At 60.5% G+C, this 57,671-nt stretch carries 51 protein-coding genes (1 of these 51 running past the window's edge); 22 read left to right on the top strand and 29 right to left on the bottom strand.

Annotation, left to right across the window (positions count from 1 at the left end):
• From trmD to ffh, 4 genes are all read right to left on the bottom strand, one after another.
• Positions 1-466, bottom strand: the 5' portion of a protein-coding gene (gene trmD, locus QMK55_RS18765) for a tRNA (guanosine(37)-N1)-methyltransferase TrmD (RefSeq protein ID WP_025112189.1). It extends 287 nt beyond the left edge of the window; the window shows 466 of its 753 coding nt (coding positions 1-466); the start codon lies at positions 464-466; its stop codon lies off the left edge, out of view.
• 3 nt (positions 467-469) lie between these two features.
• A complete protein-coding gene (rimM, locus tag QMK55_RS18760; protein ID WP_047292745.1) occupies positions 470-1,006 on the bottom strand; it encodes a ribosome maturation factor RimM in 537 nt (178 codons plus the stop codon).
• Between the two features lie 5 nt (positions 1,007-1,011).
• Positions 1,012-1,263 (bottom strand): 30S ribosomal protein S16, encoded by a 252-nt coding sequence (gene rpsP, locus QMK55_RS18755; RefSeq protein WP_003185073.1) that lies wholly within the window; start codon positions 1,261-1,263, stop codon positions 1,012-1,014.
• Between the two features lie 251 nt (positions 1,264-1,514).
• Positions 1,515-2,891, bottom strand: coding sequence for a signal recognition particle protein (gene ffh / locus QMK55_RS18750; protein WP_320329727.1), 1,377 nt, complete (start codon positions 2,889-2,891; stop codon positions 1,515-1,517).
• A gap of 195 nt (positions 2,892-3,086) precedes the next feature.
• Between ffh and QMK55_RS18745 the strand changes: the two genes are divergently transcribed.
• The 3 genes from QMK55_RS18745 to QMK55_RS18735 all read left to right on the top strand — a co-directional run bounded on the left by QMK55_RS18745 (position 3,087) and on the right by QMK55_RS18735 (position 6,751).
• Positions 3,087-3,899, top strand: a complete 813-nt coding sequence (locus tag QMK55_RS18745; RefSeq protein WP_320329726.1) for an inner membrane protein YpjD — start codon at positions 3,087-3,089, stop codon at positions 3,897-3,899.
• Positions 3,900-3,911: 12 nt separating this feature from the next.
• Positions 3,912-5,144: a transporter associated domain-containing protein gene (locus QMK55_RS18740; protein ID WP_320329725.1), complete on the top strand. Its 1,233-nt coding sequence runs from the start codon at positions 3,912-3,914 to the stop codon at positions 5,142-5,144.
• Positions 5,145-5,434: 290 nt separating this feature from the next.
• Entirely contained in the window at positions 5,435-6,751 is a 1,317-nt protein-coding gene (locus tag QMK55_RS18735) for an MFS transporter (protein ID WP_320329724.1), read from the top strand.
• A gap of 105 nt (positions 6,752-6,856) precedes the next feature.
• Here the strand turns inward: QMK55_RS18735 and purT are convergent, their stop codons facing one another.
• The 5 genes from purT to QMK55_RS18710 form a co-directional block, all read right to left on the bottom strand.
• Positions 6,857-8,038 (bottom strand): formate-dependent phosphoribosylglycinamide formyltransferase, encoded by a 1,182-nt coding sequence (purT, locus tag QMK55_RS18730; protein WP_003221968.1) that lies wholly within the window; start codon positions 8,036-8,038, stop codon positions 6,857-6,859.
• Positions 8,039-8,137: 99 nt separating this feature from the next.
• Positions 8,138-8,605 (bottom strand): preQ0 transporter, encoded by a 468-nt coding sequence (locus tag QMK55_RS18725; protein ID WP_102357585.1) that lies wholly within the window; start codon positions 8,603-8,605, stop codon positions 8,138-8,140.
• Between the two features lie 183 nt (positions 8,606-8,788).
• Positions 8,789-9,004, bottom strand: coding sequence for a DUF1289 domain-containing protein (locus QMK55_RS18720; protein ID WP_102357584.1), 216 nt, complete (start codon positions 9,002-9,004; stop codon positions 8,789-8,791).
• Positions 9,001-9,525, bottom strand: coding sequence for a gamma carbonic anhydrase family protein (locus QMK55_RS18715; protein ID WP_102357582.1), 525 nt, complete (start codon positions 9,523-9,525; stop codon positions 9,001-9,003). Before QMK55_RS18715 ends, QMK55_RS18720 begins: the two co-directional genes overlap by 4 nt.
• 47 nt (positions 9,526-9,572) lie before the next feature.
• Positions 9,573-10,172, bottom strand: coding sequence for a CoA pyrophosphatase (locus tag QMK55_RS18710; protein WP_007967803.1), 600 nt, complete (start codon positions 10,170-10,172; stop codon positions 9,573-9,575).
• 146 nt (positions 10,173-10,318) lie between these two features.
• On the opposite strand from QMK55_RS18710, the gene QMK55_RS18705 reads away from it, so the two are divergent.
• The 7 genes from QMK55_RS18705 to nagE all read left to right on the top strand — a co-directional run bounded on the left by QMK55_RS18705 (position 10,319) and on the right by nagE (position 18,957).
• Positions 10,319-10,870: an NUDIX hydrolase gene (locus QMK55_RS18705; RefSeq protein WP_025112180.1), complete on the top strand. Its 552-nt coding sequence runs from the start codon at positions 10,319-10,321 to the stop codon at positions 10,868-10,870.
• A gap of 49 nt (positions 10,871-10,919) precedes the next feature.
• Positions 10,920-11,435, top strand: a complete 516-nt coding sequence (locus QMK55_RS18700) for a L,D-transpeptidase family protein (protein ID WP_102357581.1) — start codon at positions 10,920-10,922, stop codon at positions 11,433-11,435.
• Between the two features lie 330 nt (positions 11,436-11,765).
• On the top strand, positions 11,766-12,497 hold the full coding sequence (locus QMK55_RS18695; protein ID WP_102357580.1) for a GntR family transcriptional regulator: 732 nt from the start codon (positions 11,766-11,768) through the stop codon (positions 12,495-12,497).
• A gap of 54 nt (positions 12,498-12,551) precedes the next feature.
• Positions 12,552-13,658 carry an N-acetylglucosamine-6-phosphate deacetylase gene (nagA, locus tag QMK55_RS18690; protein WP_320329723.1) on the top strand — a complete coding sequence of 369 codons (1,107 nt, stop codon included), beginning with the start codon at positions 12,552-12,554 and terminating at the stop codon, positions 13,656-13,658.
• Positions 13,651-14,661 carry an SIS domain-containing protein gene (locus QMK55_RS18685; RefSeq protein WP_320330266.1) on the top strand — a complete coding sequence of 337 codons (1,011 nt, stop codon included), beginning with the start codon at positions 13,651-13,653 and terminating at the stop codon, positions 14,659-14,661. The genes nagA and QMK55_RS18685 overlap by 8 nt, the downstream gene beginning before the upstream one ends.
• Positions 14,662-14,695: 34 nt before the next feature.
• The gene (ptsP, locus tag QMK55_RS18680; protein WP_320329722.1) at positions 14,696-17,209 is read left to right on the top strand and encodes a phosphoenolpyruvate--protein phosphotransferase; all 2,514 of its coding nucleotides are present in this window, start codon (positions 14,696-14,698) and stop codon (positions 17,207-17,209) included.
• 35 nt (positions 17,210-17,244) lie between these two features.
• Positions 17,245-18,957, top strand: a complete 1,713-nt coding sequence (nagE, locus tag QMK55_RS18675) for an N-acetylglucosamine-specific PTS transporter subunit IIBC (protein WP_320329721.1) — start codon at positions 17,245-17,247, stop codon at positions 18,955-18,957.
• Between the two features lie 812 nt (positions 18,958-19,769).
• On the opposite strand, the gene QMK55_RS18670 is transcribed toward nagE, so the two are convergent.
• Both QMK55_RS18670 and purL read right to left on the bottom strand, forming a co-directional pair.
• The gene (locus QMK55_RS18670) at positions 19,770-20,081 is read right to left on the bottom strand and encodes a YqfO family protein (RefSeq protein WP_095050948.1); all 312 of its coding nucleotides are present in this window, start codon (positions 20,079-20,081) and stop codon (positions 19,770-19,772) included.
• A 5-nt stretch (positions 20,082-20,086) separates the two neighbouring features.
• A complete protein-coding gene (gene purL, locus QMK55_RS18665) occupies positions 20,087-23,983 on the bottom strand; it encodes a phosphoribosylformylglycinamidine synthase (protein WP_320329720.1) in 3,897 nt (1,298 codons plus the stop codon).
• Positions 23,984-24,268: 285 nt separating this feature from the next.
• Here purL and mltF point away from each other — a divergent pair, with 285 nt between their 5' ends.
• The gene (mltF, locus tag QMK55_RS18660) at positions 24,269-25,729 is read left to right on the top strand and encodes a membrane-bound lytic murein transglycosylase MltF (RefSeq protein WP_320329719.1); all 1,461 of its coding nucleotides are present in this window, start codon (positions 24,269-24,271) and stop codon (positions 25,727-25,729) included.
• Positions 25,730-25,853: 124 nt separating this feature from the next.
• Here the strand turns inward: mltF and pdxJ are convergent, their stop codons facing one another.
• From pdxJ to lptF, 8 genes are all read right to left on the bottom strand, one after another.
• Positions 25,854-26,597 carry a pyridoxine 5'-phosphate synthase gene (gene pdxJ, locus QMK55_RS18655; RefSeq protein ID WP_320329718.1) on the bottom strand — a complete coding sequence of 248 codons (744 nt, stop codon included), beginning with the start codon at positions 26,595-26,597 and terminating at the stop codon, positions 25,854-25,856.
• Between the two features lie 39 nt (positions 26,598-26,636).
• On the bottom strand, positions 26,637-27,326 hold the full coding sequence (gene recO, locus QMK55_RS18650) for a DNA repair protein RecO (protein ID WP_102356441.1): 690 nt from the start codon (positions 27,324-27,326) through the stop codon (positions 26,637-26,639).
• A 167-nt stretch (positions 27,327-27,493) separates the two neighbouring features.
• Positions 27,494-28,396 (bottom strand): GTPase Era, encoded by a 903-nt coding sequence (gene era / locus QMK55_RS18645; RefSeq protein WP_064586098.1) that lies wholly within the window; start codon positions 28,394-28,396, stop codon positions 27,494-27,496.
• Positions 28,389-29,078 carry a ribonuclease III gene (rnc, locus tag QMK55_RS18640; protein WP_016986099.1) on the bottom strand — a complete coding sequence of 230 codons (690 nt, stop codon included), beginning with the start codon at positions 29,076-29,078 and terminating at the stop codon, positions 28,389-28,391. The genes era and rnc overlap by 8 nt, the downstream gene beginning before the upstream one ends.
• A 183-nt stretch (positions 29,079-29,261) precedes the next feature.
• Positions 29,262-30,116 (bottom strand): signal peptidase I, encoded by an 855-nt coding sequence (gene lepB / locus QMK55_RS18635; protein WP_102356439.1) that lies wholly within the window; start codon positions 30,114-30,116, stop codon positions 29,262-29,264.
• A 5-nt stretch (positions 30,117-30,121) separates the two neighbouring features.
• Positions 30,122-31,921 (bottom strand): translation elongation factor 4, encoded by a 1,800-nt coding sequence (lepA, locus tag QMK55_RS18630; RefSeq protein ID WP_038357686.1) that lies wholly within the window; start codon positions 31,919-31,921, stop codon positions 30,122-30,124.
• A gap of 172 nt (positions 31,922-32,093) precedes the next feature.
• Positions 32,094-33,155 (bottom strand): LPS export ABC transporter permease LptG, encoded by a 1,062-nt coding sequence (gene lptG / locus QMK55_RS18625; RefSeq protein ID WP_102356438.1) that lies wholly within the window; start codon positions 33,153-33,155, stop codon positions 32,094-32,096.
• A complete protein-coding gene (gene lptF / locus QMK55_RS18620; RefSeq protein ID WP_102356437.1) occupies positions 33,148-34,269 on the bottom strand; it encodes an LPS export ABC transporter permease LptF in 1,122 nt (373 codons plus the stop codon). The genes lptG and lptF overlap by 8 nt, the downstream gene beginning before the upstream one ends.
• 308 nt (positions 34,270-34,577) lie before the next feature.
• On the opposite strand from lptF, the gene QMK55_RS18615 reads away from it, so the two are divergent.
• The 5 genes from QMK55_RS18615 (at position 34,578) to rlmF (ending at position 41,225) form a co-directional block, all read left to right on the top strand.
• The gene (locus QMK55_RS18615; protein ID WP_102356436.1) at positions 34,578-36,068 is read left to right on the top strand and encodes a leucyl aminopeptidase; all 1,491 of its coding nucleotides are present in this window, start codon (positions 34,578-34,580) and stop codon (positions 36,066-36,068) included.
• A gap of 60 nt (positions 36,069-36,128) precedes the next feature.
• A complete protein-coding gene (locus QMK55_RS18610) occupies positions 36,129-36,557 on the top strand; it encodes a DNA polymerase III subunit chi (protein WP_047292703.1) in 429 nt (142 codons plus the stop codon).
• 8 nt (positions 36,558-36,565) lie between these two features.
• Positions 36,566-36,964 (top strand): DNA polymerase III subunit chi, encoded by a 399-nt coding sequence (locus QMK55_RS18605; RefSeq protein ID WP_102356434.1) that lies wholly within the window; start codon positions 36,566-36,568, stop codon positions 36,962-36,964.
• 161 nt (positions 36,965-37,125) lie between these two features.
• Positions 37,126-39,972 carry a valine--tRNA ligase gene (locus tag QMK55_RS18600; protein ID WP_320329717.1) on the top strand — a complete coding sequence of 949 codons (2,847 nt, stop codon included), beginning with the start codon at positions 37,126-37,128 and terminating at the stop codon, positions 39,970-39,972.
• A gap of 233 nt (positions 39,973-40,205) precedes the next feature.
• Complete coding sequence (gene rlmF / locus QMK55_RS18595; protein ID WP_102356432.1) at positions 40,206-41,225, top strand: 23S rRNA (adenine(1618)-N(6))-methyltransferase RlmF; 1,020 nt, start codon at positions 40,206-40,208, stop codon at positions 41,223-41,225.
• 208 nt (positions 41,226-41,433) lie between these two features.
• Here the strand turns inward: rlmF and QMK55_RS18590 are convergent, their stop codons facing one another.
• Positions 41,434-41,715 carry an HU family DNA-binding protein gene (locus QMK55_RS18590; RefSeq protein WP_003221909.1) on the bottom strand — a complete coding sequence of 94 codons (282 nt, stop codon included), beginning with the start codon at positions 41,713-41,715 and terminating at the stop codon, positions 41,434-41,436.
• Between the two features lie 395 nt (positions 41,716-42,110).
• Here QMK55_RS18590 and yejK point away from each other — a divergent pair, with 395 nt between their 5' ends.
• Together yejK and QMK55_RS18580 are read left to right on the top strand one after the other, a co-directional pair.
• Entirely contained in the window at positions 42,111-43,115 is a 1,005-nt protein-coding gene (gene yejK, locus QMK55_RS18585; RefSeq protein WP_007909053.1) for a nucleoid-associated protein YejK, read from the top strand.
• Positions 43,115-43,465, top strand: a complete 351-nt coding sequence (locus QMK55_RS18580) for a glutaredoxin family protein (protein WP_102356431.1) — start codon at positions 43,115-43,117, stop codon at positions 43,463-43,465. Before yejK ends, QMK55_RS18580 begins: the two co-directional genes overlap by 1 nt.
• A 165-nt stretch (positions 43,466-43,630) precedes the next feature.
• On the opposite strand, the gene QMK55_RS18575 is transcribed toward QMK55_RS18580, so the two are convergent.
• The 5 genes from QMK55_RS18575 to QMK55_RS18555 form a co-directional block, all read right to left on the bottom strand.
• Positions 43,631-44,566: a glutathione S-transferase family protein gene (locus QMK55_RS18575; RefSeq protein WP_102356430.1), complete on the bottom strand. Its 936-nt coding sequence runs from the start codon at positions 44,564-44,566 to the stop codon at positions 43,631-43,633.
• A gap of 84 nt (positions 44,567-44,650) precedes the next feature.
• A complete protein-coding gene (locus QMK55_RS18570; RefSeq protein WP_102356429.1) occupies positions 44,651-44,953 on the bottom strand; it encodes a GIY-YIG nuclease family protein in 303 nt (100 codons plus the stop codon).
• A gap of 39 nt (positions 44,954-44,992) precedes the next feature.
• Positions 44,993-45,463, bottom strand: coding sequence for a nuclear transport factor 2 family protein (locus QMK55_RS18565; protein WP_102356428.1), 471 nt, complete (start codon positions 45,461-45,463; stop codon positions 44,993-44,995).
• A gap of 222 nt (positions 45,464-45,685) precedes the next feature.
• Entirely contained in the window at positions 45,686-46,990 is a 1,305-nt protein-coding gene (locus QMK55_RS18560; protein WP_102356427.1) for a CynX/NimT family MFS transporter, read from the bottom strand.
• Positions 46,980-47,639 (bottom strand): FadR/GntR family transcriptional regulator, encoded by a 660-nt coding sequence (locus QMK55_RS18555; protein ID WP_102356426.1) that lies wholly within the window; start codon positions 47,637-47,639, stop codon positions 46,980-46,982. The genes QMK55_RS18560 and QMK55_RS18555 overlap by 11 nt, the downstream gene beginning before the upstream one ends.
• 306 nt (positions 47,640-47,945) lie before the next feature.
• On the opposite strand from QMK55_RS18555, the gene QMK55_RS18550 reads away from it, so the two are divergent.
• Positions 47,946-49,571, top strand: coding sequence for a S8 family peptidase (locus QMK55_RS18550; RefSeq protein WP_320329716.1), 1,626 nt, complete (start codon positions 47,946-47,948; stop codon positions 49,569-49,571).
• A gap of 69 nt (positions 49,572-49,640) precedes the next feature.
• Here the strand turns inward: QMK55_RS18550 and QMK55_RS18545 are convergent, their stop codons facing one another.
• The 4 genes from QMK55_RS18545 to QMK55_RS18530 all read right to left on the bottom strand — a co-directional run bounded on the left by QMK55_RS18545 (position 49,641) and on the right by QMK55_RS18530 (position 53,805).
• Positions 49,641-50,405 carry an amino acid ABC transporter ATP-binding protein gene (locus tag QMK55_RS18545; protein ID WP_003221897.1) on the bottom strand — a complete coding sequence of 255 codons (765 nt, stop codon included), beginning with the start codon at positions 50,403-50,405 and terminating at the stop codon, positions 49,641-49,643.
• Between the two features lie 13 nt (positions 50,406-50,418).
• Positions 50,419-51,516 (bottom strand): amino acid ABC transporter permease, encoded by a 1,098-nt coding sequence (locus tag QMK55_RS18540; RefSeq protein WP_320329715.1) that lies wholly within the window; start codon positions 51,514-51,516, stop codon positions 50,419-50,421.
• A gap of 10 nt (positions 51,517-51,526) precedes the next feature.
• The gene (locus QMK55_RS18535) at positions 51,527-52,708 is read right to left on the bottom strand and encodes an amino acid ABC transporter permease (protein ID WP_102356423.1); all 1,182 of its coding nucleotides are present in this window, start codon (positions 52,706-52,708) and stop codon (positions 51,527-51,529) included.
• A 65-nt stretch (positions 52,709-52,773) separates the two neighbouring features.
• Positions 52,774-53,805 (bottom strand): amino acid ABC transporter substrate-binding protein, encoded by a 1,032-nt coding sequence (locus QMK55_RS18530; protein ID WP_102356422.1) that lies wholly within the window; start codon positions 53,803-53,805, stop codon positions 52,774-52,776.
• A gap of 468 nt (positions 53,806-54,273) precedes the next feature.
• Here QMK55_RS18530 and QMK55_RS18525 point away from each other — a divergent pair, with 468 nt between their 5' ends.
• The 3 genes from QMK55_RS18525 (at position 54,274) to QMK55_RS18515 (ending at position 57,573) form a co-directional block, all read left to right on the top strand.
• Entirely contained in the window at positions 54,274-54,930 is a 657-nt protein-coding gene (locus tag QMK55_RS18525; protein WP_320329714.1) for an alpha/beta hydrolase, read from the top strand.
• Between the two features lie 96 nt (positions 54,931-55,026).
• Positions 55,027-56,493, top strand: coding sequence for an ATP-dependent RNA helicase RhlB (rhlB, locus tag QMK55_RS18520; RefSeq protein WP_102356420.1), 1,467 nt, complete (start codon positions 55,027-55,029; stop codon positions 56,491-56,493).
• Positions 56,494-56,628: 135 nt separating this feature from the next.
• Positions 56,629-57,573, top strand: a complete 945-nt coding sequence (locus QMK55_RS18515; RefSeq protein WP_102356419.1) for an ornithine cyclodeaminase family protein — start codon at positions 56,629-56,631, stop codon at positions 57,571-57,573.
• Positions 57,574-57,671: the final 98 nt, after the last annotated feature.

Here is a 57,671-nt window from a genome sequence, read left to right as displayed (position 1 = left end):
TAACCGCATCGATCATGACCATGGCCGGCAGCTCGCCGCCAGACAGTACATAGTCACCAATCGACCACTCTTCATCGACATGAGCCTCAATAAAGCGCTCGTCAATGCCTTCATAGCGGCCGGCAATCAGGATCAATGCATCCGATTGTGCCAACTCGCGTACCGCCGACTGAGTCAGTTGACGGCCTTGGGGGGACAGGTAAATCACCTTCGCCGCCTCCCCGGCTGCTGCCTTGGCCTGAACCAGAGCATCTTCCAGGGGCTTGATCTTCATCACCATGCCCGGACCACCGCCAAACGGGCGATCGTCCACAGTGTGATGCCGATCCGTCGTGTAATCCCGCGGGTTCCAACAGGTCAGCTGCAACAGCCCCTGTTTCACCGCTCGACTGGTAATGCCGTATTCACTGATGGCCGAGAACATCTCGGGGAACAACGTTATGACGTCTACGCGCAGGCTGGCCATTGCTTAGAAGTCCGCGTCCCATTCCACCCTCATCACGCCTGCATCCAGGTCGATTGTCAGCACGCATTGCTCTGTGTAGGGCAACAACCGCTCACGATCATCCAGGCTGCCCGCGCAGGGCTTGACCACCAATACATCGTTCGCGCCGGTCTCCAACAGGTGATCAACCTTGCCGAACAATTGCTCGTCCTGGTTGATGACGCTCAGACCCTGCAACTGGTACCAGTAGTACTCGTCGCCTGTCAGGTTGGGCAAAAGGCTTCGCGAGATGCAAATCTCATAACCGCTCAGAAGACGGGCTTCATCACGATCGTCGAGGCCTTTGAGCTTGGCAACCAGATCCTTTTGAGTGGATCGGCCGCTGACCAGCTCGACCTGCTTGACCACGCCTTCGCGCCGAAGCGTCCAGTTGCGGTAATCCAACAGGTTTTCAATCGGATCGGTAAAGGAAAAGACCTTCACCTCGCCGCGAACGCCGTGAACCGAAAAAATCTTGCCGACAACGATCAGGTCATCAGCTTTTTCTGGCGTCGCGCTCATACTGCTCAGGCTGCAGCCTTGGCAGATTCCTTCAGCAACTGAGCAACACGCTCAGAAGGCTGTGCACCAACGCTCAGCCAGTAGGCAACGCGCTCTTGGTTCACGGACAGACGGATTTCCTGACCACGGGCAACAGGGTTGAAGAAACCAACCTGTTCTTTGTGGGAGCCGTCACGCGGGTTACGCGAGTCGGTTACGGTCAGGTGGTAAAACGGGCGCTTTTTGGAGCCGCCAAGGGCAAGACGGATTGTTAGCATGTGAACATCGTTCCTGTAGTCGGTGCTGCAAATCTAAATGCACAGCGGGCATGGGTGCCCGAAAGGCCGCATATTCTAAGGAATATCCGGACTTTTGCAAATGACTTTTTCCGGCGCCTATGGCATGCCGTGCGGATTTGCATATAGAGCCGTCGATGAAAACGGCCAGTCAGCTCCCGCCGAGTGCGGGTTTGCTGTTGATCCCGCGTCCTTGCGGGGTCTGCGCCGGTGCGACGACCGGCGCAAATTCTTTACATCTTGGGCATGCCGCCGCCGGGCAACATTCCGCCCATGCCGCGCATCATTTTCGCCATTCCGCCCTTGGCGGAGAATTTCTTCATCATCTTTTGCATCTGCTTGTGCTGCTTGATCAAGCGACCGATGTCCTGCACCTGGGTACCGGAACCCATGGCGATCCGGCGTTTGCGCGAACCGCTGATCAGCTCAGGGTCGCGGCGCTCGGCCGGGGTCATGGAATTGATGATGGCTTCCATCTGTTTGAACTGCTTCTCTGCAGCGTTCTGGGCATTGCCCATCTGCGACAGGTTGACGCCGCCGATGCTCGGCAGCTTGTCCATGAGCCCACCGAGGCCGCCCATGTTCTTCATTTGTTGCAGCTGATCGCGGAAGTCTTCGAGGTCGAAGCCCTTGCCCTTCTTCAGCTTTTTAGCAAGCTTGTCGGCCTTGTCCTTGTCGAGGGTCGCTTCGGCCTGTTCGATCAGGCTGAGCACGTCGCCCATGCCGAGGATTCGCGAAGCGATACGCTCAGGATGGAACGGATCGAGCGCTTCGCTCTTCTCGCCCATACCGATGAACTTGATCGGCTTGCCGGTGATCGCACGTACCGACAGTGCGGCACCGCCACGGGCGTCGCCGTCGACCTTGGTCAGGATCACACCGGTCAGTGGCAGCGCATCGCCGAAGGCCTTGGCCGTGTTGGCGGCGTCCTGACCGGTCATGGCGTCGACCACGAACAGGGTTTCGACCGGGTTGATCGCAGCGTGCAGCGCCTTGATCTCGCCCATCATCTCTTCGTCGATGTGCAGACGACCGGCGGTATCGACGATGACCACGTCGATGAATTTCAGTTTGGCTTCTTTAATAGCCGCATTGGCGATGTCGACCGGCTTCTGGCTCAGGTCGGACGGGAAGAACGTCACGCCGATGTCGTTGGCCAGGGTTTCCAGCTGTTTAATAGCCGCAGGACGATAAACGTCCGCCGACACCACCATGACCGACTTCTTCTTGCGCTCTTTAAGGAAGCGCGCCAGCTTGCCGGCAGTGGTGGTTTTACCGGCACCCTGCAGACCGGCCATCAGAATGACGGCTGGCGGTACGGCACTCAGGTTCAAATCTTCGTTGGCCGCGCCCATCAGGCTTTCGAGTTCGGCCTGGACGATCTTCACGAATGCCTGGCCCGGCGTCAGGCTGCGCGACACCTCGGTGCCGACAGCGCGCTCCTTGACCGAATTGACGAAGTCCTTGACCACCGGCAGGGCGACGTCGGCTTCGAGCAACGCCATGCGCACTTCGCGCAAGGTGTCTTTGATATTGTCTTCAGTCAGCTTCGCCTTGCCGGTGACATGGCGCAGCGTCTGCGAGAGACGGTCGGTTAAGTTTTCAAACATTGCGCGATCCTTTCAGGCCCTGTGTAGACCGGGATAATGGCGGCCCAGACCGGATTCAACATGTGCTCGGCGAGCCTGCGGCGTGGGCAGGTCGCGGATTATAGCGAAGACTGCGTCGGGCGGACACCTCGCACTTTCGTGGTGTGGCGGTTCTATGCCAAACTCAGCGCCTTTCGGGCCTGCCTAACAGGATTTATGCTCCCCTTATCACCCAGTTTGCTGACCACGCTCGCCGCCGCTCTCCTTTATGCCGCTGCGACCCTTTATCAGGGCACCCGCCTGGCCTCCGGCGCCAAGGCGAACAAGCGCCTGCTGGTTACGCTCGGCGTCCTTGCCGTGCTGGCCCACAGCGCCAGCCTGCTCACCCACCTGCTGACGCCGATCGGCCTGGGCCTGGATTTCTTCAGCGCCGCCAGCCTGATTGCCGCCGCGGTCATCGCCTTGACGCTGCTGGCCTGCTCGCGGATCCCGGTGGAAAACCTGCTGGTGCTGTTGTTCCCGCTGGGCGCGGCGACGGTGCTGCTGGCGCAGTTCGCGCCTGCCGGCACGGTGCAGATCATCGACGAAGAGCCGGGCATCCTCGCCCACATCCTGCTGTCGATCCTGGCTTACGGAATGTTCACCATCGCGGTATTCCAGGCCTTGCTGCTGCTGGTCCAGGATCACCAACTCAAGCACAAGCACCCGTCGGGCCTGATCAAGAACTTCCCGCCGCTGCAAACCATGGAAAGCCTGCTGTTCGGTTTCCTCTGGGCCGGCTGGACGCTGCTGTCGCTGTCGCTGATCTCCGGCTGGCTGTTCGTCGAAAACCTGTTCGCCCAGCATCTGGTGCACAAGACCCTGCTGGCATGCCTGGCCTGGGTCGTGTTCAGCGTGCTGTTGTGGGGTCGCAACCGCCTCGGCTGGCGCGGTCACAAGGCGATTCGCTGGACCCTCGCCGGTTTCTGCCTGCTGATGTTGGCGTATTTCGGCAGCAAACTGGTTCGTGAATACATCCTGCACATCTGACGGGCGGCATAAATGGACGGTTTGCCCATAGGGCCGATGCTCGCGGTGTTTGTCCTGCTGATTTTATGGTCGGGGCTATTTACCGCCGTCGAAATCGCGCAGCAGCACCTGCTCGCGCAGCGCACCGCCTCGCGCGCCAGCGACAAACCGCTGGCGAAGCTGAGCTTCCCGCTCGACAGCCTGATTCTGTGTAACACCCTGTGCCGCGCCCTGGCAGTGGTCATTGCCACATTGCTGGCGATCTTCCTTTGCGAAGAGAACGGGCCTTGGGCAGCCTGCCTCGGCGCCGCTGCAGTGTTGCTGGTGTTTGCCGATTACTTTCCGCGCACAGTGGCCCAGCGTTATCCGGAGGCCGTGCTGTCCTTCGGCAATACCCTGCTGGCCATACCGCTGAAAATCCTTTACCCGCTGGCCTGGCTACTGAGCAGCATCAGCGGCTTGCTGATTCGCCCGTTCGCCCGCAAGACTCAAGTGGTGCAACAGAGCGAAGACGAAGAGCCTGCTGACCGAAACGACGACCCGGAACATCCGTCTCGTACCCATCCGGTTGCGGGGATCCACGCGCTGGACAACATCACGGTCAATGACATTCTGGTGCCGCGCAGCGATGTCGACGGCATCAACCTCGACGACTCGATCGAAGAGATCATCGAACAACTGCGCCACAACAAGCGCACGCGCCTGCCGGTGTTCCACAGCGACATCAACCAGGTCGAAGCAGTGCTCAACACCCGGCAGATCCGCCATCTGCTCAACGATGGCAAGCTGACCCGCGAGGCGCTGCTGGCCGCCAGCTACGAACCGTATTTCGTCCCGGAAAGCACGCCGCTGCAACTGCAACTGCTGAACTTCCATAAACAGCAGCGCCGCCTGGGCATGGTGGTGGACGAGTACGGCGAAGTACTGGGCATCGTCACCCTGGAAGACATTCTCGAAGAGATCGTCGGCGAATTCGAAAGCGAACACAGCCTCGACAACCCGCACATCCATCCACAGGCCGACGGGCGCATGGTCATTGATGGTACTGCGTCGATCCGCGAACTGAACAAATGCCTGGGTTGGCATTTGCCGAGCGACGGGCCGAAAACCCTCAACGGCCTGGTGACCGAAGCGCTGGAGAGCATTCCGGAAAGCGCGGTGTGCCTGAAAATCGGGCGTTACCGGCTGGAGATTCTCGAAACCGAGGAGAACCGGGTGAGCAAAGTCCTGATCTGGCATACCTCTTCGGTGCCGGCCGTCATTTAAGACATGCACCATTCTCTGTGGCGAGCGGGCTTGCCCCCTCGCCACAAAGGCCACGCCCTCGCGTCCCTTTTTAGAGCTTGTTCAATCGTTAGCCCCCTTCCTATAATCGAAACGCTTACCCTAGCGCCGTCGAGCCCTGTGCCTACCCTGCACTCCTGCGGCTTCGGCTATTTCCGCACCGCCCCGACGACTGTTCCTACTCGAAACAGCGACGCGCCTCATCCCACATCCCTGGGTGTTCGACCATAATAATTCGCTCCAACGGAGCCATGACTGTCAGGGATCACCGCATGACGACCAGTACCGCTTATAGCGCCACAGCGCCTGCCCAGCCGACCAACTCCGCCACCCGCGTAGCGACGGCGAGCTTCATCGGCACCGCTATCGAGTTCTACGACTTCTATGTCTACGCCACCGCCGCCGCGCTGGTGATCGGGCCGGTGTTCTTTCCGCAGACCTCCGGAACCGCGCAGATGCTCTCGGCATTTCTCACCTTCGGCATCGCCTTCCTCGCCAGACCGCTGGGCTCGGCGCTGTTCGGCCACTTCGGTGACCGCATCGGACGCAAATCGACGCTGGTCGCCTCGCTGTTGCTGATGGGTGTCTGCACCACGCTGATTGGCGTGCTGCCGGGTTACGCCAGCATCGGTGCCTGGGCGCCGATTCTGCTGTGCGTGTTGCGCTTCGGTCAGGGTTTGGGACTGGGTGGTGAATGGGGCGGCGCAGCACTGCTGGCCACGGAAAACGCGCCCAAGGGCAAGCGGGCGTGGTTCGGCATGTTCCCGCAACTTGGCCCGTCGATCGGCTTTCTCGCGGCCAACGGGCTGTTTCTGACCCTGGCCATGACCCTCAATGACGAACAGTTCCGCAGTTGGGGCTGGCGGATTCCGTTTCTGCTCAGCGCGATACTGGTGATGGTCGGCCTGTACGTGCGCCTCAAGCTCCACGAAACCCCGGTGTTCGCCAATGCGATTGCCCGTCAGGAGCGGGTGAAAGTGCCGCTGGTCGAACTGTTCAGCCAATACTGGGCGCCGACCTTGCTCGGCGCGGCGGCGATGGTGGTGTGCTATGCGCTGTTTTACATCTCGACGGTGTTTTCCCTGAGCTACGGCGTGTCCACCCTCGGCTACAGCCGTGAGACCTTCCTTGGCTTGCTGTGTTTTGCCGTGCTGTTCATGGCTGCGGCGACACCGTTGTCCGCCTGGGCCAGTGACCGTTACGGGCGTAAACCGGTACTGATCATCGGGGGCGTGCTGGCAATTGTATCCGGATTCCTGATGGAGCCGTTGCTGACGCAGGGTTCGACCTGGGGCGTGGCACTGTTCCTGTGCATCGAGCTGTTCCTGATGGGCGTGACATTTGCGCCAATGGGTGCGCTGCTGCCAGAACTGTTTCCGACGCATGTGCGCTATACCGGCGCATCGGCCGCGTACAACCTGGGCGGGATCGTCGGCGCCTCGGCGGCACCGTTCTTTGCGCAGAAGCTGGTGGCGATGGGCGGTTTGAGTTATGTCGGCGGGTATGTGTCGGGGGCAGCGGTGCTGAGCCTGATTGCGGTGTTGTGCCTGAAGGAAACGAAGAATAACGATCTGAATCAGGTTGCCTGACAGAAGATCAAAAGCTTCGCGAGCAAGCCCGCCCCCACATTGGATCTGTGGCGTACACAAAACCTGTTGTAGGAGCGGGCTTGCTTGCGAATGTCGTGCCTCGGTTTACAGCTCTACAACAACAGCCTGAGCCGCGCGGGTCGCCTTGGCACGCGCAGCCTCGATCGACTCATCCCGCGCCAATGCCACGCCCATGCGGCGCTGACCATTGACTTCAGGCTTGCCGAACAGACGCAACGCCGTATCCGGCTCGCTCAGCGCAGCACCAAGGTTGGCGAAGGCCGTCTGGGTCGACTGCCCTTCCACCAGAATCACCGCCGAAGCCGACGGGCCGAACTGACGGATCAGCGGCACCGGCAGGCCAAGAATGGCGCGCGCATGCAGCGCGAATTGCGACAGATCCTGGGAAATCAGGGTCACCAGACCGGTGTCGTGCGGGCGCGGCGAAACTTCGCTGAACCATACCTGATCACCCTTGATGAACAACTCGACACCGAACAGACCACGGCCACCCAGTGCCTCGGTCACGGCTTTGGCCACGCGCTCGGACTCCGCCAGGGCAATCGGGCTCATGGCCTGCGGCTGCCAGGATTCCTGATAGTCGCCCTTCTCCTGACGGTGGCCGACTGGTGCGCAGAACGTGGTGCCACCGATGTGGCGCACGGTCAGCAGGGTGATTTCGTAGTCGAAATCGATGAAGCCTTCGATGATCACCCGGCCTTTGCCGGCGCGGCCGCCCTCTTGCGCGTAGTCCCAGGCTTTCTGCACGTCATCGGCGCTGCGCAGCAGGCTCTGGCCTTTACCCGACGAGCTCATCACTGGCTTGACCACGCACGGGAAGCCCAGGTCCTGGACGGCTTTGCTGTAGTCCTCGAAGGTGTCGGCAAAGTGGTACGGCGAGGTCGGCAGGTCCAGCTCTTCAGCGGCCAGACGACGGATGCCTTCACGGTTCATGGTCAGCTGTGCGGCGCGCGCGGTCGGGATCACGGTGAAGCCTTCGGCTTCCAGCTCGACCAGCGTGGCGGTGGCGATGGCTTCGATTTCCGGCACGATGAAGTGCGGCTTCTCGGCTTCGATTACCGCACGCAGCGCGGCGCCGTCGAGCATGTTGATCACGTGGCTGCGATGGGCAACCTGCATGGCCGGCGCGTTGGCGTAACGGTCGACGGCAATCACTTCAACGCCCAGGCGTTGCAGCTCGATCACCACTTCCTTGCCCAGCTCACCACAGCCACACAGCAATACGCGGGTCGCGGTCGGCGACAATGGAGTTCCGATACGGGTCATCTCAGGTCCTCAAAGAAGCGGATCATCGAGGAAAGCAACGCCAGACGCGCTTTCCATGGGGAGAAAGCGCGGCATTTTACATGAACCGCAGGGTTTGGCTTAGCTGGCGACAGCCTGTTTGCGCTCGCGCCAGGCCATGATCAGCCAAACGGCAGTGACACCAGCGAACTTCGAGACCAGCGCGGTGATGATCACCGGTGGCGTCATCAGGTCGATCATGCCGAAAAAGATGAAGGTATCGAGCGGAATGCTCAGCGCCGAGCTGATCCACAAGCGGTCACGCAGCGGGCGTTTGGTGACGCTGAACACCAGCCAGTCGATGCATTCGGAGATCGCGAACGCCGTGGCGCTGGCCAGGGCGATGGACGGATCGGACGTAACGTAAGACAACACCAGTGCCACCAACATTGCCGCAATGGCACCGTGGCCGAAGCGGGTCTGCACCATGTCGCGCAACACGAACACCAGCCCGCCCCAGGCCGACCAGATGATGTCCAGGTGTGGAGCGGTGGAGAAGGCGAAGTTGATCAGCACGACGCTGCTGATGTAGGCGATGAGGAAAATCATGGAAGCGACCTTTCAGATTGGCGCACAGGTTACTTCAGGCTGGGAGTTGGGCCAATAAGAAGTCGCGACTGTGCCGGCCTCTTCGCGAGCAAGCCCGCTCCCACACTGGATCTTCAGTGAATCCGAATGGCGGGGCAGGCACAGATCAAATGTAGGAGCGGGCTTGCTCGCGAAGGCGTCGTCTCAGACGCCAGATTTCCCGGGGATCATCCACACCAACCCACTCGCCTTCGCTCGCTCATGACACAGGCCAAGCACCACCCGCCGCTCGTCGTTGGTCATGCGGCCCCAACGGGTGATCTCCTCGACCGTGCGCTGGCAGCCGGTGCAAATATCGTCCTCATCCAGTGCGCAGATATTCACGCACGGCGAGGCGACGGGTCTTTCGGGTGCGTTCATTCTTCTTGCTCGACCAGATCACGCGCGTAACGCTGCGAGTTATGCACATAGTGAGCGGCGCTGGCTTCGAGCATTTTCTTCTGCGGCTCGGTCAGTTCACGCACGACCTTGCCCGGCGAGCCCATCACCAGCGAGCCATCAGGGATTTCCTTGCCTTCGCCGATCAGCGAATTGGCGCCGATGATGCAGTTCTTGCCGATCTTTGCACCGTTGAGAATCACCGCGTTGATGCCGATCAGGCTGTAATCGCCGACGGTACAGCCATGCAGCATGGCGTTGTGGCCGATGGTCACACCGGTGCCGATGGTCAACGGGTAGCCCATGTCGGTGTGCATCACCGTGCCGTCCTGGACATTGCTGTTCTTGCCGATCAGGATCAGTTCGTTGTCGCCGCGCAACACGGCGTTGAACCAGACGTTGGCGCCCTCTTCCAGTCTGACCTTGCCCACCAGCACGGCATTGGGGGCGACCCAGCTCTGCGGGTGGGCGTCGACGCGGGCGTCACCCAGGCGGTATTTCATCTTGTTTTCCTCAGGGCTCACGATGACGGGCCATTCGAGCGATGGCTTCAGGTATTGATATAGCTTTTAGGGGGATGGTGCAGGCTGATCTGTTCGTCATAGAGCAGGTTGATCAGCTCGACGATCATGATCGCCGTCAGCCCCCAGATCTTGAATTCACCGTAACGATAACTCGGCACGTACCAACTGCGGCCCTGGTAATCGATACGGTGTGTATGTTCACGCGGGTCTTTGCGGAAGAACTCCAGCGGCACATTGAAGACTGCAGCGATCTCGGCATCGTTGGCCTGGTACTCGACAAAGTCCGGGATCACTCCGACATAAGGCGTGACCTTGATGCCATGCAACGAAATCAGCGGGCTGAGCGGGCCGATGACCTCGACCAGCCCCGGCGGCAGACCGATTTCTTCCTCGGCTTCGCGCAGTGCAGTGAAAATCAGGTCAGGGTCTTCCGGGTCACGGCGCCCGCCGGGGAACGCCACTTCGCCGCCATGGGTCGAGAGGCCGCTGGCGCGCAGGGTCAGCACCAGCTCGGGCTCGTCACTGCGGGTGATCGGCACCAGAACAGCGGCCTCGGGGAAACGTTTATCGGTCTCCAGCGTGCGCGGTGTGTGGTTGCTTACCCTATGCAGTAGCTCGTCCAGCATGAGTGTTCTCGATCTGTGCCTTACCCTGCATCATGCACCAATCATTGCAGCCGCCCAAGCCCTTCGCCAGGCCATGTCGCGAAACGACAACTTGCCGACCGGCACCGCTGCACGCCAAGATAGGCGCAGCATTCAGGAACCCCAGCATGAAATTTTGCAGCCAGTGCGGCAACCCGGTGACCCAGCGCATTCCCGAAGGCGATTCGCGGCTGCGATTTGTCTGTGATAGCTGTCAGACCATTCACTATCAAAACCCCAATATCGTCGCCGGTTGTGTCGCGACCTGGGGCCGTCAGGTGCTGCTCTGCCGCCGCGCCATCGAGCCACGGCTCGGCTACTGGACGCTGCCTGCCGGTTTCATGGAAAACGGCGAGACCATCGAGCAGGCCGCGATTCGCGAAACCGCCGAGGAAGCCTGCGCCCGGGTGCGCAACCTGAGCATCTATACGCTGATCGACGTGCCGCACATCAGCCAGGTGCATGTGTTTTTCCGCGCAGAACTGGCGGACCTGGACTTTGCCGCCGGCCCCGAGAGCCTCGAAGTACAACTATTCGACGAAGCCGACATTCCCTGGGACGAGCTGGCTTTCCGCACGGTGGGGCGTACCTTAGAATGCTTTTTCGCTGACCGCCGCGCCGAAACCTACCCGGTTCGCTCCGAATCGATACCGCCGCTGGCTCAGCCTGCCATCACCTGAAAGCGTCCATAACTAAAATATCTGCGTCACTCCCTGGGGAATCGTTTCAATGCGCTGGTTGCTTGCCCTGCTTTGCCTGTCGTTCGCCACGGTCTCACAAGCGTCCTTCGTGACCACCGTGACGCCCTCGAATACGCCGCTGATCGAAAAAATACTGGTGCTCAAATCGGCGCACCAACTGCAGTTGATTGCCGATGGAAAGCCGATCAAGACCTATCGCATCTCCCTGGGCAAGGGCGCGAAAAAAGGTCCGAAACTGATCGAAGGCGACAAACGCACCCCGGAAGGTTTCTATTGGATCGACTGGCGCAAGGTCAGCGACAAGTTCAATCTGGCGATGCACATCTCCTATCCGAACATCAGCGATTCGGCGCGCGCCCGGCGTGAAGGCGTCGAGCCTGGCGGGATGATCATGATCCACGGCACCCCGGATTCGGAAGAAACGCCTGAAGACCTGTTCCATACCCTGGACTGGACCGACGGCTGCATCGCCATGCGCAACATGGACATGCGTGAGGTCTGGGGCCTGGTGCCGGACGGCACGATGATCGAGATTCGCCCTTAACCTGTGGCAACGTTTCGCTAAATCCCCTCGCCACAAAGTGCTCTTTCAGCCATTACCGTCGGTCGGCGATAAAAAATAAATCAAAAGATCGCAGCCTGTGGCCGCGCCTTCAGGGTTGATACCACTTCCCACTGAAGGCGCGGCCACAGGCTGCGATCTTTTGCGTTCTGCATGCCACCTCTAATACCACTTCAAGACAACCTACCCACAGCCCGCCATTTCATTGGGCTACAGGCCAATTCCTCGCGTTGACATGGTATTCAAGTGGTATTAATTTCCGCCCCACAAGCGAGCCACAACAATCCTATACTCGCGTCGGAAATGACCTACATGAACGACCTCCAGGCCCTACGCCCAGATGACTCCCAGCCGACGCCGCTGTACCTGCAACTGGCGCGCAACCTGGAATCGGCGATCCATGCCGGGCAGTGGAAGGCCGAGCAGGCGATGCCGTCCGAGCGCAACCTCAGCGAGCAGCTCGGTATCTCCCGGGTCACCGCCCGCAAGGCCCTGGAAGTGCTGCTCGATCAAGGTCTGATCCGCCGCCTGCAAGGTTCCGGCACATTCATCACGCCACGCCTGGAACAACCACTGTCGCGCCTCTCCGGTTTCAGCGAAATGCTCCGCCTCAAGGGTTTCGTCCCCAGCTCGCAGTGGCTGGAGCGCGAAGTCACCCTGCCGACTCACGAAGAACTGATCCGCCTCAGCCTGTCGCCGAACGACAAGGTCGCGCGCATGAAGCGTCTGCGCAAAGCCGATGACACCGTCATGGCCATCGAGATGAGTACCCTGCCCGCCTCGATCATGCCCAAGCCGCAATTGGTCGGCGATTCACTCTACGAATACCTCGACGGCATCGGTAAACCGATCGTCCGCGCCCTGCAGCACATCCAGGCGATCAACGCCTCGGACGAGTTCGCCGCGCTGGTCGGCATCGCTCCCGGCACCGCCATGCTGCTGATGACCCGAGTCGGCTATCTGGAAGACAACACGCCGATCGAAGTCACCGACACCTATTGCCGCAACGACTACTACGACTTTGTTGCAGAGCTTCGTAGATAAAAACTTCGTAGATAACGAGCTGCGCCGCTGAGGCGGCCCAAAGCGAGAACCGAAATGTCTGAAGACAACATCCTCACCGCCAGCGGCTGGGTTCGCGGCCGGCTGATCCACGAACACGGCAAAATCGTGTCGATCGAAGGCGTGCCTTGCGATCCGGCCGACAATGACCTGCCCTATCTGCTGCCGGGTTTCATCGACCTGCACGTCCACGGCGGTGGCGGCAAAGACATCATGGAAGGCGCGAGCGCCTTCGAGACCATCACCAGGACCCACGTGCGTTTCGGCACCACCTCGCTGCTGGCCACCACCATGACCGCACCGAGCGCCGAGATCTCCAGCGTGTTGAGGGCGGTCGGAGAATTCTGCGAACAGCGTCCGAAAGGTACCGCGCGCGTCCTCGGCGTGCACCTCGAAGGCCCGTACATCAATCCTGGCAAACTCGGTGCGCAACCGAACTTCGCTCACACCGCGTTGATGGCCGAAGTCGAAGAATACCTGGCGCTGGCGCCGATCCGGGTGATCACCATCGCCCCGGAAATCGCCGGTCACGACGCCTTGATCCGCGAGTTGAGCAACCGTGGCGTGCGCATGCAGATCGGCCACACCCTTGGCAGTTACGAAGAAGGTGTCGCTGCACTCGATGCCGGCGCGACCAGTTTCACCCACCTCTACAACGCCATGAGCCCGCTGCATCACCGCGAGCCGGGGATCGTTGGCGCCGCACTGGCCCACGCCAAATTCGCCGAGCTGATCCCCGACTTGCTGCACGTGCACCCCGGCGCCATTCGTGTGGCCCTGCGCTCGATCCCGTGCCTGTATTGCGTCACCGATTCGACCGCTGCCGCCGGCATGCCCGACGGTGAATACAAGCTTGGTAGCCACACCGTGACCAAATGCCTGGGCGGCGTGCGCCTGCCCGACGGCACCTTGGCCGGCAGCACCCTGACCATGGATCAGGCCCTGCGCAACCTGGTGAAGATCGGTTTGCCGATCGCCGAAGCCTCGCAACGTCTTTCGCAATTTCCCGCCGATTACCTCGGCATCACCGAACGCGGGCGCCTTGCAGCTGGCGCCTGGGCCGACTGCGTGCGGCTGGATCGCTCACTCACACTGACCGCCGTCATGGTCGAAGGAGAAGACATTGACTTCAAAAATGCTTGAAGAGGCGCTGTCCTCGTTCGAGGCCGTGCAAGCCCAACTGCAACAGCTCGACCCGCAAATGATCGAGATCGCCGGGCGCCTGCGCCGTCAGCCACCGCAAGTGGCGATGACCGTCGCCCGCGGCAGCTCCGACCACGCGGCGAGCTACTTCGCCTACCTGACCATGCAGCAACTGGGTGTACCGGTGGCGTCGCTGCCGATGTCGGTGGTGACCATGCAACAGGCGCCGTTGAAGGTCAGCGGTCAGGTGGCGTTCGCGTTCTCGCAATCGGGTCAGAGCCCGGATCTGGTCAACAGCCTGCGTCTGTTGCGCAAGCGCGGCGCGCTGAGTGTTTCGATGGTCAACGCGGCTGATTCGCCACTGGAAGCCGCGTGTGAATTCAGCCTGCCGTTGCTGGCCGGCACCGAAAGCAGCGTTGCCGCGACAAAGAGTTTCATCGCCACCCTCAGCGCCAGCGCCCGCCTGATCGCGCACTGGAAAGAAGACAGCGAACTGCTGCAAGCACACAACGCCCTGCCCGAAGGCCTGCGCGAAGCCGCGCAACAGGACTGGAGCGTGGCCATCGAAGCCCTGCGCGATTGCGAACGCCTGATGGTTATCGGCCGTGGCGCCGGTTTTTCCATCGCCCAAGAGGCTGCACTGAAATTCAAGGAAACCTCGGCGATTCAGGCTGAAGCGTTCAGCAGCGCCGAAGTCCGTCACGGCCCGATGGCCCTGATCGACGAGCACTACCCTCTGCTGGTGTTCGCGCCACGCGGTGCCGAGCAGGCCGGACTGATCAGCCTCGCGGCGGAAATGCGTCAACGCGGCGCCCGCGTGTTGCTGGCCGCACCGGACGATGTGACTGAACGCGACCTGACCCTGAGCCGCGCCGAACACCCGGCCCTCGACCCGATTCTGGCGATCCAGAGTTTCTACGTGATGGCCGCAGGCCTGGCCGTGGCCCGGGGCATGGACCCGGATCAGCCGCGCCACCTGAGCAAAGTGACCCGTACACACTAAGTCCGAATGATTGCAGACCTGATGAGACCGAGCCATGCACAACAACAATAAAGAGCTGACCCTCAGCGCCCCGCTCAGCGGCCCGGTGCTCACGCTCGCCAAAGTCCCGGACGCGGTGTTCGCCAGCGGCGCCATGGGTGACGGCATTGCCATCGACCCGATCAACGACACGCTGTACTCGCCGTGCGCCGGAGTGATCATTCACGTCGCGCGCACCGGCCACGCGCTCACTGTACGCGCCGACAACGGCGCGGAAATCCTCCTGCATCTGGGCCTCGACACCGTTGAGTTGAACGGTGAGGGCTTCTCGATGCTGGTCAAGGAAGGTGGTCGAGTAACCAAGGGTCAGCCGCTGTTGCGCTATGACCTGGACAAGGTCGGCCAGCAATGCAAAAGCCTCGTCAGCCTGTTGATCCTGACCAACAGCCAGGATTTTCAGGTGCGGCCGATCACGCTTAAAGCGGTGAAGGTTGGCGAGCCGTTGCTGCACATCATCGCACGCACCGGTTTGGCGGCGAATGCTGAAGCCGTCGACGGGCCGCAGGTTCATGGTCATGTGTTGGTGGCTCATCGTGGCGGTCTGCATGCGCGCCCCGCTGCGCTGATTCGCCAGACCGCACAAGGCTTCAAAAGCCAGTCGCAGTTGCACTTCGCCGGTAAATCGGCGCCGTGCAACAGCTTGATCGGGCTGATGGGGTTGGCCGTCGGTGAGCGGGACGAAGTGCAGGTCAGCTGTCAGGGACCGGATGCCGAAGCCGCGCTGCAAGCGTTGCTCAGCGCGTTGGCCACCGCCCTGCCCGAGGACCATCACGCCGCCGCCCCGGTCAGCGCTGCACCGCGCAAACGTCCGACCGAGGCTGGCGTGTTGCAGGGTGTGTGCGCCGCGCCGGGACTGGTCGGCGGGCCGCTGTTTCGCCTGAACGCGATCCACCTGCCAGCCGATGCGGGCAATCACGATCCGCTGGTGCAAGAGCAGGTTCTTGAGTCGGCGTTGAATCAGGTTCGCAACGAAATCCACGCCACACTCGTCCAAGCGAAAAAGCACAAGAACACCGACGAAGAAGCGATCTTCGCTGCGCATCTGGCACTGCTCGAAGACCCGGCCCTGCTCGACGCCGCGCAGCAGTCCATCGAGCAAGGCACGGCGGCGACTCACGCCTGGAGTCAGTCGATCGATGTGCAGTGCGAAGTGCTGCAACACACCGGCAGTGCACTGTTGGCCGAACGCGCCAACGACCTGCGCGACCTCAAGCAACGCGTGCTGCGCGCATTGCTTGGCGAAGCCTGGCATTACGACGTGCCGGCCGGCGCCATCGTTGCTGCGCATGAACTGACGCCGTCGGATCTGCTGCAACTCAGCGCCCAGGGTGTCGCCGGGCTGTGCATGGCCGAGGGCGGCGCGACGTCGCACGTAGCGATTCTGGCGCGGGGCAAGGGTCTGCCGTGCATGGTTGCGTTGGGTTCGGCTTTGCTCGATCAGCCGCAAGGGCAGTCGGTGGTGCTGGATGCTGACGGCGGTCGCCTTGAACTGACCCCGAGCGCCGAACGTCTGGCCGAAGTTCAGCAGGCACAAATCGACCGCCAGCAACGCCGCGATGCACAACAAGCCAAGGCGCACCTGCCCGCCGAAACGCGCAATGGCGTGGCGATCGAAGTGGTTGCCAACGTCGCTTCAAGTGCTGAAGCAGCCGACGCGTTTGCCAACGGTGCCGACGGTGTCGGTCTGCTGCGCACCGAGTTTTTGTTCGTTGATCGCCAAACGGCGCCGGACGTTGAAGAACAGCGCGTCGCCTATCAAGCCGTGCTCGATGCGATGGGCGACAAATCGGTGATCATCCGCACCATCGACGTCGGTGGCGATAAACAACTCGACTACCTGCCGCTGCCCGCCGAAGCCAACCCGGTACTCGGCCTGCGTGGTATTCGCCTGGCCCAGGCCCGTCCGGAAATCCTCGATCAGCAACTGCGCGCGCTGCTGCAAGTCAGCCCGTTGCAGCGTTGCCGGATCCTGCTGCCAATGGTCACCGAGGTCGATGAACTGCGGCACATCCGTCAGCGCGTCGATGCGCTGTGCCTGGAACTGAACATCAGCCAGCGCCCGGAAATCGGCGTGATGATCGAAGTCCCGGCCGCCGCGCTACAAGCCGAGCAACTGGCTGAACACGCCGACTTCCTGTCGATCGGCACCAACGACCTGTCGCAATACACCTTGGCTATGGATCGCGATCACGCAGGCCTCGCCGCCCGGGTCGATGCCCTGCACCCAGCGCTGCTGCGCCTGATCGCCATGACCTGTGCAGGCGCGGCGGTGCACAAGCGCTGGGTCGGCGTCTGCGGCGCGCTCGCCTCCGATCCGCTGGCAACACCAGTGCTGATCGGCCTGGGCGTGACTGAACTGTCGGTCAGCCCGGTGCAGATCGGTGAAATCAAGGATCGCGTGCGCCAGTTGCACGAGGCCGAATGCCAACGCCTCAGTCATGACCTGCTCAAACTGAACAGCGCCGATGCGGTTCGTCACGCCTGCCACCAGCATTGGCCTCTGCACTAACAACAAGCTCTCTATAAAGAGCAGGGAGAAGCACCATGTACCAACTCTTCATCGAAGGCCTGCAACGCCTCGGCCGCGCGCTGATGCTGCCGATCGCGATCCTGCCGATTGCCGGTCTGCTGCTGCGTCTGGGTGACACCGACCTGCTGAACATCGCGATCATTCACGATGCCGGCCAGGTGATCTTCGCCAACCTGGCGATGATCTTCGCCATCGGTATCGCCGTCGGCTTCGCCAAGGACAACAACGGCACCGCTGGTCTGGCCGGGGTGATCGGTTATCTGGTGATGATCTCCACGCTCAAGGTGCTCGACGCGAGCATCAACATGGGCATGCTCGCCGGGATCGTCAGCGGCCTCATGGCTGGCGCGCTGTACAACCGTTTCAAGGACATCAAACTGCCGGAGTATCTGGCATTCTTTGGTGGCCGGCGGTTTGTACCGATCGTCACCGGGTTTGCAGCGGTCGGTCTGGGCGTGGTGTTCGGCTACATCTGGCCGCCGATCCAGCACGGCATCAATAGCTTCGGCACCCTGATGATGGAAAGCGGCAGCTTCGGCGCCTTCGTCTTCGGCGTGTTCAACCGCTTGCTGATCGTCACCGGCCTGCACCACATCCTCAACAACATGGCGTGGTTCGTCTTCGGCAACTTCACTGATCCAACGACCGGCGCTCTGGTGACGGGTGACCTGTCGCGCTACTTCGCTGGCGATCCAAAGGGCGGCCAGTTCATGACCGGCATGTTCCCGATGATGATCTTCGGCCTGCCCGCCGCGTGCCTGGCGATGTACCGCAACGCCCTGCCGGAACGCCGCAAAGTCATGGGCGGGATTTTCCTGTCGATGGCCCTGACTTCGTTTTTGACCGGGGTGACTGAACCGATCGAGTTCGCCTTCATGTTTTTGGCGCCCTTGCTGTATCTGCTGCATGCGCTGCTGACCGGGTTGTCGATGGCGATTACCAATGCGCTGAACATCCACTTGGGCTTTACCTTCTCTGGCGGCTTCATCGACATGGTGTTGGGTTGGGGACGCTCGACCAATGGCTGGCTGGTGATTCCGGTGGGACTGGCCTATGCCGTGGTGTATTACGCGGTGTTTGATTTCTGCATTCGTCGCTTCAATCTGAAAACGCCGGGGCGTGAAGATGTTGCGACGGCCGACAAGGCTGTTCTCACCGAGAACGAGCGCGCTGCGGCCTACATCAAGGCACTCGGTGGCGCAGAGAATCTGGTGACGGTGGGTGCGTGCACCACCCGTCTGCGCCTGGAAATGGTTGATCGCAACAAGGCTTCCGACGCTGACTTGAAGGCACTGGGCGCGATGGCGGTGGTCCGTCCGGGTAAAGGTGGGAGTTTGCAGGTGGTTGTCGGGCCGATGGCGGACAGCATTGCCGATGAGATTCGCCTGGCGATGCCGGCGCTGGGGCGTGCCGTTCTGGTTGAAACCGCTGTTGTTGATGAGCCGAAAGCTGTGGCCGTTGCCGGTTCCGAGGCGCAGCAATGGCTGAATGCGCTGGGCGGTGGCGACAATGTGCTGCAGCTGGATTGCATTGCGATGACGCGGATTCGCCTGCAATTGGCGGATGGCAAGGCGTTGTCCGAGGCGCAGTTGAAGGATCTGGGTTGTCACGGTGTCAGCCAGTTGGATGGCGGGGTCTGGCATTTGCTGGTGGGGGATAAAGCAGCGAGTTTGAGTGGGGCACTGGAAGCGCTGGTCAACCGCAGCGAGGTCAGCGCCAAAGTCTGACCCCACACATCACCCCTGTAGGAGCTGCCGCAGGCTGCTATCTTTTGATTTTGCTTTTTTACAATCATAAGCAAGAGCAAAAGATCGCAGCCTCGTTTCACTCGACAGCTCCTACAGGGAAGCTATCTATCCGAAGAATCAGGTCGGCTATCAGGTCGCCATCGCTGGCAAGCCAGGCTCCCACAGGGATTGAGTACATCTGCGGGTGATTGGTTGCTGTGAGGTTGCTATCGCGAGCAGGCTCACTCCTACAGTTGGATTGAGTACACCTGAAAGAAACAGGGCGGCTGTCAGGTCGCCTTCGCTGGCAGGCCAGCTCCGACAAAATCAAGATCAAAAGATCGCAGCCTTCGGCAGCTCCTACACAGGATGAGCGCAAGCTCGGCTGCGGCTCTTGATCTTGATCCACAGGCCCCGTCGGCAGGCTGAGTGGAAGGATTCATCCGGGGGTGGGAGCGCAGCGACCGTTTGGCGCAGCCAAATGCATCGAGAGGAGGTGCAGCGAAGCAAACCGGAGGCGATGCGCCCGGATGGATCCCGGAGCGAAGGAACCCCGAGCTTTAGCGAGCGGGCCGAACGTTGGGGCAAGCCTTTTTGGTTACTTTTGAGGCGTTTGTCAAAAGTGACCCGCCGTAAGGGCGGAACCGTCAGCGGCAGCACTCGAAGAAACGGATATTCACTCAGCCAGACAGAGCATGGTCGCCTGTCAGGGCGCCATCGCGAGCAGGCTCACTCCTACAGAAAAGCAAATCGGGGGCAACAAAAAACCCGCAGACAATCACTCATCTGCGGGCTTCTTGTTTAAGCGGCTATCAGAAATCTTCCAGCCGCCACACTTCATAAGCCGGCGTCTCATAGGGATGGCTCAACTTAAGAGCCGCCACAACAGCCACGATCAACTCATCTGCCACCACAAGCTCAACCTTCCATTCCTCAACCCGCTCAACCTGCCCCGCCTCGCCAATAAACGGCTGACTGCCGTCCAAAGGCCGAAACTGACCAGACCCAAGCACCTGCCACGCACAGTGGTCATAGTCACCGATTCGCCCACCACCGGCAGCGAACACAGCGCCTTTGACCACCTCGACATGACTGTCAGGAACAAAAAAGGCGAGCTTGTACACAGGCCTTAGTTAACCCAGACGCGCGCGTTACGGAACATACGCATCCAAGGTGCGTCCTCGTTCCAGTCTTCCGAACGCCACGAGTTCTGCACGGCACGGAACACACGCTCCGGGTGCGGCATCATGATCGTCACACGGCCATCACGGCTGGTGAGACCGGTAATCCCGCGCGGCGAACCGTTTGGGTTGGCCGGGTAGGCTTCGGTGACCTTGCCATGGTTGTCGACGAAACGCATCGCGACGCAACCGGACAGATCGGCTTCCAGCAGTGCTTCTTCGCTGGAGAACTCGGCGTGACCTTCACCGTGAGCGATGGCGATCGGCATACGCGAACCGGCCATGCCCTGCAGGAAGATCGAGTTCGATTCCTGGATCTGCACCATCGCCACGCGCGCCTCGAACTGCTCGGAGCGGTTACGCACGAAGTGTGGCCAGAACTCGCTGCCCGGGATCAGCTCGTGCAGGTTGGACATCATCTGGCAACCGTTGCACACGCCGAGGGTGAAGCTGTCGTTACGCTCGAAGAAACCCTGGAACGCATCGCGGGCGCGGCTGTTGAACAGCGCCGACTTGGCCCAGCCTTCACCGGCGCCGAGGACGTCACCGTAGGAGAAACCACCGCAGGCCACCAGACCTTTGAACTCGTTCAGGTCGACGCGGCCGGCCAGAATGTCGCTCATGTGCACGTCGATCGCGTTGAAACCGGCGCGGTCGAAGGCAGCGGCCATTTCCACTTGACCGTTGACGCCCTGCTCACGCAGCACGGCAACCTGTGGGCGAATGCCTTTCTTGATGTAAGGCGCGGCGATGTCCTGGTTGACGTCGTAGCTCAGCTTGACGCTCAGGCCCGGGTTGTCTTCTTCCAGCAGCACGTCGAACTCTTGCTCGGCGCAGTCGGCGTTGTCGCGCAGACGCTGAATCTGGTAGCTGGTTTCAGCCCAGGTACGTTGCAGCAGACGACGCTGGCCTTCGAACACGGTGTCACCGTTGAAGGTGATGTTGATCTGGCCGTTGTTCATTGGCTGACCGATCACCGACACGCTGTCGCCCAGACCGGCCGCGCTGAACTGCGCGAGGATATCTGGCGTGGCGTCCTGACGAACCTGGATCACGGCACCCAGTTCTTCGTTGAACAGGATCGCGGCGATTTCTGCCGAGGACTCGGCAACGCTGTCCAGGTTCAGGCTCAGACCGCAGTGGCCGGCGAAAGCCATTTCCACTACGGAAGTCAGCAGACCACCGTCGGAGCGGTCGTGGTACGCCAGCAGGTGACCGTCGGCGTTCAAGCCCTGGATCACGGCGAAGAAGGCTTTCAGGTCTTCGGCGTCATCGACGTCCGGCGCGTGCTTGCCGAGTTTGCCGTGGACCTGTGCAAGGATCGATGCGCCCATACGGTTCTGACCGCGACCGAGGTCGATCAGGATCAGGTCGGTGGTGCCCTTGTCCATGCGCAGTTCCGGAGTCAGGGTCTGACGGATGTCAGCCACTGGCGCGAAACCGGTCACGATCAGCGACATCGGCGAGGTCACGGTTTTTTCTTCGCCGTTGTCGTTCCAGCGGGTGGCCATGGACATCGAGTCCTTGCCCACCGGAATGGTGATGCCCAGCTCAGGGCACAGTTCCATACCGACCGCTTTCACGGTGTCGTACAGACGCGCGTCTTCGCCCGGGTGGCCGGCAGCCGACATCCAGTTCGCCGACAGTTTGATGTCGGAGATCTTGTTGATGCGCGACGCGGCAATGTTGGTCAGGGTTTCGCCGATGGCCATGCGGCCCGACGCCGGAGCGTCCAGCAATGCCAGCGGAGTACGCTCGCCCATCGCCATCGCTTCACCGGTGTAAACGTCGAAACTGGTCGCGGTGACGGCAACGTCAGCCACCGGAACCTGCCACGGGCCGACCATTTGGTCACGGGCCACGAGGCCGGTGATGGTGCGGTCGCCGATGGTGATCAGGAAGCTCTTGCTCGCCACGGCCGGGTGATGCAGAACGCGTTCGATGGACTCGGTAATGTCGAGGTTCGACGGATCGAAGTCATCGCCGAGCTCGGCTTCGCGAACCACCGAACGGTGCATGCGCGGGGCTTTGCCCAGCAACACTTCCAGTGGCATGTCCACCGGGTTGTTGCCGAAGTGGCTGTCGGTCACGGTCAGTTGCGGCTCGGCAGTTGCCTCGCCCACTACGGCAAACGGGCAGCGCTCGCGTTCGCAGATCGCCTGGAAGCGCTCGAAGTCAGCCGGGCCGACCGCCAGAACGTAACGTTCCTGGGATTCGTTGGACCAGATTTCGTGCGGGGCCATGCCCGGCTCGTCGTTTGGAATGTTGCGCAGTTCGAAACGGCCACCGCGGTCGCCGTCGTTGACCAGTTCCGGGAAGGCGTTGGACAGACCGCCCGCGCCGACGTCGTGGATGAAGCTGATCGGGTTTTTGTCACCCAGTTGCCAGCAACGGTCGATGACTTCCTGGCAGCGACGCTCCATTTCAGGGTTTTCGCGCTGTACGGAAGCGAAGTCCAGATCCGCCGAGCTGGTGCCGGTGGCCATCGAGGAAGCGGCGCCGCCACCCAGACCGATGAGCATCGCCGGGCCACCCAGTACGATCAGCTTGGAGCCGACGACGATTTCGCCTTTCTTGACGTGTTCTTCGCGGATGTTGCCCATGCCGCCAGCGAGCATGATCGGCTTGTGGTAACCGCGAACTTCGTCACCGTGCGGGGTGGTGATCGACTGTTCGAAGGTACGGAAGTAGCCAGTCAGGGCCGGGCGACCGAATTCGTTGTTGAACGCGGCGCCGCCAAGCGGGCCTTCGATCATGATGTCCAGCGCGGTAACGATGCGCTCAGGCTTGCCGTACGGCACTTCCCACGGCTGTTCGAAGCCCGGGATCTGCAGGTTGGACACGGTGAAGCCGGTCAGGCCGGCCTTTGGCTTGGCGCCACGACCGGTGGCACCTTCGTCGCGGATCTCGCCACCGGAACCGGTGGATGCGCCAGGGAACGGAGCGATCGCGGTCGGGTGGTTGTGGGTTTCAACCTTCATCAGGATGTGCACCGGCTCCTGCACCGCACCGTACTGGCGGGTTTCAGGGTTCGGGAAGAAACGGCCGGCAACGTTGCCGACGATCACCGAGGCGTTGTCCTTATAAGCCGACAGAACGCCTTCGCTGTGCATCACGTAGGTGTTCTTGATCATGCCGAACAGGCTTTTTTCCTGGCTCTGGCCGTCGATATCCCAACTGGCGTTGAAGATCTTGTGGCGGCAGTGTTCGGAGTTGGCCTGGGCGAACATCATCAGTTCGATGTCGTGCGGGTTGCGCTTCAAGCCGTTGAAGGCGTCGACCAGATAGTCGATCTCGTCTTCGGCCAGGGCCAGGCCCAGCTCGGTGTTGGCTTTTTCCAGCGCAGCGCGACCGCCACCGAGGATGTCGATTGCAGTCAGCGGTTTCGGCTCGGCGTGGCTGAACAGACCGGCGGCCTGTTCCAGGTTGGCCAGCACGATCTGGGTCATGCGGTCATGCAGCACGTCAGCAATCTGCTGGGCTTCAGTTTCGCTGAACTGACCGGAGACGTAGAACGCGATACCGCGTTCCAGACGCTGGATCTTGCTCAGGCCGCAGTTGCGGGCGATGTCGCTGGCCTTGCTCGACCATGGCGAGATGGTGCCGAAACGCGGCAACACCAGAAACAGACGGCCGGTCGGCTCTTGAACCGGAACGCTTGGACCGTACTTCAGAAGGCGCGCAAGCACCTGCTGTTCGTCGCCGGTCAGGACGCCGGTGACTTCGGCGAAGTGAGCGAATTCAGCATACAGGCCACTGACAGCTGGAACCTTCTGGCTCAGTTGCTCAAGGAGTTTGCTGTGGCGAAAGGCAGAAAGGGCAGGAGCGCCGCGCAGGATCAACATCTTCGGGACAGCCTCGGGAAGGGGTGTGCTTTGAGGCCGTGCATTCTAGCCTAAACCGCCCTCAACATCACCCGAAACGCTACGCACGGTTGCACTCGGACATCAATCTGTGTTTCTGCCTTTGAAGTCAGATTTAACAGGGCAGAGAGACTGGCTTATTTTTACTGTAACAAAATGCCCTTGAACCCCATTCCTGCGGGGTTTCGGCCAGATTTTTGATCTCTAGCAGACAAGCCCTTCACTGTCGAGATATGGCGCCCGTGGCCGTTTGCGTATACTGCGCAGATGTTTTTCCCAACGGCTTTGCGTCCGCGGTACGCCAAATGGCTGATCGCAACCGGACTCTTCCTGATGCTCGGTGGCTGTGTTGATAAACCCAACACACTCGAGCGCGTAAAGGAGGACGGTGTGCTGCGGGTGATTACCCGTAACAGCCCCGCCACCTACTTTCAGGATCGCAGCGGTGAAACCGGCTTCGAATACGAGCTGGTGAAGCGCTTCGCCGACGATTTGGGGGTCGAGCTGAAAATCGAGACCGCCGACAACCTCGACGATCTGTTCAATCAGATTGGCAAGCCGAACGGCCCGGTACTGGCCGCGGCCGGTCTGGTCAGCAGTGAGGATCGCAAGAAGCAGGTGCGGTTCTCCCATTCTTACCTTGAAGTCACCCCGCAGATCATCTATCGCAACGGTCAGTCACGCCCCACCGATCCCGGCGATCTGGTCGGCAAAAAGATCATGGTGCTCAAGGGCAGCACCCACGCCGAACAGCTGGCAGAGCTGAAAAAGAAATTTCCCGGCATCGAGTACGAAGAATCCGACGCGGTGGAAGTGGTCGACCTGTTGCGCATGGTCGATGAAGGTCAGATCGACCTGACCCTGGTCGACTCCAACGAAGTGGCGATGAACCAGGTGTACTTCACCAACATCCGCGTGGCCTTCGACCTCGGCGATGCGCGCAGCCAGAGCTGGGCTGTTGGCCCGGGTGAAGACAACAGCCTGCTCAACGAGATCAACGCCTACCTCGACAAAGTGCAGAAGAACGGCACCCTGCAACGCTTGAAAGACCGCTACTACGGCCACGTCGATGTCCTCGGCTACATGGGCGCCACCACCTTCGCCCAGCACTTGCAGCAGCGCCTGCCCAAATACGAACAGCACTTCAAGACCTACGCCAAGAAAGAGAAGGTCGACTGGCGCCTGCTCGCGGCGATCGGCTATCAGGAATCGCTGTGGCAACCGGCGGTCACCTCGAAAACCGGTGTGCGCGGCCTGATGATGCTGACCCAGAACACCGCCCAGGCGATGGGCGTGTCAAACCGTCTCGACCCCAAGCAAAGCATCATGGGCGGCGCCAAGTACCTGGCCTATATGAAGGATCAGCTCGACGATTCGATTCAGGAACCAGACCGCACCTGGTTCGCGCTGGCCGCTTACAACGTCGGCAGCGGTCACCTCGATGACGCGCGCAAACTGGCGTCCCGCGAAGGCCTGAACCCGGACAAGTGGCTGGACGTGAAGAAGATGCTGCCACGCCTGTCGCAGAAGCAGTGGTACAGCAAGACCCGCTACGGCTACGCCCGGGGCGGCGAGCCGGTGCATTTTGTGGCGAACATCCGTCGCTACTACGACATCCTGACCTGGGTGACCCAGCCGCAGCTTGAAGGTGATCAGGTGGCCGAGGGCAACCTGCATGTGCCGGGGATCGACAAGACCAAGCCTGCTGCGGAACCTGCCCCGCTCTAACCAACACCCCAAATCAACTGTGGGAGTGAGCCTGCTCGCGACGGCGGTGTGTCAGCCAATGTGATGGTGCCTGACACACCGCTATCGCGAGCAGGCGAAGGCCTACAGAGGGTTGTGTTGTTGCTTAGTGCTTGGCGGCAGCCAGGATCAGCGCCTTCATTTCCGATACGGCAGACTTGAACCCGACGAACAACGCATGCGCCACCAGCGCGTGGCCGATGTTCAATTCGTTGATGCCCTTGATCTCCGCCACGGCTTCAACGTTGTGGTAGTGCAGGCCATGGCCGGCATTGACGATCAGGCCCTGCGCCAGACCAAACGCCACGCCGTCCGCCACACGCTTTAATTCTTCCGCGACTTCGGTCGGGGTCTCGGCATCGGCATAACGCCCGGTGTGCAGTTCGATCGCCGGCGCACCAACGCGCTTCGAGGCCGCAATCTGGCGTTCGTCGGCATCGATGAACAGCGACACTTCACTACCGATTTTCGACAGGCGCTCGACCGCTGCCTTGATGCGCTCCTCCTGCCCCGCCACATCCAGACCGCCTTCGGTGGTCAATTCCTGACGGGTTTCCGGCACCAGGCAGATGTGTGCCGGACGGATGCGCTCGGCGAACGCCATCATTTCTTCGGTGACGCCCATTTCAAAGTTCATGCGGGTCTGCAGCACGTCCTTGAGCAACAGCACATCGCGCTCCTGAATGTGCCGACGGTCTTCGCGCAGGTGCACGGTGATGCCGTCGGCACCCGCCTCTTCCGCGTCCAGCGCAGCCTTGACCGGATCCGGGTAGCGCGTGCCACGGGCCTGACGCAGGGTGGCGACGTGGTCGATGTTCACGCCAAGAAGAATGCGATTGCTGGTGGTCACGGATGCGCTCCTGAAGGGAAAGATTCGGCGCACAGCATATCAGGGCTTGCGAAATAGCTCGCGGCTGACGAGGGGGCGCCCACCGAGATGAACAGCCAGTGCCTGACGCATCAGACGCTTGGCCGCCGACAGGGCTCCCGGGGCGGTCCAATCGGCTTCGGCCATGGCCAGTAATTCAACGCCGTTGAACAAGCCTGGTTGCAGCAGGTAGACGCGCTCAAGCCCGGCATCGACTTGCAGACGATAGAGGCCATCCGGCGCGATGGGCTCACCGTGGATATCGGCATTCAGGGAGAAGCCGTAACCGAGGTCGTCCAACAGGCGCCATTCGAAGGAGCGCAGCAACGGCTCCAGCGGCCGCCCTTCGGCCAAGGCCAGCAGCGTCGCGGCGTAGTGGTCGAACACCGCCGGGTGCGGGTCTTCGGCGGGCAGCAGACGGATCAACAGTTCGTTGAGATAGAGGCCACTGAACAGGGCCTCGCCGACCATCCAGGTCGCGTTACCGGCACTTTCCATGCGCCCGACGTTCTTCAGCTCACCCTTGCCACGAAACTCCACTTCCAGCGGCACGAACGGTCGTGCCAGTGTCCCGGCCTTGCCCCGCGCACTGCGCAACACCGCCCGCAGCCGACCTTGCGGCGTGAGGAAGTCGACCAGCGCGCTGGTTTCGCGGTAGGCACGCGAATGCAGGACGTAGGCGGGTTGGGCCGGAGGCGGGGTTTGCGACATTGAGTTCTCGATGAAGAATCGCGGTTTTACTCACAACCCAAAACTACTGTGGGAGCGGGCTTGCTCGCGAAAGCGGCGAATCAGTCAAAGTATATGTCGACTGACACTGCGCATTCGCGAGCAAGCCCGCTCCCACAGGGGGTCTCTGGTGTAACAGAAAACCGGTATTACAGGTCGCCGTAACCCAGCGAACGCAGTGCACGCTCGTCGTCGGACCAGCCGCCCTTCACCTTCACCCACAGGTTGAGCATGATCTTGGAGTCGAACAGCAGCTCCATGTCCTTGCGCGCTTCGGTGCCGATGCGCTTGATGCGTTCGCCCTTGTCGCCAATGATGATCTTCTTCTGACCGTCACGCTCGACGAGGATCAGCGCGTGAATGTGCAGGGTCTTGCCTTGTTGCTTGAACTCTTCGATCTCGACGGTGATCTGGTACGGCAGCTCTGCACCCATCTGGCGCATGATTTTCTCACGCACCAGTTCGGCAGCGAGGAAACGGCTGCTGCGGTCGGTGATCTGGTCTTCCGGGAAGAAGTGATCGTTCTCCGGCAGATGATCGGCGATGACCTTTTCCAGCGCTTCCAGGTTGTGCCCGTGCTGCGCGGAAATCGGAATGATCTGCGCGTTCGGCAGTTGTTCCTGCAACCAGCTGAGGTGCGGCATCAGCTCGGCTTTGTCTTCGATGCGGTCGGTCTTGTTCAGCGCGACGATCAGCGGGCCGGTCACGTACTGCACACGCTCCAGAACCATCTGGTCTTCTTCGGTCCACTTGGTGCGGTCGACCACGAAGATCACCACATCGACGTCTTTCAACGCTGCCGAAGCGGTCTTGTTCATGTAGCGGTTCAGGGCCTTTTCGCCACCCTTGTGCATGCCAGGGGTGTCGACGTAGATCGCCTGCACGTCACCCTCGGTCTTGATCCCGAGCATGTTGTGACGGGTGGTCTGCGGCTTGCGCGAGGTGATCGCCAGCTTCTGCCCCAGAATGTGGTTCAGCAGCGTGGACTTGCCCACGTTGGGACGGCCGACGATGGCAACGTAGCCACAGCGAGTTGCGTTTGTATCAGTCATTGCCATTCTCCACGCCCAGGGCAATCAGTGCTGCGGCGGCCGCTACCTGTTCGGCAATACGACGACTCACACCCTGACCTCGGCTTTTTTCATTCAATAAGACCACTTCGCACTCGACGAAGAAGGTACGGCAGTGCGGTTCACCCTGGATATCCACCACTTCGTAGCGTGGCAGATCGCAACCGCGCGATTGCAGGTGTTCCTGCAGACGAGTCTTGGGATCCTTGTTGGTGTCGACCAGCGTCAGGCCTTCGAACTCACCGGCCAGCCAGGCCAATACGCGCTCGCGCGCCATGTCCATGCCGGCATCAAGGTAGATCGCACCGATCAACGCCTCGAGGGCATCGGCCAGAATCGATTCGCGACGGAAGCCGCCGCTTTTCAGCTCGCCCGAGCCCAGACGCAGGTAATCACCCAGGTCGAAGCCACGGGCCAGCACGGCCAGTGTCTCACCCTTGACCAGGCGTGCGCGCAAACGCGACAACTGGCCTTCGCGGGCTAGCGGAAAGCGATCGAACAGCGCCTCGCCGGCCACGAAGTTGAGGATGGCATCGCCGAGAAATTCCAGGCGTTCGTTGTTACGCCCGGCAAAGCTGCGGTGCGTAAGGGCCAGCAGCATCAGCTCCTGATCCTTGAAGGTGTAACCGAGCTGGCGCTCGAGACGGCTTAGAGAAACGCTCACGGTTTACCCACGCTGAGTTCGTGGCTGAATTCCACCGCCATCGCCGGGGTACGGCGCAGGCCTGGGACAATTAACGCTGTGTTCAAAAATGACGTCCTGAATATCGTGGCTTCATGCCCTGGCGCCGATTTGTGTCGACTCCAGAAATGCATTCGGCGCTGTGGTCAACAGCGCCGTGATTGATTACTTGATCAGGCCAACCCGCGAGAAATTCGGCAGGTGGCTGAGTTTCGGTTCCGGCCAGCTCATCCAGACAGCGAAGGCTTTGCCGACGATATTCTGGTCGGGAACCATGCCCAGCAGATCCTTGGGAATGTTCGGGTCATCCCAATAGCGACTGTCGTTGGAGTTGTCGCGGTTGTCGCCCATCATGAAGTAATGGCCGGCCGGCACGGTCCAGGTATGGTCCGGGGTAGCACGGTAGCGGCTCATTTCCTTGCGGATCAGGTGCTCGGCCGCGCCGAGTTTTTCCTTGTAGAGCTCGGCACTGCCCAGCGTGCCCGGCTCGGAGCCGACCAGTTGCTCGGCAATCGACTCGCCATTGACGAGCAGGCGCTTGTCAGCGGTGTAACGCACCGTGTCGCCCGGCAGGCCGACTACACGCTTGATGTAGTTGACGTTCGGGTCGCTCGGGTAGCGGAACACCATCACATCGCCACGCTGTGGATCACCGACTTCGATGACTTTCTTGTCGATCACCGGCAAGCGGATCCCGTAAGAAAACTTGTTCACCAGAATGAAGTCGCCAACATCCAGGGTCGGTTTCATCGAGCCGGACGGGATCTGGAACGGTTCCACCAGGAACGAACGCAGCACCAGCACGATGAACAGCACCGGAAAGAACGACTTGCCGTATTCGACCAGCAGCGGCTCTTTGTTCAGTTTTTCAACGACCACCACATCTGGCTGGCTGACGCTGCCTTGATAAGAGGCAATGGCAGCACGCCGACGCGGTGCCAGGATCAACAGATCAAGCAACGCCAACAGGCCGCAGACGAACACGGCGATGACCAGCAACAGCGGGAAATTTAGTGACATAGGACCTAACTATCCAACCTGAGCACTGCAAGGAAGGCTTCTTGTGGAATTTCCACGTTACCGACCTGCTTCATGCGTTTTTTACCGGCCTTTTGCTTCTCGAGCAGTTTCTTCTTACGGCTGACGTCACCACCGTAGCATTTGGCCAATACGTTCTTTCTGAGTGCCTTGACGGTTGTCCGTGCAACGATCTGACCGCCAATGGCAGCCTGAATGGCTACGTCAAACATCTGACGAGGAATCAGTTCTTTCATCTTCTCGGTCAACTGGCGACCTTTGTAGTGCGAGTTGTCACGGTGCACGATCAACGCCAGAGCGTCGACCTTGTCGCCGTTGATCAGCACGTCCAGTTTCACCAGATTAGCCGATTGGTAACGATCGAAATGGTAATCCAGCGAAGCATAGCCGCGGCTGGTGGATTTGAGACGGTCGAAGAAGTCCAGGACCACTTCGTTCATCGGCAGGTCGTAAGTGACCTGCACCTGATTGCCGAGGAACAGCATGTCGACTTGAACGCCACGTTTCTCGATGCACAGGGTGATGACGTTGCCCAAGTGTTCCTGCGGAACCAGGATGTTGGCCCGCACGATCGGCTCGCGCATGTCTTCGATCGACGACACATCCGGAAGCTTGGATGGGTTGTCGACGTAAATCGTTTCACCGGTTTTCAGCACCAGCTCAAAGATTACCGTTGGCGCGGTGGTGATCAGGTCCAGGTCGTACTCGCGCTCCAGGCGCTCCTGGATGATCTCCATGTGCAGCATGCCGAGGAACCCGCAACGGAAGCCGAAGCCCAGTGCGTCGGAGCTTTCCGGGGTGTACTGCAGCGACGAGTCGTTCAGGGTCAGTTTCTGCAGCGCTTCGCGGAAATCTTCGAAGTCGTCGGAGCTGACCGGGAACAGACCGGCGTAAACCTGCGGCTGGATGCGTTTGAAGCCTGGCAGCACCTCAACGTCCGGGGTCGAACTCAGGGTCAGGGTGTCACCCACCGGCGCGCCGTGAATGTCCTTGATGCTGGCGATGATGAAGCCCACTTCGCCGGCCTTCAGGTCAGACGTGGCGGTGTGTTTCGGGTTGAACACGCCAACGCTGTCAACCAGATGGATCTTGCCAGTGGACTTGACGAGGATCTTGTCGCCCTTCTTCACGCGACCATGACGCACGCGCACCAGGGAGACAACGCCCAGGTAGTTGTCGAACCAGGAATCGATGATCAACGCTTGCAGCGGATCTTCGATGTTGCCGGTCGGCGCAGGAATGGTATGCACCAGGCGCTCGAGCACCTCGTCGACACCCAGGCCAGTCTTGGCGCTGCAAGTGACGGCGTCGGTGGCGTCGATACCGATGATCTTTTCGATCTCGTCCTTGACGCGATCAGGATCAGCCTGTGGCAGGTCGATCTTGTTCAGCACCGGCATGACTTCGAGGCCTTGCTCGATCGCGGTGTAGCAGTTGGCCACGGACTGGGCCTCAACGCCCTGACCGGCGTCGACCACCAGCAAGGCACCTTCACACGCGGCCAGAGAGCGGCTGACTTCGTAGGTGAAGTCGACGTGGCCCGGGGTGTCAATGAAGTTCAGCTGATATTTGATGCCGTCTTTGGCAGTGTAATAAAGGGTAACGCTGTGGGCCTTGATGGTGATCCCGCGTTCGCGCTCCAGATCCATGGAATCCAGTACCTGGGCTTCCATTTCACGCTCGGCCAGGCCACCGCACATCTGGATGAAACGGTCAGCCAGCGTCGACTTGCCATGGTCAATGTGGGCGATGATGGAGAAATTGCGGATATGACTCAAATCACTCACGGATCAACACTCAAAAAGGCTGCAGGCTTGGCCCGCCGAAAAATAGCCGGGAATTGTACCTGATACACGGCGCAAGCGTCACGTTCGCCTGTCACCCGGATTGCATACGAAAACGCCCCGATCTGTCGACCGAGGCGTTTTCGAGGTTAAAGCGTTGGTAACAACACGGCCATCAACCGGCCCGTCGCAGCAACCAGACCCCTGCCAGCGCACAGACCGCGGCGGGCACAAGCACCGCGAACAGCGGCGAGAAGCCGAACACCAGGCTCGATGGGCCGAGCAAATCCTGGACGATGCGGAAGGTAAAGCCTACCAACACACCGGTGAACACCCGCTGACCGAGGGTTACCGAGCGCAAAGGGCCGAAGATGAAGGAGATAGCCATCAGTACCAGCGCGGCGGTGACCAGCGGCTGCAACACCTTGACCCAAAATGCCAGCCAGTAGCGGCCGTTGCTCAGGCCCTGCTCCGCCAGATAGTGGATGTAACCCCACAGACCGGAAATGGACAGCGCCTCAGGCGCCATCACCACCGTGTTGAGCAATTGCGGGCTCAGCGACACGTCCCACTGTTCGCTCGGGGCGTTCAGTACTTCAGTGTTGCGCTCATGGAACACCGTGGTGGTCACGTCGGTGAGCTGCCAGCGGTTGCCGTCGAATTCCGCACGCTTGGCGAAGCTGGAGCTCAGCAGGTGGCGCTCCTTGTCGAAGTGATAGCGGGTCACGCCATACAACAGGCCATCGGGTTGCACGGCGTTGATATGAATGAACTCCTCGCCCTGACGGTGCCACATGCCGTGCTTGGCACTCTGCGCGTCGCCGCTGCCTTGCGCCAGCGAACGATTGGCCTGAGCCATGCTTTCGGTGGCCGGGGCCACGTATTCACCGATCAGCACACCGGCCAGCATCAACACCAGCATCGGCTTCATGACCGCCCAGACGATACGCCCGATGGACACGCCAGCGGCCCGCATGACCGTCAGCTCGCTGCTGCTGGCCAGACTGCCAAGGCCGATCAGGCAGCCGATCAGTGCGGCCATCGGCAGCATTTCATAGAGGCGACGTGGTGCGGTGAGGATGACGAAGCTCAGAACGTCGGTCAGCGTGTAGGTATCGCTGACGTCGCTCATCTCGTCGATGAAGGCAAACAGGGTCGCCAGACCCAGGATGATCGCCAGCACGGCGATAATCGCCACGAATACGCTGCTGCCGATATAGCGGTCGAGTTTAACCACGAGCCACCTCCAGCGCAGCGCTGCGACGGCTGGCCAGTTTCAGGCGCAAAGGCTCCCAGTACAGCAGGCCGAGGCCGATGACCAGGAAGATCCCGTGCACCCACCACAGGCCAAGGGCGGGTGGAATCTTGCCTTTTTCGAGGGCGCCGCGGGCGGCAATCAGGATGGTCAGGTAAGCCATATAAAGAAGAATCGCCGGCAGCAGCTTCAGGAAACGGCCCTGACGCGGATTGACCCGCGACAGCGGCACCGCCATCAGAGTCACGATGAATACCAGCAACGGCAACGAAATACGCCATTGCAGTTCAGCCTTGGAGCGCTCGTCGTTGTTGCTCAGCAAGGTCGATGTCGGCATCGCGTCACGGTCGGTGACCTCGTCGCTGGCATCGGGTTTGGGCAGCAATACGCCGTAGGTGTCGTATTTGATCGCGCGGTAATCGGCCTGGCCCGGGCTGCCGTCATAACGATAGCCATTGTGCAGGATCAGGTAGCGATTGCCGTCCGAGTGGATTTCCTGACGGCCCTTCTCGGCCACCAGCACGGAAATCCCGCGATCCTTCTGATTGGCCCCCAGGTTCTTCTGCGAGATGAATACACCGCTGAGGTTGACGCGATCGTCGGTCAGGGTTTCGGTGTAGGTCACCCGGGTGCCGTCACGCAATGCCTGGAAACGGCCGGGCTCGAGGGTATCGAATTCGGTCAGGGCGTCCTGCTTGTTCAGCAGCAGCTGAAACTGATTGGCACCCTGCGGGGCCAGGCTCAGGCTCAACCACGCCACCACCAGTGCAACCAGCGTCGCCGGAAACAAGGTCATGCGCAGCAGACGCTGCTGACTCATGCCGGTGGCCGAGAGCACGGTCATTTCGCTTTCGAGGTACAACCGGCCGTAAGCCAGCAGGATCCCGAGAAACAGGCCCAGCGGCAGGATCAGTTGCATGAACCCCGGCAGACGGTAACCCATGATCAGGAACAGCGATCCCGGATCGAGCTGGCCCGCAGCGGCCTGGGCAAGGTATTTGATGAAGCGACCGCTCATGATGATGACCAGCAGCACGGCGCTGACGGCGCTCAGGGTCAACATCACTTCACGGGACAGATAACGGAAGACGATCAAACCAGACACTCCAGGGTTGTCAGGCTAAGGCGGCCAAACAAGCAAACGTCTCGACCGGCCCGCAAGGCAGAGCCGTCGAAAAAAGATGCGGCATTATCCTGTGATTGAGCGCGCCTGTCACTGCGCACACTCACCCAAGCGTGCAATCGGTTGAAGATCGTGTCGCCGAGGGTTGTCAGGCGCGGGGAGCGAGGTTCAAACTGCGGCCCTTGTCGCAGGCTTTGGCCTGCGCCTCTTCTATCTATAAGCAGGCGACTGCGGACACCGTCGAACGCCTGCGTGTTGACCATTCATTCAGGGATCCGGACATGGAACTGGTTGTAAAAAGCGTTAGCCCAGAAACGTTGAAAACCGCCACCCTGGTGGTTGCCGTCGGCGAAGGCCGCAAACTCGGCGTCGCCGCCAGACAGGTCGACGAACTGAGCGGTGGCGCGGTCAGCGCCGTCCTCAAGCGTGGCGACCTGGCCGGCAAGGTCGGTCAGAGCCTGCTGCTGCACAGCCTGCCAAACCTGAAAGCCGAGCGCGTGCTGCTGGTCGGCGTGGGCAAGGATGAAGAACTGGGCGACCGTCCGTTCCGCAAAATCGTTGCCGGGATCCTCAACACCCTGAAGGGTCTGGGCGGCACCGACGCGGTGCTGGCGCTGGATGAAATCATCGTCAAAAACCGCGACAGCTACGGCAAGACCCGTCTGCTGGCCGAAACCCTGGTGGATGGCGAATACAGCTTCGACCAGTTCAAGAGCCAGAAAGCCGAACCGCGCGCCCTGAAGAAAATCACCCTGCTGACCATCAAGGCCGCCCAAGCCGAAGTGCAACGCGCCGTGAATCACGCTACAGCGATCGCGCACGGCATGGCCTTCACCCGCGATCTGGGTAACCTGCCGCCGAACATCTGCCACCCGACGTTCCTCGGCGAACAAGCGAAGAACCTCGGCAAAGAGTTCAAGGATCTGAAAGTCGAAGTCCTCGACGAGAAGAAGATCAAAGCGCTCGGCATGGGTTCGTTCTACGCCGTTGGCCAGGGCAGCGCCCAGCCGCCGCGCCTGATCGTCATGCAGTACAACGGCGGCAAGAAGTCCGAGAAGCCTTACGCGCTGGTCGGCAAAGGCATCACCTTCGACACCGGCGGCATCAGCCTGAAGCCGGGCGCCGGCATGGACGAAATGAAGTACGACATGGGCGGCGCTGCCTCCGTGTTCGGTACTCTGCGTGCCGTGCTCGAACTGAAACTTCCGATCAATCTGGTGTGCATCCTCGCCTGCGCCGAAAACATGCCGAGCGGCAACGCTTCGCGTCCGGGCGACATCGTCACCACCATGAGCGGCCAGACCGTGGAAATCCTCAACACCGACGCCGAAGGCCGTCTGGTGCTGTGCGACGCCCTGACCTACTCCGAACGCTTCAAGCCGCAAGCGGTGATCGACATCGCCACCCTGACCGGCGCCTGCGTCGTGGCACTGGGTGCACACACTTCCGGCCTGCTGGGCAACAACGACGAACTGGTCGAGCAACTGCTCAGCGCCGGCAAGGCTGCTGACGACCGCGCCTGGCAACTGCCGCTGTTCGACGAATACCAGGAGCAACTGGACAGCCCGTTCGCCGACATCGCCAACATCGGCGGGCCGAAGGCCGGCACCATTACCGCCGCGTGCTTCCTGTCGCGCTTCACCAAGAACCTCAACTGGGCACACCTGGACATCGCGGGCACCGCCTGGACCAGCGGCGGCAAGGACAAGGGCGCCACTGGCCGTCCGGTACCTTTGCTGACCCAATACCTGCTGGACCGCGCCAAAGCCTGAAACCGATGACTTGCAACGGCGTCACCCTGCGGTGACGCCGTTCGCAGTTCTGGAACCGCAATGACCAAAGTCGACTTTTATATCCTGCCCAGCGCCGATCCTTCGGCTCGCCTGGACTTTGCCTGCAAGCTCACCGAGAAAGCCTGGCGCATGGGCCACCGCATCTACCTGCATTGCAGCGATGCTGCCCAGCGTGACGACCTCGATGCGCGCCTGTGGGCGTTCAAGGGCGAAACCTTCGTACCTCACGGCCCTGCCGACAGTGAACCAGATGGTTTGATTGTGCTGGGGGTGGGCGCTGACTGCGGCGCGCACCAGGATCTGCTGGTCAACCTCGACCTGAAAGTCCCGGCCTTCGCCAGCCAGTTCGCCCGCGTGGCGGAAGTGGTGGTGGAAGACCCGACGATTCGCGCGGCGGCACGGGAGAGTTTCCGTTTCTACCGCGAACAGGGCTATCCTCTGCAAGATCACCGTTTACAGCGACTCTGAGTACGCCGATGGACACTCCAAAACCGCTGCAAAAGCCTGCTCACCTGCTGGACGATCTCGAATCGATCCGCCAGTTGCTCGGCGATGACAACCTGCAACCGCCACTGCTGACCGACACGGTCGATGAGGGCGAACAGGAACAGATTCCGATGCTGTTCGAGGCCGTCGACACTACGCCGCCCGCCATCGAACCGCCACCCGCGCCGGCCCCGGCACCTGCGGCACAACCGGCAGCTGCACCTGTGGATAAAGGCCCGGACGCTCTGCTGCATCTGGACAGCGAACTGCGCGCTGCCGCGCAATTGATCATGCAAGATGTGATCGACGACTTCGCGCCGCACATCGAAACCGAAATCAAACGCCGTCTGGATGCGCGGATGGAACGGCTGCTCAGTCAGTACGAATAACCCCGCGGATCCCTTTGTGGTGAGGGGATTTATCCCCTCACCACAAAGGTTCACCCCCCAACATTAGTGTCCGCCCGGCCTCCCCCCGCTCGCCCTCGGCCCCATGCCCCGCTATACTCGTCGGCTTTTCCTGAATTAATGCCAATAGGGTCCCGCCGCGCATGGATAAGACCTACCAGCCGCACGCCATTGAAACTTCCTGGTACAACACCTGGGAGTCCGAGAACTACTTCGCCCCGCAAGGCGCGGGCGACTCCTACACCATCATGATCCCGCCGCCGAACGTCACCGGCAGCCTGCACATGGGTCACGGTTTCAACAACGCGATCATGGACGCCCTGATCCGTTTCCGCCGCATGCAGGGTCGCAACACCCTGTGGCAGCCGGGCACCGACCACGCTGGTATCGCCACGCAGATGCTGGTGGAACGTCAACTGGAAGCCACCGGCCAGAACCGTCATGACCTGGGCCGCGAGAAATTCCTCGAGAAAGTCTGGGAGTGGAAAGATCAGTCCGGCGGCAACATCAGCCGTCAGATCCGCCGTCTCGGCTCGTCCGTCGACTGGAGCCGCGAGCGCTTCACCATGGACGACGGTCTCTCGGAAGCGGTCAAGGAAGCCTTCGTGCGCCTGCACGAAGACGGCCTGATCTACCGTGGCAAGCGTCTGGTCAACTGGGACACCAAACTGCACACGGCGATTTCCGACCTCGAAGTGGAGAACCACGACGAGAAAGGTTTCCTGTGGAACCTGAAATACCCACTGGCTGACGGCGCGAAAACTGCTGAAGGCAACGATTTCCTGATCGTCGCGACCACCCGTCCGGAAACCATGCTCGGCGACTCCGCCGTGGCCGTTAACCCGAACGATGAGCGCTACAAAGCCCTGATCGGCAAATTTGTCGAGCTGCCACTGGTTGGCCGCCGCATCCCGATCATCGCCGACGATTACTGCGATCCTGAATTCGGCACCGGCTGCGTGAAAATCACCCCGGCCCACGATTTCAACGACTACGAAGTCGGCAAGCGCCACAACCTGCCGCTGCTGAACATCTTCGACAAGAACGCCAACGTACTGCCGGCAGCCCAGGTGTTCAATCTCGACGGCACGCTGAACGACAGCATCGACGGCAAGATTCCGGCCGAGTACGCCGGTCTTGAGCGTTTCGAAGCGCGCAAGCAGATCGTTGCCGCGTTCGACGCCGCCGGCCTGTTGGTCAGCGTCAACGACCACGCCCTGAAAGTGCCGAAAGGCGACCGCTCCGGCACCATCATCGAGCCGTGGCTGACCGACCAGTGGTACGTGTCGACCAAACCGCTGGCCGAGCCTGCGATTGCTGCCGTTGAAGACGGTCGCATCCAGTTCGTGCCCAAGCAGTACGAAAACATGTACTTCTCGTGGATGCGCGACATCCAGGACTGGTGCATCAGCCGTCAGCTGTGGTGGGGCCACCGGATTCCGGCCTGGTACGACGAGTCGGGCAAAGTCTACGTCGGTCGCGACGAAGCCGAAGTGCGCGCCAAGCACAACCTCGGCCCGGACGTGGCGCTGCAACAGGACAACGACGTACTCGACACCTGGTTCAGTTCGGGCCTGTGGACGTTCTCCACCCTGGGCTGGCCTGAGCAGACCGAGTTCCTGAAGAAATTCCACTCCACCGACGTACTGGTGACGGGTTTCGACATCATTTTCTTCTGGGTTGCCCGGATGATCATGATGACCATGCACCTTATGAAGAACGAGGACGGCACGCCGCAGGTTCCGTTCAAGACCGTTTATGTACACGGTCTGGTGCGTGATGGTCAGGGCCAGAAAATGTCCAAGTCCAAGGGCAACGTCCTTGACCCGCTGGACATCATCGACGGTATCGAGCTGGAAGAACTGGTGCAAAAGCGCACCTCCGGCCTGATGCAGCCGAAACTGGCGAAGAAAATCGAGAAGCAGACCCGCGACGAGTTCGCCGACGGTATCGCCAGCTATGGCACCGACGCCCTGCGCTTCACCTTCTGCTCGCTGGCTTCGACCGGTCGTGACATCAAGTTCGACATGGGCCGCGTTGAAGGCTATCGCAACTTCTGCAACAAGATCTGGAACGCCGCGCGTTATGTTCTGGACAAGGGCGAAGATTGCGGCCAGAACGGCGAAGCCTACGAGCTGTCGCTGGCGGATCGCTGGATCATCTCGCAGCTGCAACGCACCGAAGCCGAAGTGACCCGTCAGCTGGATCAGTTCCGTTTCGACCTCGCTGCACAAGCGCTGTACGAGTTCATCTGGAACCAGTACTGCGACTGGTACCTGGAGCTGTCCAAGCCAGTGCTGTGGGACGAGAACGCGCCGGTCGAGCGTCAGCGCGGCACCCGCCGTACGCTGGTTCGCGTACTGGAAGTGGCATTGCGTCTGGCCCATCCGTTCATGCCGTTCATCACTGAAGAAATCTGGCAGCGCATCGCGCCGCTGGCCGGCGTTCAGGGCAAGACGATCATGCTGCAAGCGTGGCCAGTGGCCAACGAAGAGCGCATCGATCCGGCGGCCGAAGACGACATCGAATGGCTGAAGGAGCTGATGCTCGGCACGCGTAACATCCGTGGCGAAATGAACATCGGCCCGGGCAAGCCATTGCCGATCTACCTGAAGAACGTCAGCGCTGAAGACCAGCGCCGTCTGACCGAGAACGAAGCACTGCTGAAGAAGCTGGCGCGTCTGGAATCGATCACCGTTCTGCAGGCCGGCGAAGAAGCGCCGCTGTCCGCTACCGCACTGGTTGGCGAGATGGAAGTGCTGGTGCCGATGGCCGGTCTGATCGACAAGGGTGCCGAGCTCGCGCGTCTGGACAAGGAAATCCTGCGTCTGCAGGGCGAAGTCCAGCGGGTTGGCGGCAAGCTGTCGAACGCCGGTTTCGTTGACAAGGCCCCGGCCGAAGTCATCGAGAAAGAACGCGCCAAACTGGCCGAGGCAGAACAGGCCCTGGGCAAACTGGCCGAGCAACACGCGCGGATTGCCAGCCTGTAACGGCAAATCGCAATAAAAAAGGGAGGCCCTGGTGGCCTCCCTTTTTTATTCCTTCAGCCACCACAAACCCCATGTAGGAGTGAGCCTGCTCGCGATAGCGGTAGTCCAGATAACTCCGATAGTGACTGATACACCGCTATCGCGAGCAGGCTCACTCCTACAATTGGTCGGTGTTGCCTTGAGATGTGGGACAATACCCGCCACTTTCAGCCATACCCGAATCGATCACACCCATGAACGCCCCCCGCACACCCAAACCTGCGCGCAAGAAGCCCGACTCCGCGACCCCGGCCAAAGCCGTCGAGCCGCGTGAAAAGGCCAGCCTGCACCCGCGCAATCGCCACCAGGGTCGTTACGACTTCCCGGCACTGATCAAGACCACGCCGGAACTGGCGAAATTCGTGATCACCAACCCGTATGGCAAGGAAAGCATCGACTTCGCCAGTCCCGATGCAGTGCGCGTGTTCAACCGGGCGCTGCTCAAATCGTTTTATGGCATCCAGCATTGGGACATCCCGGCGGATTACCTCTGCCCACCGGTCCCGGGCCGTGCCGATTACGTGCACTTCCTCGCGGATTTGCTGGCGAGCATGAACGACGGCAAGGTCCCACGCGGCGCGATCGTCAACGTGCTGGACATCGGCATGGGCGCCAACTGCGTGTATCCGCTGATCGGCAACAGCGAATACCGCTGGCACTTCCTCGGCTCGGAGATCGATCCGACGGCCGTGGCTGCTGCCAGAGCCATCGTCCAGTCCAACGATCTGAACAAGGTTATCCAGCTGCGCCAGCAGGAAAACCGCAAGCACATCCTGATCGGATTGCTGGAACCGGGTGAGCGCTTTGACCTGACCATGTGCAATCCGCCGTTCCATGCCTCGATGGATGAAGCGACCAAGGGCAGCGAGCGTAAATGGCGCGCATTGGGCAAGGCCGACCCGAAGCGCAAGCTGCCGGTACTGAACTTCGGCGGCCAATCAGCCGAGCTGTGGTGTGAAGGTGGCGAAGCACGTTTCGTGACGCAACTGATCGCCGAGAGCGCGAACTTCCAGCACAAGGTGCTGTGGTTCAGCACACTGGTGTCGAAAGCCTCGAACCTGCCAGCCATCGAAACCGCGCTGAAGAAAGCCGGCGTGCTGGAAAGCCAGGTGGTGGAGATGTCGCAAGGACAGAAACAGAGCCGTTTCGTCGCCTGGACCTTCCAGACCAAGTCCGAGCAGCAGATCTGGCGTCGCGAGCGCTGGACGCGCTAACCCGAAGTTATTGACCGGCGCAGGTTCAAATTGTGGGAGCGGGCTTGCTCGCGAATGCGGTAGATCAGCCAACATTTTAGTTGACTGACACACCGCTTTCGCGAGCAAGCCCGCTCCCATATTGGCCCAGTGATTCAGTCAGCAAATCGCAGACACAAAAAAACCGTGCCCGGATCGCTCCGGTGCACGGTTTTTTTATCGCTGCGTCTTACTTGTTCACAGCGTCGGTCAGGCCTTTGGCCACAACCAGCTTGATCACTTTCTTGGCAGGGATTTCGATGGCAGCGCCAGTCGAAGGGTTACGGCCAGTGCGGGCAGGACGCTCGGTCACTTTCAGCTTGCCGATACCTGGCAAGGTGATTTCGCCGCCGTTTTCCAGCTGATCGGCAACGATTTGGCCCAGTTGGTCCAGAGCGTTACGCGCGGTGGTTTTCGGCGCGTCGATAGCTTCAGCGATGTCGGCGATCAGTTGGTCTTTAGTAAGAGCCATGTAGTGTTCCTTCCCTATCAAATTCATATGGATTGCAGAGTGCAGTGTCAGCCATCGAGCCCGATCTTCTGGATCTGGCACCCTCGGCGATAACCACGACGAGTCGGGTTATAGATACCGAAATCAGGGTTTGGTTCGACCTGACAAATGCTGATTGCACGCTTAACGCAGTGACTTCGCGTAAGACCGGGCAAAACTAGCACAGAGACGGGGAAATATCCGCCTCTAGCTACCCATTTGGTCAGCTTTATTGCTCTAAATCGGTAAAAAACTGCATAAGGGCCGCCACCCGCCCCGGATTTGCCCTTCACCCCGCGCCAAAACCAGTGGTTGCGGTACACTGGGCGCTTTTTCGGGGGAGCCTGCCCTCCTCCCTTCCAACAGCCGAGAAGCCCATGCCGATCCGTCATTGCATCGTCCACCTGATCGACAAAAAACCCGACGGCACGCCCGCAGTTCTGCACGCCCGTGACACAGAACTCGCTGAATCCGCGGCCATCGAGAACATGCTCGCCGACCTCAACGAGAGCTATAACGCCAAACAGGGCAAAGCCTGGGGTCTGTTCCATCCGGAATCCGGCGCATTCCCGTTCAGCGGCTGGCTGAAGGAATACATGGAGGGCGGCAAGGACTTCACCGCGTTCAGCAAAGTCGCGGTCGAGCATCTGCAGAAGCTGATGGAAGAATCGAACCTGTCGGTCGGCGGCCACGTGCTGTTCGCCCACTACCAGCAAGGCATGACCGATTATCTGGCGATCGCCCTGCTGCACCACAGCGAAGGCGTGGCGGTGACCGATGAGCTGGACGTGACCCCGTCGCGCCACCTCGACCTCGGTCAACTGCATCTGGCTGCGCGGATCAACGTGTCCGAGTGGCAGAACAACAAGCAGTCCAAGCAGTACATCTCGTTCATCAAGGGCAAGAACGGCAAGAAGGTCTCGGAATACTTCCGCGACTTCATCGGCTGCCAGGAAGGCGTCGACGGCCCGGGCGAGACGCGCACCCTGCTCAAGGCGTTCAGTGATTTCGTTGAAAGCGAAGACCTGCCGGAAGAGTCTGCCCGCGAGAAGACCAAGACCTTGGTCGATTACGCCAGCAGCCAGGCCAAGCTTGGCGAGCCGATGGGCCTGGAAGAACTGTCGGAGCTGATCGACGAGGAGCGCCCGAAAGCCTTCTACGACCACATCCGCAACAAGGATTACGGCCTGTCGCCGGAGATACCGGCGGACAAACGCACCCTCAACCAGTTCCGTCGCTTCACCGGCCGCGCCGAAGGCCTGTCCATCAGCTTTGAGGCACACTTGCTGGGCTCCAAGATCGAGTACGACGAAGAAGCCGGCACTCTGGTCATCAAGGGCCTGCCGACCTCGCTCACCGATCAGCTCAAGCGCCGCAACTGATGCTCGGCAATGTGCTGAAGAAAGTTGCGCTGGTTCTGCTGGTGGTCGTGGTCTATCAGAACTGGGGCAAGATCGAGCGGGTGTTCAACCCGTCGCAAATGGTCTCGGAGCAGACGCGGGCGCAGGCCCATGTTGTGCTCTATGCCACCGACTGGTGCGGCTACTGCAAGCAGACCAAACGCTTTCTCGACAGCAAGGGGATTGCGTTCAAGGAATTCGACATCGAGAAGGATGCCGAGGCGCGCAAGGCGTATGAGGCACTGGGCGGGCGCGGGATTCCGTTGATTGATGTGAATGGCACATTGATTCGCGGATTCAGCCCGGACGAGATCCTCGCTGCCCTGAAGTAACCCTGCTCCTCTGTGGTGAGGGGATTTATCCCCGATGGGGCGCGAAGCGCACCTGAAACCTGCAATATCCAACTGCCAGATGTTGCGACGGCTTCGCCGCCGATCGGGGATAAATCCCCTCACCACAAATGCCCCTCTCCCCATCAAGCAGAGGCTACTTGCTGATCAGCGAGCTTCGATACGAAAACCAAAGCGCGGGAAGTGCACATGCACCACGCCGCCCCGTTCGTCCTCGCGGCGAATGATCAGCTCCTCGCTACCGGCAAACAGCAACTCACCCACCACCGGATCAACTCCGTAGTCCGTCGCGGCAATTGATACCTGCTGACCCGCCTTGAAGCCGTTCGGGTCAACAAACTGCTCATTCGGCAAATCCGCCGGGGTCGCGTTGCGCGCCACCTCGAGGGCTTCCTCGGCAGTCATCGCGCTCGCCGCGCCATGACCAAAGCCCAGCACACGCCCCAGCCACGCCGTGACAGCCGGATACTCATCGACCAGCGGCGCAGTGACGTGCGTCGCCTTGAGGAACCACAGCGGATGCGCCAGGGCGAAGTCGGCAATCGACGGCTCACCGAACAGGAAGTCACCCTGCTCGCGCTGCAACTGCTGCTCCAGGCGCGCCATGATCGTTGGCCATTGATGCCTGGCCTGCTCGGCCGACAGCCGGGTGGCGCTGCCGCCGCTGAACAAACCGGCACGGTCGGCGAGGAACGCCTTGATCGCTTCCGGCGGCAACTTGCCAAAACGCACCGCGACCGATTCCGGCTGGAACACCAGACTGACCGCATGCTGGAACACCACCGAATCGGCCCACGCGGCGAAGCTGGCACTGGTCATTTCCTGACCTTCGGGGAAAAACGCCGGCAAGGCCTTTTCCTGCTCCAGACGACGGGCGATCAACGAGGTGTCGCAGTAGATGTCGGCACCGATTTGCAGCACCGGCGTTTTACGATAACCGCCAGTCAGCGCAGTCAGGTCCGGCTTGGGCATCACCGGCGAGATGTGCACCGAGCGCCAGGACAAACCTTTGAAACCCAGGAGCAGGCGGGCCTTTTCGGCAAATGGAGAGGTCGGGTAATGATGCAGAATCAACTCGGACATGCTCGGCTCCGCCGCACAGTTAGTGAGCCGGCAGCTTAGCGTGCATTGGCTTGGCAGCCTACAGATCTGCCTGATGGGAGCCGATCAATCAGATTGATAAGACGCGACCAGGCATTCCTTGGCACTTTTGCGCAGCTTCTTGATCAAGCGTTCCTGACGCAAGGCATCGCTCTTGTCACGGCAGCGCTCGGTGTAGACCAGCGCCATCGCCGGGCTGGACAGAAAGAAGCGTGCGCCCTTGCCGCTCTGATGCTTGGCGAAACGGCGCACCGGGTCGTCGCTGATCCCGCAATACAACGAGCCGTTGGCCGCGCGCACGAGATAGACGAACCAGGATTTGCTCACTGGCTCGGCAACATCGACAGATTTTTCGCTAAGGCTGGTCATTTCGGGATCAAGGTGTGCAGGAAACAGGTCGCGATCTTATCAGCGACTCGCCTGAAATGCCTTCAGTCCCTTCAGCGCCTGCGCACGCACGGCGTTGCGCACCAGCGGCGTCCAGCCCAACAGCAAGCCCTTGAAACCCAGGGCCTGACGCGACCAGCGCCACAGGTCGAAGTGGTCGTGGTGCTCGCAGATCTTGCCGTCACGGAAGACGAAACGCGCCTGGATATCGTTGATCACCACGTTGCCGGTCTGGCTGAACAGATACGTCGCCACCCAGTGCGCTCCGCCACTGCGCTCGTCGGCGCGGACATTGTCGAAGGTCAGGGAGAAATCCTTGGCCCGGGTGATCAGCATGCGCCACATGTCGCCGGCATCGCTCCCGCGCAACTCGCCGAACGCCGGATCGCTGAACACCACGTCATCGGTGTAGCAGGCGGCCATGGCTTCGGCGTCGAGACGCTGGAAGGCCTGATAGAAGCGGTTGATCAGGGCGGCGTGGGCTTCGCTCATGGGCAAACTCCAGGGAATGGACAGATTGCCAGCACGATAAGCTGCAAATCGAAGAAACACTATCGGCATTCGCATGCCGAATACCAGCAACAGGCCACAGAAAAACACAAATCCCTCTGTGGGAGCGGGCTTGCTCGCGAATGCGGTGTATCAGTCACCATCAATGTTGGCTGATACACCGCATTCGCGAGCAAGCCCGCACACATCTGAAAATCAGTGCATTCAGATTTTTTCGCTTTGTACTTGCACGTACAAAGCCCGGCCCGCACCAAGGCCGGCGATGATCGCGCCGGTGCCAATGATGCCGAAGATCCAGCCCACCGCGTTCCAGCCGCCGGTCCAGTCATGCACCACGCCGACCGCGAACGGGCCCATCGAGGCCAGGGTGTAACCGAAGCCCTGGGACATGCTCGACAGGTTCGCCGCAACATGCGAATCCCGTGAGCGCAGCACGATCAGGGTCAGCGCCAGACTGAACGTACCGCCCTGCCCCAGACCCAGAAGAATCGCCCAGCCCCACAGACCGTCGATCGGCGCATACAGGCAACCGAACAAACCACCGAGGGTCAGCGCCATCACCACCACGATCGCCAGGCGCTGATCCTTGCCACGGGTCGCCAGCCACGGCGCCGCGAGGGAACTGGCGAGCTGGATGATCACCGAACCGGAGAGCACCAGACCGGCCTGGGTCGGGGTCAGTCCGCGACCGATCAGGATCGACGGCAACCAGCCAAACACAATGTACGCCAGCGACGATTGCAGGCCCATGTACAAGGTTACCTGCCAGGCCAGCGGATCACGCAACAGCCCGCGCACCCGATAGGCAACGTTGTGCGCGCCGTGTCTCTGTCCGACTTGCGGCAACCAGAACACCGCAGCCACCAGTGCCGGAATCACCCAGAACCCCAGCCCCAGCGCCCAGCTGTTATCGAAGTGCTCGCTCAACGGCACGGTTGAACCCGCCGCCATCGCCGCGCCCAGGCACAGGGCCATGGTGTAGACGCCGGTCATGGTCCCGGCATGTTTGGCAAAGTCGCGTTTGACGATGCCCGGCAGCAGCACGCCGATAATGCCGATGCTCGCACCGCCCAGCACACTGCCGGCGAACAGGCCGATTTCACCGAAGTTGCTGCGCAAAATGATACCGCCGGCCAACGCCAACAGAATCCCCAGCACCACCCGCTCAGCGCCAAAACGCCGCGCGAGAATAGGCGCCAGCGGTGCGAACAAGCCGAGGCAGAGCACCGGCAATGTGGTCAGCAAACCGGCTTGAGCTGCCGACAAGCCAAGGCTTTTCGACACGTCGCTGAGCAGCGGCGCCATGCTCGACAGCGCCGGACGCAGGTTCAGTGCCACCAGAATCAGCCCCAACAGCAACAGCCACGGCCGGCGCACCAGCGGATGGCTTTGCTGCACTTGCTCGTCGTCAGCCTCGGCGTCGATCAGCAGCTCTTCAAGTTCCGCCGTACGTTTCGGGGTTGTGGATATCTCACTGCGGGACATGGATTTCTCGGCTTCAAGGTTCATTGATCAACTGCCTCGATATGGCTTTGGCCCGTTCCGGGTCGCGTTGTTCGACGGCATCGAGCAACTCGATGTGCAGGTCGAACACTTCCTGACGGCGCGGGACGATGTTCAGCGTCTGGCGCAATTGCGCGCCGACGATGCTGGAGAAATAGCGATACAGCTCGCTGAGGGTTGGATTGTGCGCGGCATCCACCAGTCGACGGTGGAACACCAGATCGCAAGCAATGTAGGTATCAAGATCGCCGTGGTAATGGCTGCCGCTGGTGCCGAGCGCTTCACGCAGCGCGGCCAGATCTTCATCGGTGCGACGCAATGCGGCCAGGCCGATCGCCTCGACTTCGAGGATATGCCGGGTCTCGCGCGCCTGTTCCAGTGAACAGCGGGACAACGCCTTGAGCGTGTCCATCGGATCGACCACTGCCCGCAAATAACTGCCGTCACCCTGGCGGATTTCGATCAACCCGGAAAACGCCAGCACGCGCATGGCTTCACGCACGGTGTTGCGGCTGATGCCGAGTTCGGCACACAACTCAGGCTCAGTCGGCAGACGCTCGCCGACCTGCCATACGCCATCGGTGATGCGTTGACGTAATTGATCCAGAGCCTGGTCGACCAGGGATCGCTTAATCAAAGGTGAAATGTCTGACATAGGATTCGCCCTTTCATCCAATCATAGGATGAATTTTCTGACATGGTAGTCAGCTGTGTGCAGGACGGCAACCACCTACGGTCAGGAGGAAGCTTCAGGAACCCTTTGCTCCCGATCTTTTTTTTCGGAGTGTCGAAGACGTTGGTCCTACTCGCCGAGTAGAAAAATCATTCAACTGCGAAGTGATTTCCCACATTGCAGAGGAATATTTGCCGACATCACTCACAGCCATCGGACTTCAGACTTTGGAAATTAATCCGCGGCGATTTCGTCCGTCATTTAGTTCAAAGGAAGAATGAAAAACTCATGGTAGAAATCAATTTCGGTATGCAGCACAGCCGCCCTTTTGCCTTGGAGAAAAACCGTCAACTGCTGGCCGTACGCAGCCACGCGGGAACAACTCTGGCGCACGCGCTTTGCTGCGAATCCGCCGACGCTGCACTGGAAGACTGCGAGCTAGTGCTGCATGTCGAGGACGCGGATGTACACGTCTACAAACTGCCTCGAAACTCGGACCCATCGCAACGCAAGGCCTTGCTTCGAGAGTTGCCGGACGTGCGTTTCGCGGGCAGCGTGCTGGTGGACCCGACTACTCAGGAGGCCGTGCTCTACACCGAGAATATCTTTTTGAAGTTTACCGATTCGCTGAAAGCGCCCGATTGCATGGCCATACTCCAAGAGCTGGGCCTGACCATAAAACAAGAGGTGCCTTACGCATCGAATGCTTTTTTCGTAGAGCATTCCGACGCCTGCGGCACCGACATTTTTACCCTCACCGGTGAATGGCTGAAACGCGACGAGATTCAGTACTGTCATCCGGAACTGCTGCGACAGGGGCAACGACGGGCGATCCATGCCAATCAATGGCACCTGAAGAAAACCACTGTGACCTATCAGGTCGAAATCGATGCCAGCGCCAATGTCGAAGCCGCGCATGAACTCGCACAGGGCGAGGGCGTCGTGATCGCCGTCATCGACGATGCGTTTGATATCGACCATCCCGAGTTCGCCGGAGACGGCAAAGTCGTCGGCGCACAGAACTTTGACCGACGTAACGCCAAACAGGGTCCACGGCCGAAAAATACCCTGGAACGTCATGGTACAGCCGCCGCCGGAGTGGCTTGCGCCAATGGCGAGGCCGGTGCCAGTGGTGTCGCGCCCAAGGCCAGCCTGATGCCGTTGAAACTAACCAAACCCCTGGGAGCACGTGCTGAGGCCGACGCTTTTTTCTGGGCCGCCGATCAGGGCGCCGACATCATTTCTTGCAGTTGGGGACCGGCGGAAGGTCATTGGGCCGACCCGGCTGACCCTCGTCACGCCCAGGTATTTCCCCTCGCCGCCAGCACTCGGCTGGCGATCGAGTACGCCGCCACCAAAGGCCGCAACGGCAAAGGCTGCGTCATCTTCTTTGGAGCAGGCAACGGTAACGAATGCGCCGATAACGATGGCTACTCCAGCCACCCCCATGTAATTGCCGTAGGTGCCTGCAACGACCAGAACCGGCGCAGCGCCTACAGCGATTTTGGCAAGGTGCTCTGGTGCTGCTTTCCCAGCGGCGATCAGCAACACCCTGATCCGAAGTTCAAACCTGCCACCTCGATCCCACAGACCCGTGGTATCCGCACCACGGATTTGAGCACAAGTTTCGCCGCCCAAACGTTGCCGGCCTACACCGAATCGTTCAGCGGCACCTCCAGCGCCTGCCCGGGCGCTGCGGGCGTCGCGGCGCTGGTACTTGGCGTCAACCCCGACCTCGATCGCCTGACCGTACGGCAGATACTCGCCGACTGCTGCGACAAGATCGGTCACGCCGACGACGGGCCGCTCGGTCAATACGATTCAAACGGCCACAGTCACTACTACGGACACGGGCGCCTCAATGCATTACGGGCCGTGCACATAGCGCTGGAGCTCAAAGGCAACGCGGGTTGATTCACGACCATGAAAAAAGCCCCGCCGGGCATCCGACGGGGCTTTGTTGTTAAACCAGCCTCCAGGCAATCAATGCAAAATCTGGCTCAGGAACAGCTTGGTACGGTCATTCTGCGGATTGTCGAAGAAGTCATTCGGTGCCGCCTGCTCGACGATCTCGCCCTTGTCCATGAAGATCACGCGATTGGCCACGGTGCGGGCGAAGCCCATTTCGTGGGTCACGCAGAGCATGGTCATACCGTCTTCGGCGAGGCCGATCATGGTGTCCAGCACCTCTTTCACCATCTCCGGGTCGAGTGCCGAGGTCGGTTCGTCGAACAGCATGATTTTCGGTTTCATGCACAGCGCGCGAGCGATCGCCACACGCTGTTGCTGGCCGCCCGACAGTTGCCCCGGGAATTTGTGCGCCTGCTCCGGAATGCGTACGCGTTCCAGGTAATGCATGGCGATTTCCTCGGCCTTGCGCTTGGGCATCTTGCGTACCCACATCGGCGCCAGCGTGCAGTTCTGCAGGATGGTCAGGTGCGGGAACAGGTTGAAGTGCTGGAACACCATGCCGACTTCGCGACGGATCGCTTCGATCTGCTTGAGGTCGTTGGTCAGTTCCACGCCGTCGACGACGATGCGGCCCTGCTGGTGTTCTTCCAGGCGATTGAGGCAACGGATAGTGGTCGACTTGCCGGAACCCGACGGGCCGCACAGCACGATACGCTCGCCCTGTTTGACGTTGAGGTTGATGTCTTTCAGCACGTGGAACTGGCCGTACCACTTGTTCACGCCCTGCATCTGGATAATGCCTTCAGGGCCCACAGGCTTTTTGATTGCTTCGCTCATTTACAGAGAACTCCTAACGCTTGTGGCCAGTGTCGAGCTTGCGTTCCAGATGCATGGAATAGCGCGACATACCAAAACAGAAAATCCAGAACACCAGGGCGGCGAACACGTAGCCTTCGGTGGCCATGCCCAGCCATTTCGGGTCGGCAGCGGCTTGCTTGACGCTGTTGAGCAGGTCAAACAGGCCGATGATGATCACAAGGCTAGTGTCCTTGAACAGCGCAATGAACGTGTTGACGATGCCCGGAATCACCAGCTTCAGGGCTTGCGGCAGAATCACCAGGCCCATGGCGCGCCAGTAACCGAGGCCCATCGCCGCAGCGGCTTCGTACTGACCTTTGGGGATCGCTTGCAGACCGCCGCGTACCACTTCGGCAACGTAGGCCGACTGGAACAGGATCACGCCGATCAGTGCCCGCAGCAACTTGTCGAAGTTCATGCCTTCAGGCAGGAACAGCGGCAGCATCACCGACGACATGAACAGCACGGTGATCAACGGCACGCCGCGCCAGAATTCGATGAAGGTCACGCAGACCACACGAATCGCCGGCATGTTCGAGCGACGGCCCAGCGCAAGGATGATCCCCAGCGGCAGGGCGCCAGCGATACCAACAGTGGCGATCACCAGGGTCAGCATCAGCCCGCCCCACTGGCTGGTCGCCACGGTGGTCAGACCGAAGACGCCGCCGTGCAACAGGAAGTACGCAACGATCGGGTAGATCACCAGGAAGCTCAGGCCGTACACCGCTTTACGCGCAAAGCGCGAGATGAACAGCGGTGCCACGCCAAGCACTGCCAGCCACACGGTGAGGTCTACGCGCCAGCGCAGTTCGGTCGGGTAGTAGCCGTACATGAACTGGCCAAAACGCTGCTGAATGAACACCCAGCAGGCGCCGTCCTTGGTGCAGTCGGCGCGGGTAGTGCCGACCCAGTTGGCGTCGAAGATCGCCCAGCTGAGGATCGGTGGTACCACCAGGTAGATCAGGTAAAACGCAAACAGGGTCAGCAGGGTGTTGAGCCAGCTGGAGAACATGTTCGCGCGCATCCACGCCACCACGCCGATGCTGCTGCTCGGTGGGGGCATGTCGGGTTTGAAAGTATGGGTTGTCATGCGCGTTTCCTCACCGCTCGATCAGCGCAATGCGCTTGTTGTACCAGTTCATCAGCAGGGAAATGCTGATACTGATCGCCAGGTACACGCTCATGGTGATGGCAATGACTTCGATGGCCTGGCCGGTCTGGTTGAGCACGGTGCCGGCGAACAGCGAAACCATTTCCGGGTAGCCGATACCGGCGGCCAGCGAGGAGTTTTTCGCCAGGTTCAGGTATTGGCTGGTCAGCGGCGGAATGATCACCCGCAGCGCTTGTGGAATGATCACCTTACGCAGAGTCGGGCCGTTGCGCAGGCCGAGCGAACGGGCCGCTTCGGTCTGGCCATGGCTGACCGACTTGATCCCCGAGCGCACGATTTCAGCGATGAACGCTGCGGTGTACACGGTCAACGCCAGGGTCAGCGCCAGCAGTTCCGGGATCAGTACCCAGCCACCGACAAAGTTGAAGCCCTTGAGTTGCGGCATCTCCCAGTGCAGCGGTGCGCCGAAGATTAGCGCGCACAAGGTCGGGATCACCAGCAGAATCGCCAGGCCAGTCCAGAACTTGTGGAACGGTACGCCGGTTTCTTCGAAACGCTTGTTGGCCCAGCGGCACATCAGCACGATGGCGACGATGGCCAGCACCACGCTGATGAAGAACGCCCAGAAGCCGTCAGCCATTTGCGCGGCCGGCATGTTCAGGCCACGGCTGCTGACGAAGAAGGTGTCGCCGAAGTTGTGACTGTTGCGCGGTCCCGGCATGGTCAGGAACACCGCGAAGTACCAGAACAGGATCTGCAGCAGCGGCGGAATGTTGCGGAATACTTCCACATACACGGTCGCCAGTTTGCTGATGATCCAGTTCGGCGACAGCCGCGCCACACCGACGATGAAGCCGAGCAGGGTCGCCAGGATCACGCCGATGAAGGTGACCAACAACGTGTTGAGCAAACCGATCACAAACACCCGCGAGTAACTGTCCGCTTCGGTGTAGGAGATCAGGTGCTGAGCGATGCCGAATCCGGCACTGCGCTCCAGAAAGCTGAAACCGGAGGTGATGCCCCGATGCTGCAGGTTGGTCTGGGTGTTATCGAACAGATACCAGCCCATGGCGACCACTGCCACGACGGTGATGATCTGAAACAGCCACGCACGCACTCGCGGATCGCTGAGGCTGAGCCTCTGCTTTGGTGCGCCGATTGAATTTTGCATGAAGTGCCCCGCAAGAAATGGAACAGAACATCACCCGGCGGTTGGCCCGCCGGGCGATAGATCCATTAGCGCACTGGTGGTGCGTACTGAATGCCGCCGTTGGTCCACAGCGCGTTCAGGCCACGGTCGATTTCCAGCGGAGTGCCCTTGCCGAGGTTTTTCTCGAAGATTTCACCGTAGTTACCGACCTGCGAAACGATTTTCACAACCCAGTCCTTCGGCAGTTTCAGGTCCTTGCCATATTCACCGTCAGCACCCAGCAGACGAGCGACATCCGGGTTCTTGGTGGACTTGGCTTCTTCCAGCACGTTTTTCGACGTCACGCCGGCTTCTTCAGTGTTCAGCAGCGCGTAGCCAACCCAGCGAACGATCGCCAGCCACTCGTCGTCGCCGTTACGCACGACCGGGCCCAGCGGTTCCTTGGAAATGGTTTCCGGCAGCACCACGTAGTCTTTTGGCGAGGCCAGTTTGCTGCGCTGTGCATACAACTGCGACTTGTCGGAGGTCAGCACGTCGCAACGACCGGATTCCAGCGACTTGGCGCTTTCATCGGAGGTGTCGAAGGTGATCGGGGTGTACTTCAGGCCGTTGGCGCGGAAGTAGTCGGAGACGTTCAGCTCGGTGGTGGTACCGGCCTGGATGCAGATGGTTGCACCGTCCAGTTCCTTGGCACTTTTCACGCCCAGCTTGTTGTTGGCCAGGAAGCCCACGCCGTCGTAGTAAGTAATGAAGCCCGGGAATTTCAGCCCCATGCCGGCGTCACGCGAGCTGGTCATGGTGGTGTTGCGCGAAAGCAGGTCGATTTCGCCGGACTGCAGCGCGGTGAAGCGCTCCTTGGCGTTCAACTGGCTGAACTTGACCTTGTTGGCGTCGCCGAATACGGCAGCGGCTACAGCGCGGCAGACGTCAGCGTCGATCCCGAGGATCTTGCCCGAGGCGTCCGGTACCGAGAAGCCCGGCAGACCGTCGCTCACGCCACACTGCACGAAACCTTTCTTCTGCACGGCATCCAGGGTTGCACCCGCCTGAGCGAACCCGCTGACGCCGAGTACTGCTGCTGCAGTCACGACCGCCAGAGTGGATTTCAACATCTTCATTCAAACCTCCAGTTTTGCTCTTGTTGTGTCGGAGCTTGAGTCCAGTCGCACCCTTTTGAGGCGTTGTCGACCCGTGTTGGCTTTTTTTGGGGTCAACCGACGTAAGACCTTCGCTATGAGTCTAGTAGGAGAAAATCCACATCATGGATAACTCACTTCTCACCAATCGGCCGAACGGGCTGTAGCCCTTTCACGTTCGCTTTGCCCGTAGCGGCCATTGGCGAACATCCATCACCGGATTCGTTGCAATCCCGTCGCAAGACGTACACTGATAGTGTTACCGCCAGACGTAGGATGCTTCGTACAGAATCCTCCATAGCAAAGCCCGTACCACACCGCTTGCTGAAGCGATTGCGCGACAGGTCAATAGCAAAACTTGTAGCCTTGCGACATCTTCTTAACGGATCGACCGGGCGCGCACCTCAATCACGCACTTATTGAGAGCGCCCGCCCATTTTTGGAGCAGCCATGACCGAGCCCCTGATTCTTCAACCCGTAAAGCCCGCAGACGCCTGCGTGATATGGCTCCACGGCCTCGGCGCTGACCGCTATGACTTTCTGCCGGTCGCCGAAGCGCTGCAGGAAAGCCTGCTGACTACCCGCTTTGTATTGCCGCAAGCGCCAACCCAGCCCGTCACCATCAATGGTGGTTACGAGATGCCGAGCTGGTACGACATAAAGGCCATGAGCCCGGCGCGGTCGATTGACCGTGAGCAGTTGGAAGCGTCGGCGGATCGCATCATTGAATTGATCGAAAAGGAGCGCGCCAGCGGAATAGACGCTTCGCGGATTTTTCTTGCGGGGTTTTCCCAGGGTGGCGCCGTCGTCCTGCACACCGCCTATCTGAAGTGGCAAGGCCCGTTGGGTGGCGTACTTGCCCTCTCCACCTATGCCCCGACTTTCACCGACGAAATGGAGCTTTGCGCCAGTCAGCAGCGCATTCCGGCTTTGTGCCTGCACGGCCAGTTCGATGGCGTGGTGGAGAACTCGATGGGCCGCAGTGCCTATGAGCATTTGGTGAAGCATGGTGTCACCGTGACATGGCAGGAATACCCAATGGAGCACGAAGTGTTACCCGAAGAAATTCGCGACATCGGCGTCTGGCTGAGCGAGCGTCTACGCTGATTCGGCCGCTCAGCGGACCCCTTTGATCATCCCACTACGCCGCGCCCGTTTCTTGCATTACACTGGCCGGCGTACATTCCTTAACCAATTGATGAGATGACCGTGCTCAAAGCACTCAAGAAAATGTTCGGTAAAAGCGAGGCTGAGCAGCTCGCGCCAGTCCCCAGTGCGCCGTCGCACGCCCCCGGCCCTCGCAGCGAGGCTCCCAAGGCTGAACATCCGGCTCCGGTAGCGACACCCAAGCCTGAGCCGCAACCCGCTACCGCCGCCGAACCTGTCAGCGCCGAAGCGCCGAAACCGGCCCGCCCGCGTCGCGAACCGAAGCCCAAGGCACCGGTCATTCCCTGGAAACTCGAAGATTTCGTCGTCGACCCCCAGGAAGGCAAGACCCGCTTCCACGATTTCAAACTCGCTCCGGAACTGATGCACGCCATTCAGGACCTGGGCTTTCCGTACTGCACGCCGATCCAGGCGCAGGTGCTGGGTTTCACCCTCGCCGGCAAAGACGCCATCGGCCGCGCGCAGACCGGTACCGGCAAGACGGCCGCGTTCCTGATCTCGATCATCACCCAGTTGCTGCAGACCCCGCCGCCGAAAGAACGCTACATGGGCGAACCCCGTGCGCTGATCATCGCGCCGACCCGCGAGCTGGTGGTGCAGATCGCCAAGGACGCCGCTGACCTGACCAAATACACCGGCCTCAACGTGATGACGTTCGTTGGCGGCATGGACTTCGACAAGCAGCTCAAGCACCTCGAAGCGCGTCACTGCGACATTCTTGTCGCCACCCCGGGCCGTCTGCTCGACTTCAACCAGCGTGGCGACGTGCACCTGGACATGGTCGAAGTGATGGTGCTGGACGAAGCCGACCGCATGCTCGACATGGGCTTCATCCCGCAAGTGCGGCAGATCATTCGCCAGACCCCGCCGAAAAGCGAACGCCAGACTCTGCTGTTCTCCGCGACCTTCACCGAAGACGTGATGAACCTGGCCAAGCAGTGGACCACCGACCCTGCGATCGTCGAAATCGAAGTCACCAACGTGGCCAACGAAAACGTCGAGCAGCACATCTATGCAGTGGCCGCTGCCGACAAATACAAACTGCTGTTCAACCTGGTCAACGACAACGGTTGGGAGCGGGTGATCGTGTTTGCCAACCGCAAGGACGAAGTACGCCGTATCGAAGAGCGCCTGGTGCGTGACGGCATCAACGCCGCGCAACTGTCCGGCGACGTGCCGCAACACAAACGCATCAAGACCCTTGAAGGCTTCCGCGAAGGCAAGATCCGCGTACTGGTCGCCACCGACGTGGCCGGTCGCGGTATTCACATCGACGGCATCAGCCACGTGATCAACTTCACCCTGCCGGAAGTACCGGACGACTACGTGCACCGCATCGGCCGCACCGGTCGTGCAGGCGCTGACGGCGTGTCGATCAGCTTCGCCGGCGAGGACGACTCCTACCAGCTGCCGTCCATCGAAGAGAAGCTCGGTCGCAAGATCAGCTGCGAAACGCCACCGACGCACCTGTTGCGTGCGGTTGAGCGCAAGCGTCCGCAGTAAGCGACGTTTAAAAGAAAAGCGCAGCCGGCAACGACTGCGCTTTTTTTTCGCCCGGCATTTCATCAGGTGCTTGCGAGAGACAACTAAAAGTCCATAATAGACAAATTAGTTTACTTTTAGACCCCGGAGCCTGACATGCCCAGTACGCCCTACGTGATTGACCAACATCAGGCTCGCGAGCTGCTGACGCGCATCGATGTGCCGCAGATCCTGCGCAAACTGTTTCGTGACCTCGCGGCCGGCCACGCCGTGCAACCGGCGCAACAACTGGTGGAATTCCCGCAGGGTGCCGGCGACTTCATCAATTACCTGGGCGTGCTGGCCGAAGACGGCGTGTACGGGGTCAAGACGTCGCCGTACATCGTCCGCGAACAGGGGCCGCTGGTGACGGCGTGGACCCTGTTGATGTCAATGCAAACCGGTCAGCCGTTGCTGCTGTGCGATGCCGGTCAGTTGACTACCGCGCGTACCGCCGCGACCACGGCGGTGGCGGTGGATGCCCTCGCTCCGCTGAAGGCTTCACGACTGGCGATCATCGGCAGCGGCAAGGTCGCTCAGGCGCATCTGCATTATGTGAAAGGTCTGCGTGACTGGCAGAGCATCAGCATGTATTCGCCGAACCTGCCTGAAGACGCTGAAACCCAAGCGCTGTTGAAACAGATCTTCCCCGGGCTGAAGATTGCCGACAGCCGCGAAACCGCCCTCGCCGGGGCCGACGTGATCATGCTCTGCACGTCGTCCGCAGGCCCGGTGATCGACCCGGCCACCTTGAGCAAACCGGCGCTGATCACCTCGATCAGCACCAACGCCCCGCGCGCCCATGAAGTGCCGCCGCAGCGTCTGAACGACATGCAGGTGTTCTGTGACTACCGTCTGACCACGCCAGGCTCGGCGGGTGAGATGTTGATCGCCACTGAACAGCATGGCTGGGACAAGGCTGCGATTGTCGGTGACCTTGCCGATCTGCTCAGCGAGAAAGTGCCGCGCCCCGGTTACGATCGTCACGTGTTTTTCCGTTCAATAGGCCTGGGCCTGGAAGACATTGCGCTGGCCAATGCGGTTTATCACTTAACCCACTAACACCACATATCCCTGTAGGAGTGAGCCTGCTCGCGATAGCGGTCTTACATTCAGCATTATTGTTGCCTGATACACCGCTATCGCGAGCAGGCTCACTC

The organism is Pseudomonas sp. P8_229 (assembly GCF_034008635.1).
Classification (GTDB): domain Bacteria; phylum Pseudomonadota; class Gammaproteobacteria; order Pseudomonadales; family Pseudomonadaceae; genus Aquipseudomonas.
This window is presented reverse-complemented; position numbering and strand designations above follow the sequence as displayed.

What these genes read in the sequence shown, in the direction of transcription:
- rimM (WP_047292745.1), bottom strand. Translation starts at nt 1,006, where the DNA reads ATGAGCGCGACGCCAGAAAAAGCTGATGACCTGATCGTTGTCGGCAAG.
- rpsP (WP_003185073.1), bottom strand. Translation starts at nt 1,263, where the DNA reads ATGCTAACAATCCGTCTTGCCCTTGGCGGCTCCAAAAAGCGCCCGTTT.
- ffh (WP_320329727.1), bottom strand. Translation starts at nt 2,891, where the DNA reads ATGTTTGAAAACTTAACCGACCGTCTCTCGCAGACGCTGCGCCATGTC.
- QMK55_RS18745 (WP_320329726.1), top strand. Translation starts at nt 3,087, where the DNA reads ATGCTCCCCTTATCACCCAGTTTGCTGACCACGCTCGCCGCCGCTCTC.
- QMK55_RS18740 (WP_320329725.1), top strand. Translation starts at nt 3,912, where the DNA reads ATGGACGGTTTGCCCATAGGGCCGATGCTCGCGGTGTTTGTCCTGCTG.
- QMK55_RS18735 (WP_320329724.1), top strand. Translation starts at nt 5,435, where the DNA reads ATGACGACCAGTACCGCTTATAGCGCCACAGCGCCTGCCCAGCCGACC.
- purT (WP_003221968.1), bottom strand. Translation starts at nt 8,038, where the DNA reads ATGACCCGTATCGGAACTCCATTGTCGCCGACCGCGACCCGCGTATTG.
- QMK55_RS18725 (WP_102357585.1), bottom strand. Translation starts at nt 8,605, where the DNA reads ATGATTTTCCTCATCGCCTACATCAGCAGCGTCGTGCTGATCAACTTC.
- QMK55_RS18720 (WP_102357584.1), bottom strand. Translation starts at nt 9,004, where the DNA reads ATGAACGCACCCGAAAGACCCGTCGCCTCGCCGTGCGTGAATATCTGC.
- QMK55_RS18715 (WP_102357582.1), bottom strand. Translation starts at nt 9,525, where the DNA reads ATGAAATACCGCCTGGGTGACGCCCGCGTCGACGCCCACCCGCAGAGC.
- QMK55_RS18710 (WP_007967803.1), bottom strand. Translation starts at nt 10,172, where the DNA reads ATGCTGGACGAGCTACTGCATAGGGTAAGCAACCACACACCGCGCACG.
- QMK55_RS18705 (WP_025112180.1), top strand. Translation starts at nt 10,319, where the DNA reads ATGAAATTTTGCAGCCAGTGCGGCAACCCGGTGACCCAGCGCATTCCC.
- QMK55_RS18700 (WP_102357581.1), top strand. Translation starts at nt 10,920, where the DNA reads ATGCGCTGGTTGCTTGCCCTGCTTTGCCTGTCGTTCGCCACGGTCTCA.
- QMK55_RS18695 (WP_102357580.1), top strand. Translation starts at nt 11,766, where the DNA reads ATGAACGACCTCCAGGCCCTACGCCCAGATGACTCCCAGCCGACGCCG.
- nagA (WP_320329723.1), top strand. Translation starts at nt 12,552, where the DNA reads ATGTCTGAAGACAACATCCTCACCGCCAGCGGCTGGGTTCGCGGCCGG.
- QMK55_RS18685 (WP_320330266.1), top strand. Translation starts at nt 13,651, where the DNA reads ATGCTTGAAGAGGCGCTGTCCTCGTTCGAGGCCGTGCAAGCCCAACTG.
- ptsP (WP_320329722.1), top strand. Translation starts at nt 14,696, where the DNA reads ATGCACAACAACAATAAAGAGCTGACCCTCAGCGCCCCGCTCAGCGGC.
- nagE (WP_320329721.1), top strand. Translation starts at nt 17,245, where the DNA reads ATGTACCAACTCTTCATCGAAGGCCTGCAACGCCTCGGCCGCGCGCTG.
- purL (WP_320329720.1), bottom strand. Translation starts at nt 23,983, where the DNA reads ATGTTGATCCTGCGCGGCGCTCCTGCCCTTTCTGCCTTTCGCCACAGC.
- mltF (WP_320329719.1), top strand. Translation starts at nt 24,269, where the DNA reads ATGTTTTTCCCAACGGCTTTGCGTCCGCGGTACGCCAAATGGCTGATC.
- recO (WP_102356441.1), bottom strand. Translation starts at nt 27,326, where the DNA reads ATGTCGCAAACCCCGCCTCCGGCCCAACCCGCCTACGTCCTGCATTCG.
- era (WP_064586098.1), bottom strand. Translation starts at nt 28,396, where the DNA reads ATGACTGATACAAACGCAACTCGCTGTGGCTACGTTGCCATCGTCGGC.
- lepB (WP_102356439.1), bottom strand. Translation starts at nt 30,116, where the DNA reads ATGTCACTAAATTTCCCGCTGTTGCTGGTCATCGCCGTGTTCGTCTGC.
- QMK55_RS18615 (WP_102356436.1), top strand. Translation starts at nt 34,578, where the DNA reads ATGGAACTGGTTGTAAAAAGCGTTAGCCCAGAAACGTTGAAAACCGCC.
- QMK55_RS18610 (WP_047292703.1), top strand. Translation starts at nt 36,129, where the DNA reads ATGACCAAAGTCGACTTTTATATCCTGCCCAGCGCCGATCCTTCGGCT.
- QMK55_RS18605 (WP_102356434.1), top strand. Translation starts at nt 36,566, where the DNA reads ATGGACACTCCAAAACCGCTGCAAAAGCCTGCTCACCTGCTGGACGAT.
- QMK55_RS18600 (WP_320329717.1), top strand. Translation starts at nt 37,126, where the DNA reads ATGGATAAGACCTACCAGCCGCACGCCATTGAAACTTCCTGGTACAAC.
- rlmF (WP_102356432.1), top strand. Translation starts at nt 40,206, where the DNA reads ATGAACGCCCCCCGCACACCCAAACCTGCGCGCAAGAAGCCCGACTCC.
- QMK55_RS18590 (WP_003221909.1), bottom strand. Translation starts at nt 41,715, where the DNA reads ATGGCTCTTACTAAAGACCAACTGATCGCCGACATCGCTGAAGCTATC.
- yejK (WP_007909053.1), top strand. Translation starts at nt 42,111, where the DNA reads ATGCCGATCCGTCATTGCATCGTCCACCTGATCGACAAAAAACCCGAC.
- QMK55_RS18580 (WP_102356431.1), top strand. Translation starts at nt 43,115, where the DNA reads ATGCTCGGCAATGTGCTGAAGAAAGTTGCGCTGGTTCTGCTGGTGGTC.
- QMK55_RS18575 (WP_102356430.1), bottom strand. Translation starts at nt 44,566, where the DNA reads ATGTCCGAGTTGATTCTGCATCATTACCCGACCTCTCCATTTGCCGAA.
- QMK55_RS18570 (WP_102356429.1), bottom strand. Translation starts at nt 44,953, where the DNA reads ATGACCAGCCTTAGCGAAAAATCTGTCGATGTTGCCGAGCCAGTGAGC.
- QMK55_RS18565 (WP_102356428.1), bottom strand. Translation starts at nt 45,463, where the DNA reads ATGAGCGAAGCCCACGCCGCCCTGATCAACCGCTTCTATCAGGCCTTC.
- QMK55_RS18560 (WP_102356427.1), bottom strand. Translation starts at nt 46,990, where the DNA reads ATGAACCTTGAAGCCGAGAAATCCATGTCCCGCAGTGAGATATCCACA.
- QMK55_RS18555 (WP_102356426.1), bottom strand. Translation starts at nt 47,639, where the DNA reads ATGTCAGACATTTCACCTTTGATTAAGCGATCCCTGGTCGACCAGGCT.
- QMK55_RS18550 (WP_320329716.1), top strand. Translation starts at nt 47,946, where the DNA reads ATGGTAGAAATCAATTTCGGTATGCAGCACAGCCGCCCTTTTGCCTTG.
- QMK55_RS18545 (WP_003221897.1), bottom strand. Translation starts at nt 50,405, where the DNA reads ATGAGCGAAGCAATCAAAAAGCCTGTGGGCCCTGAAGGCATTATCCAG.
- QMK55_RS18540 (WP_320329715.1), bottom strand. Translation starts at nt 51,516, where the DNA reads ATGACAACCCATACTTTCAAACCCGACATGCCCCCACCGAGCAGCAGC.
- QMK55_RS18535 (WP_102356423.1), bottom strand. Translation starts at nt 52,708, where the DNA reads ATGCAAAATTCAATCGGCGCACCAAAGCAGAGGCTCAGCCTCAGCGAT.
- QMK55_RS18530 (WP_102356422.1), bottom strand. Translation starts at nt 53,805, where the DNA reads ATGAAGATGTTGAAATCCACTCTGGCGGTCGTGACTGCAGCAGCAGTA.
- QMK55_RS18525 (WP_320329714.1), top strand. Translation starts at nt 54,274, where the DNA reads ATGACCGAGCCCCTGATTCTTCAACCCGTAAAGCCCGCAGACGCCTGC.
- rhlB (WP_102356420.1), top strand. Translation starts at nt 55,027, where the DNA reads ATGACCGTGCTCAAAGCACTCAAGAAAATGTTCGGTAAAAGCGAGGCT.
- QMK55_RS18515 (WP_102356419.1), top strand. Translation starts at nt 56,629, where the DNA reads ATGCCCAGTACGCCCTACGTGATTGACCAACATCAGGCTCGCGAGCTG.